The sequence below is a fragment of the Streptomyces sp. NPDC014623 genome (assembly GCF_043088245.1).
In the GTDB taxonomy this organism is placed as follows: domain Bacteria; phylum Actinomycetota; class Actinomycetes; order Streptomycetales; family Streptomycetaceae; genus Streptomyces.
The window spans coordinates 57,672-114,420 of record NZ_JBIBZU010000009.1; the positions used below are offsets into that span (position 1 = coordinate 57,672).

The window sequence follows — 56,749 nt, forward strand, 5'->3', positions numbered from 1 at the left end:
GTGCGGGATCTGTCGCTGTCATGTGTCTCTCCTCCGTACGGGAGCTGCTTGTTCTCCAGGATAGGACACACGCGCAATAGCCCGCGCTTGCAATTAATGGGCGTCTGCAATTATTGTGAGCGCCCGTAAGGCGCAGATGCAATCTTCGGAAAGGCGGATCCCATGCCGCTCGCGCTCCTCGCCCTGGCCATCGGGGCATTCGGTATCGGCACCACCGAGTTCGTGATCGTGGGATTGCTTCCCGATGTCGCGGCGGACTTTCGGGTCTCGATCCCGGCCGCAGGTTTCCTGGTGACGGGTTATGCCCTGGGCGTGGTTCTCGGCGCTCCGCTGATGACCGTCCTGGGGACCCGCGTGACCAGAAAACGGATGCTCATGGTCCTGATGGGGCTGTTCATCGTGGGGAACGTGGTCTCCGCTCTCGCCCCCGTCTTCGGCGTGATGCTCGCCGGGCGGGTGATCGCCTCACTCGCCCACGGAGCCTTCTTCGGCATCGGATCGGTCGTAGCCGCTGATCTGGTCGCGCCGGAGAAGAAAGCCGGAGCCATCGCCATGATGTTCACCGGGCTCACCGTCGCCAACGTCGTCGGAGTCCCGTTGGGGACCTACGTCGGTCAGGACTTCGGCTGGCGCGTGACGTTCTTCGTCGTCGCGGGACTCGGCGTCCTCGGGCTCCTCGGCGTGGCAGGGCTCGTGCCCGAGCAGTCGAAGCCCCAGTCGGTGCGGATCCGCCACGAGCTGGCAGCATTCCGCAATGTGCAGGTGCTGCTCGCCATGGCGATGACGGTCCTGGGCTTCGGTGGCGTTTTCGCTGCGATCACCTACATCACCCCGATGATGACGGAGACCACAGGCTTCGCGACGTCATCGGTCACCTGGCTGCTGGTCCTCTTCGGGCTCGGCATGGTCGGCGGAAATCTTCTCGGTGGCAAGTTCGCAGACCGCCACCTGATGCCGATGCTGTACGTGTCTCTCGGTGCGCTCGCCGTGGTCCTGGCCCTGTTCACACTGACCGCGCACAACAAGGTCGCTGCCGCGGTGACCATCGTCCTCATCGGAGCCCTTGGTTTCGCGACCGTGCCGCCGCTCCAGAAACGCGTCCTCGACCAGGCGGCCGGCGCTCCCACCCTGGCCTCGGCCGTCAACATCGGGGCCTTCAACCTCGGGAACGCGCTCTCGGCGTGGCTCGGCGGACTCGTCATCGCAGCCGGGTCCGGATACACCGCGCCCAACTGGGTCGGCGCCGTACTCGCCGCCTCGGCGCTCCTGCTGGCGGTGCTCTCCGGCTCTCTCGAACGCAAGGCGGTCACCGGTGGGAGTGCGGTTGCCGCACACTCTCTCGAACCCGCCGCAGACGCAGTCCCCGGCGAGTCGGTCCCCACGGCTTCAGCGCCGGTATCACGGTGATGAAAAGATACGTGGCTGTGCCACCGAGGGTGTGGGGGCCAGGTCGATGCCGGCCACTCCCCGGGCCGCGGCCTCGTTGATGCCCTGACGGGGCGAGGAGGCGGACGGCCCCGCAGTGCTAAGGATCAGCCAGAACTTCATCCAGACCCAGCGATGCCTGGCCGGATCCCATGGAGTGCCGGGCGTCAGCAGCGGACCGCTGAGAAGGGACAACAACGCGACCGGTACGACGAGCCGGTCCCCGAAGACCTTCATGGCACGGGTGGCGGCCTGAGCCATCGCGGTGTCATGGGTGAGGAACACGGCGAGTCCGAGAACCGGCAGCCCCACGGTGAGGTCCGGCCAGCTCGCAGACACCGTTACGCGGGCGGCGAGGAAGCTTCGGCGTACAGGACGCTTGAGTGGTTTCACGTGAAACACGGTGCCGAGCTCGGCCCCCGGGGTCGTCTGACAGCGGGAGTCTCCACGGCTGCTGTCCTCGCGTACGCGGTGTGCCCGGCCTGACCCGTCGAAATTCACCGGGCGCTGGGCATCAGCCCAGGTCGGGCGCGTGCATCGCACGTACGCCCTCGATGTTGGCGTCCAGATAGTGCCGCAGCGACAGGGGCACGAGGTGTACGGTCGCGATACCGACGCGGCTGAAGGGCACCCGGACGATTTCGTATTCCCCGCAGGGGTCGTCGATTTCGGGTCCATGCCGACGCGACAGGTCCATCGAAACCAGTCGGCAGACGAAGAAGTGCTGCACCTTCACGCCTTTGACGCCGCCGCCGACGATGTGTTCGACAGTGTCGACGAAGCAGGGCACGACATCGACGATCTTGGCGCCCAGCTCTTCGTCGACCTCCCGGTGCAGTGCGTCGACGACGGTTGCGTCCTCCGGCTCGACGCCCCCTCCCGGCGTGAGCCAGTACGGGTCGACTCCGGGTTTCGTGCGCTTGATCAGGATGAGGTCATCGACGTCGAGCAGGACGGCGCGTGCTGTGCGCTTGACCACGGGACGTTCGGTCATGGCAAGAGAGTGGCCCGGGGAGCCCCGTCTGAAACTCTTATCGGCCCACCGGTCACCAGTCCGCGGCAGCACGCACCAGCCACTCGTGCGCCCGCGCGATGTGGGGGAGACCGAGTGTGCCGGTCCTGGCGATGAGGAAGTACGTGCGCAGCGGTGGTACCGGAGGGTCGAGCAGTGCCACGAGTTCGCCTCGCTCCAGCGCGCTCTCGCAGAGATAGCGTGGGAGCACTGCGAGCCCGGCGCCCGCTGCCGTGCACTTCAGAACCGCACGGAGATCCGGCGCGATCACTGCGGCGGAAGCGGCCGGGCGGCGGTCGAAGACCGTCGCCCAGTAGCGGGAGACCAGGGGAAGACTCTCATGCACCTCGACCACCGGCAGCTGCTCCAGCAGCACGGAACCCTCGTGCCGCAGCGCCCCGGGCCCCAGCCGCCCGGCCCAGCGCGGCGCGGCGACCAGGACGTGTTCCTCGTCGCAGAGGGGGGTCGATGTCAGCAGTCCCCCGCGTGGGCGGACAGTGGCGATCGCCAGGTCATGATGTCCGGCGGCCAGTCCGTCCAGCGTGTCCTCGGCGTTCGAGACGAAGGTGCTGCGCAGCGCGAGCCCCTGGGAGATCAGCGGGGTGAGGGCGGGCAAGGCTCGCGCGGAGGTGAATTCGGGGGGCCCTGCCAGGTGCAGTGTCCTCACTCCCGGGCCCTCGTCGAGCCCTACCTCGACGATGTCGACCAGTGCGTCCAGGTGAGGGGCGGCCCGGTGGGCGAGTTCGTCGCCGACGGTGGTCGGGGTCACCCCCCGGGCCCTGCGCAGGAAGAGCGGGCGGCCCAGCTGCCGCTCCAGAGTGCGTATCTGTGACGTCACGGCCGGCTGGGAGAGGCCTAGCAGGGCGGCGGCCCGGGTGAAGGATCCGGCCCGGTGCACCGTGACGAACGTGCGCAGCAGGGCCAGGTCCATGGTCCGCACTCCCCCCACCTTCGCGACGCTGCGCAGGCCCGCACCGTCGGTTCACGACCGTCCCAGCCATAAATATGTCGATAGGCCTCTGTCGCTACTGTGATTGGACACTGACGCAGAGTCAACTAGCCTTGTCCAGACGGTTCACGGCGCAGGAACCGGGGCGGTCCGAGTCGCGAGGGGGGAGACTCGGACCGCTCGTCCCGAGCAGGTCCGGTCCGGTGGGCGGGGACGCCCGTCCCGGACCGGACCTGCCAGGACCGTGGAAGTGGGAGCATTCAGCGCACGGACTCGTCCAGGGCCCGCGCCACGTCCGCCAGCAGGTCCTCGGGGTCCTCGGCGCCGACCGAGAAGCGGATGAAGCCCTCCGGCACCGCGTCACCACCCCAGCGCGCCCGGCGCTCGGCGGTGGAACGAAGACCGCCGAAGCTCGTCGCGTCATCGACCAGGCGCAGCCCGGCAAGGAAGCGCTCCGCGGTGCTCTCGTCCGCCAGCACGAACGAGACCACGGAACCGAAGCGCCGCATCTGCCGGACCGCGGTCGGGTGCGAAGCATCCCCGGGCAGTCCCGGGTACCGCAGCCCCGTCACGTCCGTGCGCTCGGCCAAGGCCTCGGCGAGCGCGAGCGCGGTCGTGCACTGGCGGTCGACCCGCAGCTGCAGTGTGGCCAACGAGCGGTGGGCGAGCCAGGCCTCCATGGGGCCGGGAATGGCACCGACCACCTTGCGCCAGCGCCGCACGCCGGCCGAGAGCTGCGGGTCGAGGCAGCTCACATGGCCGAGCAGGATGTCCCCGTGCCCCGTCATGCCCTTGGTGTCGCTGGCAACCGAGAAGTCCGCCCCCAGCTCGAGGGGCCGCTGGCCGAGGGGGGTGGCAAGGGTGTTGTCGACCGCGACCAGAACTCCCGCGGCGTGCGCCGCCTCGACGAGCCGGCGCACGTCGCAGACGTCGAGCCCGGGGTTGGAGGGAGTCTCGATCCAGAGCAGCTTCGCTCCGTCGAGGAGCTCCAGCTGGGCGTCGCCGCCGGTGGGCGCGGTTCGCACCTCGACGCCGTACGCCTCCAGTTGCTCCCGTACCAGGGGGAGCGCCTGATAGCCGTCGTCGGGCAGGACCACGGCGTCACCGGTGCGTGCCTGGGACAGCAGCACTGCCGAGACGGCGGCCATCCCGGAGGCGAACACCGTGGTCTCCACCTGCTCCCCCGGCGCCTCGAGCTCCCCGATGGCACGCTCCAGGTGGGTCCAGGTCGGGTTCGTCTCCCGGCCGTAGGTATAGGGGCCGACGGGCTCACCGGACAGATGGAAGTGTGCGGCGAAGACCGGACCGGGAAGTGTGGGCTCGTACTGCTCCGGTTCCGGCAGACCCGCCCGTACGGCTCGTGTTCCGTCGCCTGTGGTGCTCATGCTCGTTCCTCGTCTCTCCCCGGTGCTCACCGGTCCGCTCCGCACTGTGTCATCAGGGAGCGGTTCAGTCCTCGTCGGGAAGCACCACATTGAGTGCCCAGGACACGACCGAGATGATCAGACCGCCCAGGACAGCGGTCCAGAAGCCGTCGACGTGGAAACTCACGTCGATGAGTCCGGCCAGCCACGAGGTCAGCATCAGCATCAGGGCGTTGACCACAAGCGTGATCAGCCCGAGCGTGAGGACGAACAGAGGCAGGGTGAGCAGTTTCACCACCGGCTTGACGACGAAGTTCACCACGCCGAACAGCAAGGCCACCACGATCAGTGTGAGTACCTTGCGCCCGGTGCTGTCACCGGTCAGCGTGATGTCCTGGAGCAGCCAGATGGCCACGGCCAGCGCACCCGCGTTGGCGATCGTCTTGACTACGAAATTCTTCATGTGTCTGATCGTGGCAGACACATGACCGGTGGCGGACACCGGCGGACGGACAGCACGGGTACGAGGGGCGGACGGACGATGAAGGCATTCAGACTGGACGAGCTGGAGGCGGAGCGTGCTGCCAACGACGGTGCTTACCTGCAGTTCATCCGGGAACGCAACATGTCCGTCGGCCTGTACGCCCTGGACGCCGGCGCGCTCGACCCTCAGCAGCCGCACAAGCAGGACGAGGTGTACTTCGTCGTCAGCGGCCGCGCCTCGATCACGGTCGGTATGGAGACCACACAGGTGGGACGGGGAAGCGTCGTGTACGTACCGGCGGGAACCGCCCACAAGTTCCACCACATCACCGAGGACCTCCGGGTGATGGTGGTCTTCTCGCCGCCGGAGAGCTGAGCGGACCCGCAGGAACCTTCCGCTGTCGAGCTCCTGTGCCCGGGGTTCCCTAGGGGATCACTCAGGGGACTTCAAGGGCTTCCGGGCACCCGCCGGACACCCCCGCGCCTCTAGCATCGAGGCAGGAACTCACAGAGACGAGGTAACGGAGATGGCGGTGCGGGAGATTTTCGCGGGGATGCCCTGGTGGGTGAAGTGGGTCGCGGTTCCTCTCGTCGCGATCGTCGTGTTCGGGGGCCTGATCGCCAGCGTGGTCGGGTTCGTCATCGGGCTGCTGTTCAAGGTTCTGGTATTCGTCGTCCTCGTGGGCGGGCTGATCTTCGTCGTGCGGAAGTTCATGTCCTCGTCCGAGCGCAGCGACTGGTAGGGCAGCGGACGGACGCCCGGTTGTGCGGAATGCGGGGGCCGCGCGCCGGGCCGGGGCTCGTGGATTAGCCCAGCTGGGCTAAGTCCAGGACGAAACCCCACTCGTGACTGTACGTGCCGATACAGTGACGTACCGCTGCCGCCGGCTGGGAAAGACGGGTCGTCGCCATTCTGCCCAGTGGTTTGTGCGACCGCCCGGTCTTTGGACCCCAGGCTCGCGGCGGGCCCGTGGGGGTGGCCCCCTCGGGAGGGCTGACAGCCCGTCACCATGCCTGGGGGTGACCTGTGACCACGGCATCGAGTACCGCAGTCCCGACGTTGATCGGTTCGGTTCAGCGGGCGTTGAGACTTATGGAGGCTGTGGGGACCCATCGGGACGGGGCGCCGGCGAAACAGCTCGCCAGGGAGGCCGGGCTCCCCCTCCCCACCGCCTATCACCTGCTGCGCACCCTGACTCACGAGGGATACCTGCGCAGGGAGAACGGCGTCTTCCTGTTCGGGGCGGCTGCCGAGCGGCTGGGCGGAGGCCCCGCGACTCCGCGTCCCGGAGTGATCGTCGAGTCGCTTGCCCACTGGGCGGACGTCATCGGCGCGCCTGTGTACTGCGCCCTGTACAAGGAGGGCGAGATCGAGATGGTCGCCGTGGCCGAGACTCCCGCCGTTCCCGCGGTGCGCGAGTGGGCCTCGTTCCGTGAGACCGGCCACGCCCATGCCCTGGGGCAGTGCCTCCTCGGGCAACTCGACGAGCGGGCGCGTGAGGAGCATCTGGACCGGCACCCCGTCCGTCCCCTGACGCGTTACTCCGTAAGGGATCGTCAGGCGTTCCTGCGCCGGCTGAGATCGATGAAACGTACGGAACCCGTCATTGAACGGCAGGAGTACGCGATGGGGACGGTCTGCGCGGCTATCCCGATCACCGTCGGTTCCGCCGTTGCGGCCATGGCTGTTTCTCTCCCCCTGCACCAAGAAGAACGGTTGCTCCCCGCGATCGAACAACTACGCTGCGAAGTGACCACCCTCTTGCGCTCGTTCGTGTTCTCTATCAGTATCTGAAAAATCACTCCTTGTGATCTGCTATCGCGTGCACCACGATGGCGTCAATAGGGCCACGGGGGATCATTCCTGGCCAGATTCATCTACTGCGGGGTTGGACGATGCGCGAGTCGGTTCAAGCAGAGGTCATGATGAGCTTCCTCGTCTCCGAGGAGCTTTCCTTCCGTATTCCGGTGGAGCTCCGGTATGAGGTCAGCGATCCGTATGCGATCCGGATGACCTTCCACCTGCCAGGTGACGCCCCCGTCACCTGGGCATTCGGCCGTGAGCTGCTGCTCGACGGCCTCAACAGCCCCAGTGGTGACGGCGATGTGCACATCGCCCCGACCGAACCCGAAGGGCTGTCGGACGTACACATCCGCCTTCAGGTCGGCGCGGACCGTGCGCTCTTCAGAGCCGGTACTGCGCCTCTTGTGGCTTTTCTCGACCGGACGGACAAGCTGGTGCCATTGGGGCAGGAGCACACGCTGGGTGACTTCGACGGCAATCTGGAAGAAGCGCTGGGCCGCATCCTCGCCAAGGAACAGAACGCCGGCTGAACGGGACGCTCCGGCTGAAACACCGCACGCCCGCGGCCCATGCCCATGCGTGCGGTGTCGCGGTTCACGCCTTGCGGCGTCGACCCTTTCCGGTCCGTGCGGGTGCCGGAGCTCCGGCTTCCGCGCCGAGCCCCGTGCGGTCCGCGGAGACCACCAGAGCCGCGAGCACCGTCGTCACCGGTACCGAGGCGACCAGCCCGATCGATCCGATCAGTGTACGAACGATCTCCTCCGCGACCAGCTCGCTGTTGGCCACCGTGCCCACACCGCTCTGCGCGATGGAGAAGAGCAGCAGCAGAGGAAGCGCCGCACCCGCGTACGCGAGCACGAGCGTATTGACGACCGAGGCGATGTGGTCGCGCCCGATCCGGATGCCTGCCCGGTAGAGCCGGCGCACACCCATGGTCGGGTCGGCCTGATGGAGCTCCCAGACCGCCGACGTCTGGGTCACGGTCACGTCGTCGAGCACGCCGAGAGATCCGATGATCACACCGGCCAGCAGCAGGCCGCTCATGTCGATACCCGGATACAGCCCGTGGATGAGGCCGGTGTTGTCATCCGTGTTGCCGGACAGGCTGGCCCAGCCGATGAAGAGTGAGCCGAGCAACCCGATCAACAGCAGGGAGATGAGGGTGCCGACGACGGCGACGGAGGTACGGGCCGTCAGCCCGTGGCAGGTGTAGAGGGCGATCAGCATGATGGCGCTGGCCCCGATCACCGCGACGACCAGAGGGTTCGAGCCCTGCAGGATCGCGGGCAGGATGAACAGGGTCAGCACGGCGAAGGAGACGGCGAGAGCGATCAGTGCCATCAGTCCACGCAGTCTGCCCACCACGACCACCACGAGGGCGAAGATCCCGGCGAGCAGCGCCATCGGGAACGAGCGGTCCACATCGGTCACCGAGTACTGCAGGTCCCGGGGCGCGTCGGGGGCGTACGCGACGACCACCCCCTGGCCCTGGCGCAGTTGCCGCGGCGCATCGGGCTGGACGACCTCGACGAACGTACGGCCCTTGTCCTTACCGGTCGTCACCTCGACCGTGGCCTTCTTGCACTGGCCTGTCCGCTCGTTGACCGCCTCCCGTCCCGAGGGCGTGGAGGTGTCTCCGGTCGGCGGTACCTGCGAGGCGTTGACGTCCGCGCAGTCGACCGGCACGACTTTCGTCACCCGCCCGTCCTGGGTCTGCCGGTCGAAACCGACACCTGTGCGCTCATGGGCGGGGGCACCGCCGGGCCAGAGCGCCACGAGGCCGACCAGGACCGCTGTGGCGAAGGGGATCACCACGGCCGCGATGACCTTGCGCAGATGTTTGGACACGGGCGCGGCAGGACCGTGGCTGTGGGAGTGGCCGTGTGCGTGACCCTGCGTGTTGTCTGATGCGGGGTCATGGGGTTCAGGGGCGCTTCCGGAGGACGTCACACGGCGATCATCCCAAGAAGTGGGGTGGCCCTCTGGCCAGCACGCCCGAAGGGAGGCTAGCGTGGAGGCGCATTTGTACACGCGGGAGCTCGGAGCACCGGGCTGAGAGGGCGCTGACCTCCGTATACCGAGTACGGGACACGCTGCGCCGACCGCCGAACCTGTTACCGGGTAATGCCGGCGTAGGGAGTAGGTCTCATGACCACAGCGGACGCACGCACGCCTGCCTCGACGGGGAACGCGCAGAAGGCGCGGCTCTCGGCGAGCGCAGTGACCACGGCGGACACCGACAGCGCGGGGAACGACGGGGCCGGGAAGTCCATCGGCTGGCACAAGGGGTACGTCCAGGGCTCACGCCCGGATCTCCGGGTGCCGGTTCGTCAGGTGCACCTCACCAACGGCAAGGACGTGACGCTCTATGACACGTCCGGCCCGTACACCGATCCCACCATCGACACCGATGTGCGCCGGGGCCTCGCCCCGCTCCGGGAAAACTGGATCATCGCCCGCGGGGACACCGAGGAGTACACGGGTCGTCCCGCGCGGCCCGAGGACGACGGGCTCAAGCACACTTCGCCGCGCGGAGGCCTGCGCAATCTCGACGCGGTCTTCCCGGGACGCCCGCGGCAGCCCCGCCGCAGCCGTGACGGCCGGCCTGTCACACAGCTCGCGTACGCCCGCCGGGGCGAGATCACCCCGGAGATGGAGTACGTCGCGATCCGGGAGAACGTCGAACCCGAGGTCGTGCGCGAGGAGATCGCGGCGGGCAGGGCGGTGCTGCCGGCCAACGTCAATCACCCGGAGATCGAGCCGATGATCATCGGCAAGCGTTTCCTGGTGAAGGTGAACGCCAACATCGGCAACTCCGCCGTGACCTCCTCCATAGAGGAGGAGGTGGACAAGATGACCTGGGCCACCAAATGGGGCGCCGACACGGTCATGGACCTCTCCACCGGCCGCAACATCCACACCACCCGTGAGTGGGTCCTGCGCAACTCCCCCGTCCCGATCGGCACCGTTCCCCTCTACCAGGCGCTCGAGAAGGTCGACGGCCGGGCCGAGGCGCTGACGTGGGAGATCTACAGGGACACGGTCATCGAGCAGGCGGAGCAGGGCGTCGACTACATGACGGTGCACGCCGGTGTCCGGCTGCCGTACGTCCCGCTGACGGCGCGTCGCAAGACCGGAATCGTCTCGCGCGGCGGGTCCATCATGGCGGCCTGGTGCCTGGCGCACCACAAGGAGTCGTTCCTGTACGAGCACTTCGAGGAACTCTGCGAGATCTTCGCGGCCTACGACGTGACGTACTCGCTCGGCGACGGGCTGCGCCCCGGTTCCATCGCCGACGCCAATGACGAGGCACAGTTCGCCGAACTCCGCACGCTCGGTGAGCTCAACACGGTCGCCAAGCGGTTCGGTGTCCAGACGATGATCGAGGGCCCGGGCCATGTCCCGATGCACAAGATCAAGGAGAACATCGATCTCCAGCAGGAGATCTGCGAGGAGGCGCCGTTCTACACGCTGGGCCCCCTCACCACCGATGTCGCCCCCGCGTACGACCACATCACCTCGGGCATCGGTGCGGCGATGATCGCCTGGTGGGGAACGGCGATGCTCTGTTACGTCACCCCCAAGGAGCACCTGGGGCTGCCGAACCGCGACGACGTGAAGACCGGCGTCATCACGTACAAGATCGCCGCTCATGCGGCGGACCTCGCCAAGGGGCACCCAGGGGCTCAGGAGTGGGACGACGCCCTGTCGGACGCCCGGTTCGAATTCCGCTGGGAGGACCAGTTCAATCTGGCACTCGACCCGGACACCGCGCGGGAGTTCCACGACGAGACGCTGCCGGCCGAGCCCGCGAAGACGGCGCATTTCTGCTCGATGTGCGGACCCAAGTTCTGCTCGATGAAGATCTCCCACGACATCCGGCGGGAGCACGGGGGCACCCAGGCCGAAATCGACGCGGGCATGGCCGAGAAGTCCAAGGAGTTCGCAGCGGCGGGCAACAGGGTCTATCTGCCGATCGCCGACTGACCGGCTGACCGGCCGATGAGCCGGTTGCACCGCAACGTCACGGCGTCGTCCCGGTCGCTGTCGGCCGGGATGACGCTGTTCGCCCTCCTGCTGGTCTTCCCGCGCACCGCGGGCGCGCGTGAGGTGTAACGAGCACGACCTGAACCCGGGGCCGGCTCCGCAGGGTGTCTGAACTCCCCCCGGAGCCACCGGGGGAGGCCGGGCCGGCTGGTCACCGCTCCGGCCTCCGTCGTACCGGGCGCAGGGCGTCAGCTGTTCCGGCCCGGGCCTGGCCCGCCCGGGCCTGATCACTCCGGCTGATGCTCGGGACCGCCGAAGTCCGGGCTGGTGAAGTCGGGACTGGTGAAGGTCGGGCGCGGACCCGCCGAGGAGCCGTTCTCCGGCCCGGAGAAGTCCGGTCTGCTGTAGCCGATCTTCGGGATCCGGCCGGCCGGACGGTGCGGCGTCCGCGGAGCGGTGCCGGCGGCCGGGTCGGCCAGCGCGTCCCGCAGGAAGGGCAGGAGGCCGCGCTCCAGCAGTGCGTGGCGCCAGGCTTCCCGGGCGCGTGCCACGTCCTCCGGCAGTTCCTCCTCCTCGTCCATGGCGGGCAGCGCGGTGGCGCCGTTGCGCAGGGCGGTGACGAGGAGTCCCACCGCGGCGACGAGGATGGCCGCAGCGGCGACGGCCGCGAAGAACCAGCCCGCGGCGACCATGGTCCCCGCGAAGGCCGGAGCAGGGTCGAGCGCCTTCAGGGGGTAGCCGATCAGCAGGAATATCAGAGCGGCCGTAGCCGCGAGGACGGGCGCCAGTACGGTGATCACCGCCAGGGTGCCGGCACCCGTTTCGTCGCTCTCGGGACCGAAGGCGGACGTGTGCGCATCCAGGTCGCCCGGTCCGCGCAGCTCTTCGCGGGCCTTCACGTAGTGGTCGTACTCGGTCGCGGCCGCCGCGGTGATCAGAGGCGTGGCGTCGAGCGCCATCGTCCGCAGCTGTTCCGCGTTGAGGCGGTCACCGACTCCGTCCAGATCCGGTCGTTCGTGAGCATGACGCAGTGCGTCGGCAAGGATCCGCTCGTACTCGGGGCGGTCCTCGGCCAGCAGGTGCGGAGCGCTTTTCATGTGCATCCCCCGATGCTCCGTAGGGCCTGATCGACCGCGTGGCCGGGCGATCGGGCGGAAACGGAGGAGAGCCTGCTACTGATACGCCGATGGTAGAGCGCCTACGGCACGGCGTGACAGGGGGTTTCCGGAAATAGACGCAGCCGTCGGCGGTGCCGGGCCGCGGTATGTCTTCCCCGGTGACCGTCAGTCGTGCAGGGGGAGTTGGACGACCAACAGCTTTCCGGCCATCGTCACACCGCCGTCCATGGCGATGGCGAGTCCTTCCGCGTAGACGTGGGGGCCGTCCACCACGGGCCGCGCCATGTCCTCGCCCTCCTCCGGCCCGACCTCTCCCAGCAGGTACGGAATGGGGCTGTGGCCGTGGACGACACGCTGCCCGCCGTACGTCGACATCAGTTCGCGGACGGCCTGTGCACCTCCCTCGTCGCGGAAGGCGAACCGCTTGGTGAGTTTGCGGAAGAGGTCCCAGCACTCGTCGGCGTCGTTCCGCGTGAGAATGGCGTGCACCGTGTCGTTGACGTCCTCGATGGTGGATCCGTAGTCGAGGTAGGCCGTCGTGTCGGAGTGCATCAGCAGGTGCCCGTCCTCCTCGACGACCGCGTCGAGCCGGGCCATCCACTGGAGGTGGACGTCCTGGAGCCGTTCCATGTCCGTCTTCTGGCCGCCGTTGAGCAGCCAGGCGGCCTGGAAGGTCGCGGTTCCGGCGCCGGAGTTCACCGGGGTGTCACCGAACCTCTTCGCGCCGAGCAGCAACAGTTCGTGGTTGCCCATGAGGGCCTTGCAGTAGCCGCCGGCCGCCGCGGCCTCCGCCGAGAGGCGCATCACGAGATCGATGACGCCGATGCCGTCCGGGCCCCGGTCGGTGAAGTCGCCGAGGAACCAGAGCCTGGCGTTGCCGGCGGACCACTGTCCGTCGGCGTCGACGAGTCCCTGCTCACGCAGGGCGGCCAGCAGCTCGTCCAGGTAACCGTGGACGTCTCCGACGACGTACAGCGGCCCGCGGCCGGATTCGTCGGCGGGCCGGGCCTCGGGGACGGTCTGCACCTGGACGGTGTCGCCGCGGTTGATCACGGGAAGATCGCGCTCGGTGGGGGTGTACCCCTCCGGCGGCTCGTCACCCACCGCGACGTTGCCGGGGTGCGGCAAGGGCGGAGGCATCGGTACCTGCGCATACGGCGGTACGCGGAAGTCGCGCAACGTCGCTGTCCGCACCACGGGTTCCTGACCGGCCCCCTGAGTCATCGACCCCTCCACCACCGTCGCGCCTCCGTACACCTGACGGGCCCTGCCTGGTAGAGGTGGTCCGCGGTGTCGTGCGCCCATCATAGGAATGCGGATCGTGCTGTGTGACGCACCAGGGGTGGTGAATCCGTGCGCGCACCTGGTTCATCGGCCGTTTGGTCCGGATTGACCTGATCAGTCCCTGGCGGGTGACCGCGGAGCGCTGACCGTGGTGCGCGGCGGACGCCGCTGGGAGGACGTCCGGACGATGAGCTCCGTCGGTATCACCTGCTCCACAGGGCCGTCGTGTTCCACCCCTTCGATGGCGTCGATGAGGAGCTGGACGACCGCCGTGCCGATTCTCCGGGGCTTCAGCGAGAGCGTGGTGATGGGGGGTTCGGTCGACGCGTACACGGCGGATTCGCTGCAGCAGACCAGCAGGAGGTCCTCAGGGACCCGCAGGCCGTAGCGGCGCGCGGCGGCGAGCAGATCGGTGCCGTTGGGGTCGAAGAGCCCGTAGACGGCGTCAGGGCGGTCCGGGCGGGCGAGGAGGCGGTCCGCGGCGACCGCCCCCGCGCGGGGGTCGTGAGCCGGATAGGACTCGTAGACCGGATCCTGGCCCACCCGCTCGCACCAGTGGAGGTAGGCGGTGGTGGAGAGGCGGGTGTACGTGTCGGTGGTGGTGCCGGTCAGCAGCCCGATGCGGCGGGCTCCCGCGGCCGCGAGGTGGTCCAGGAGGTCGAGGACGGCCGCCCGGTGATCGTTGTCGACCCACGCGGTGACCGGGAGCGTGCCCGCCGGCCGCCCGTCGGAGACGACGGGAAGGCCCTGGCGCACGAGTTCGGTGACCACCGGGTCCTGGTCGGAGGGGTCGATGACGACCGTCCCGTCGAGTGCGACGTTGGACCAGACGTCGTGACGTGAGGTGGCGGGAAGGATCACGAGGGCGTAGCCACGGGCTAACGCAGCCGATGTGGCGGCTCTCGCCATCTCCGCGAAGTAGGCGAATTCGGTGAAGGTGAAAGGTTCATCCCCGTACGTGGTCACGGTCAGGCCGATGAGTCCCGACTTGCCGGTACGGAGGGTTCGGGCCGCCGCGGACGGGCGGTAGCCCAGCCGTTCGGCGACCTCGCGGACGTGGCGGCGGGTGGCGTCCGGAAGCCTGCCCTTGCCGTTGAGGGCGTCGGACACGGTCGTGATGGAGACCCCGGCCGCTGCGGCTACGTCCCGGATCCCCGCCCGTCCCTGCCGGCCGCTGCGCCGGGGCGTTTCTGTCCGGCTCACCTGGTGCTTCCCTGCTGCTGTCATGGCGAGCCGATAGTAGGGCTCCGATGCCGGGTCGGGCCGGTCGCATATGCATACGTTGACAGGCACGTTTCTGCATGATCAAAAAGGCATAGATGCCTTGCTAAGCAAGGTTGTTGAGGGCATCAGGGGCGATGTGTCATGTGTCGGCGCACATGGACCTACTGAATGCTCCATGTCTCGAAGAGGTCTCAACTCACCTGTTCGAGGGATGCGCGCCACGGAGCGAGCGACCGGCGTGCGCCGGGATACGCGGCGCTCCCCTCCCGAAGCCGGCCGGAGCCGCACGGGACAGGTGTTTCCCGTGGGGGAGGACGATTTCGGATCCGGGCCGTTCGCACGGATGCCCAATCCTCATAGGGTGAGCAGTATTGATGTGAACGGATGGTCGAGGAGGACCTGCGGTGAGCGAGACGAGCCCCAAGCTGCGCGCCGAGCTGGACGGCGTCCCTGCGTATGTGCCGGGCAAGCCGGCGTCCGCGGAGGGGCCGGTTGCCTTCAAGCTCTCCTCCAACGAGAACCCGTATCCCCCGCTGCCGGGAGTCATGGAGTCGGTGCTCGCCGCGGCAGCCGCCTTCAACCGCTATCCCGACATGGCGTGCACCGGTCTGATGAACGAGCTTGCCGACCGGTTCGCCGTGCCGGTCTCGCACCTGGCCACCGGTACGGGGTCGGTCGGTGTCGCACAGCAGCTGCTCCAGGTGACCTCGGGCCCCGGTGACGAGGTCATCTACGCCTGGCGCTCGTTCGAGGCGTATCCGATCATCACGCAGATCAGCGGCGCCACGTCCGTCAAGGTGCCGCTGACCGGCGGGGAGGTGCACGATCTCGACGCCATGGCCGGCGCGGTCACCGACCGTACGCGGATGATCTTCGTCTGCAATCCGAACAACCCGACCGGCACGGTGGTGCGCCGGGCGGAGCTGGAGCGGTTCCTGGACCGTGTCCCTGACGATGTCCTCGTGGTGCTCGACGAGGCGTACAGGGAGTTCATCCGGGACGCCGACGTGCCCGACGGCATCGAGATCTACCGGGACCGGACCAACGTCGCGGTCCTCCGGACCTTCTCCAAGGCGTACGGCCTCGCGGGTCTGCGCGTCGGATTCGCCGTGGCGCACGAGCCCGTGGCGGCGGCGCTGCGCAAGACGGCCGTCCCCTTCGGCGTCAGCCAGGTCGCCCAGGACGCCGCGGTCGCCTCGCTGCGTGCCGAGGACGAGCTGCTGGGGCGGGTCGGGTCGCTCGTCTGCGAGCGTGCGCGGGTGTACGAGGAGCTCGTGCGGCAGGGCTGGACCGTACCGGAGTCCCAGGCGAACTTCGTCTGGCTGCGGCTCGGGGACCGCACGCTCGAATTCGCCGGGATCTGCGAGCGGGCGGGTGTGGTCGTGCGGCCGTTCGCCGGTGAGGGCGTGCGGGTCACGATCGGGGAGACCGAGGCCAATGACGTGTTCCTGAAGGTGGCGGAGTCCTTCCGTCGGGGACGATAGCGCTGCCTGATCACTCCCGGTGGCCCCCGACCTCGATGACGAGGCCGGGGGCCACCGGTCTTTCCGTGCCCGGCGCCGCCGCCCGCACCTCCGGCGACCTGTCCGGTTTCGGCTGGCTCAGGGTGGGTCGGCCGGAAAGGACCCCCCGCTCGACGCCTTCGAAGACATGTGCGCCATAATGCTTGTGAATGTGAACGCGTTCACAAGCGTGCCCCGCTTTCTCCCTTGATCGGGTGGATTGACCGGGGGTCCGCGGCTGTGATCACGGCGACGTAAGGAGAAGAGTCGTGGACCTGGCTCTGGCACCGGAGACCCTGGCGCGGTGGCAGTTCGGCATCACCACCGTCTACCACTTCCTGTTCGTCCCCCTGACGATCTCGCTCGCCGCGCTCACCGCCGGCCTGCAGACCGCCTGGGTGCGCACGGACGACGAGAAGTACCTCAGGGCGACCAAGTTCTGGGGAAAGCTGTTCCTGATCAACATCGCCATGGGCGTGGTCACCGGCATCGTCCAGGAATTCCAGTTCGGAATGAACTGGTCCGACTACTCGCGGTTCGTCGGTGACGTCTTCGGCGCTCCGCTCGCCTTCGAGGCGCTGATCGCCTTCTTCTTCGAGTCCACCTTCATAGGCCTGTGGATCTTCGGCTGGGACAAGCTGCCGAAGAAGATCCATCTCGCCTGCATATGGATGGTGTCCATAGGCACGATCCTCTCGACCTTCTTCATCCTGGCCGCCAACTCCTGGATGCAGCACCCGGTCGGCTACCGCATCAACGAGGAACGCGGCCGTGCCGAGCTCACCGACTTCTGGAAGGTGCTCACCCAGGACACCGCGCTCACCCAGTTCTTCCACACCATCACGGCGGCCTTCCTCGTCGGAGGCGCCTTCATGGTCGGCATATCCGCCTTCCACCTCGCCCGCCGGAAGCACATCCGTGTGATGCGCACCTCACTACGGGTCGGGCTGGTCACAGTGGTGGCCGCCGGCATGCTCACCGCTGTCAGCGGGGACACGCTCGGCAAGGTGATGTTCAAGCAGCAGCCGATGAAGATGGCCGCAGCGGAGGCCCTGTGGGAGGGCGAGGAGGGTGCTCCCTTCTCACTCTTCGCGGTCGGAGACGTCGCCGAGGGGCACAACGACGTGGAGGTCTCCATACCCGGAGTGCTCTCCTTCCTCGCGGACAACACCTTCACCTCGTACGTCCCGGGTATCAACGACATCAACGAGGAACTGCAGGAGACTTACGGGCCCGGTGACTACCGGCCCAACATCCCGGTCGCCTTCTGGAGCTTCCGCTGGATGATCGGCTTCGGCATGGCGTCCTTCGGGCTCGGTCTGCTGGGGCTGTGGCTGACACGGCGGAGGTTCCTGCTGCCGCCGGCGCTGCGCACCGGCGAGGACGAAGTGCCGAATCTGGTCCTCTTCAGGAACAAGGCGCTGAGCCCGAAGCTCGCCAAGCTCTACTGGCTCACCGCCCTCTGGACCATGATGTTCCCCTTGATCGCCAACTCCTGGGGCTGGATCTTCACCGAGATGGGACGGCAGCCCTGGGTGGTGTACGGGGTGTTCCAGACCCGCGACGCGGTCTCTCCGGGGGTCTCGCAGGGAGAGATCCTCACCTCCATGATCGGCTTCACGGCGCTCTACGCGGTGCTCGCCGTCATCGAGGTCAAGCTCCTCCTGAAGTACGTCAAGGCCGGGCCGCCCGAACTCACCGAGGCCGACCTCGACCCGCCCACCCGGATCGGCGGCCACGACCAGGACGCCGACCGGCCGATGGCCTTCTCCTACTGAGATCAAGCGGAGCTGAGAGATGGAACTCCACGACGTCTGGTTCGTGCTCATTGCCGTCCTGTGGACCGGCTACTTCTTCCTGGAGGGATTCGACTTCGGTATCGGGGTCCTCACCAAGCTGCTGGCCCGTGACCGCAAGGAGCGCCGGGTTCTGATCAACACGATCGGGCCGGTGTGGGACGGGAACGAGGTGTGGCTGCTCAGTGCGGGCGGCGCGACGTTCGCGGCCTTTCCGGAGTGGTACGCCACCCTGTTCTCCGGCTTCTATCTGCCTCTGCTGGTCATCCTGCTCTGCCTGATCGTGCGCGGGGTGGCGTTCGAGTACCGGGCGAAGCGGCCCGAGGAGCGCTGGCAGGCCAACTGGGAGCACGCGATCTTCTGGACCTCGCTGATCCCGGCCGTGCTCTGGGGTGTGGCCTTCGGGAACATCGTCCGCGGGGTGAAGATCGATGCCGACATGGAGTACGTCGGTGACCTCTGGGACCTGTTCAACCCGTACGCCGTCCTGGGCGGGCTGGTCACCCTGTTCCTCTTCACCTTCCACGGATCGGTGTTCGCCGCCCTCAAGACCGTCGGGGACATAAGGAAGCGAGCACGCGGTCTGGCTCTCAAGCTGGGACCGGCCGCCGCGGTGCTCGCGCTGGGCTTCCTCCTCCGGACCCAGGCGAGCAACGGCGACGGCTGGAGTCTGACGGCGATGGTCATCGCCGTGGCGTCCCTGTGCGTGGCCATCGGTTCCATAGCGGCGGGACGCGAGGGCTGGTCCTTCGCGTTCTCCGGGGTCACCATCGCCGCGGTGGTCGCGATGCTCTTCCTCACACTCTTCCCGAACGTCATGCCGTCCTCGCTGGACGACGCCTGGAACCTGACGGTCTCCAACGCCTCGTCCAGCCCGTACACCCTCAAGATCATGACCTGGTGCGCCGGCATCGCCACTCCGGTGGTGCTGCTGTACCAGGGATGGACGTACTGGGTGTTCCGCAAGCGCATAGGCACACACCACATCGCTGAGACGCACTGATCGCCGATGTCCACCGAACGTGCTGATGCGCCGTGAACCCGCTGATGCGGCATGCCGGGCGTGCCCTGTGCGCCGGACCGGCTGAGGCGAACGACATGAGTTCACCGGGGAGCTGTTTCACGTGAAACCGATCGATCCGCGTCTGCTCCGGTACGCCCGGGCCACCAGGTTCTTCGTGGCGGCCGTAGTGGCGCTGGGCCTGGTCGGAGCCGCTCTGGTCATCGCCCAGGCCATGCTCCTCGCCGAGGTGGTGGTGGGCGGGTTCGAGGACGGGCTGAGTGCTGCCGCGCTCCGCACACCGCTCCTCCTGCTCGCCGCTGTCGCGCTGGGGCGGGCGCTCGTGGCCTGGCTGACCGAACTGGCCGCGTACCGGGCGAGTTCCGCGGTCAAGTCCGAACTGCGCGGCCGGCTTCTGGAACGCGCCTCCGGCCTGGGGCCGGAGTGGCTGAGCGGGCAGCGCACCGGGTCGCTGATCGCTCTTGCCACCCGGGGCGTCGACGCCCTCGACGACTACTTCTCGCGCTATCTCCCGCAGCTCGGTCTCGCAGTCGTCGTTCCGGTGGCGGTGCTGGCCCGGATCGTCACCGAGGACTGGGTGTCGGCGGCGATCATCGTGGTGACGCTGCCGCTGATCCCGCTCTTCATGATTCTGATCGGATGGGCCACCCAGTCCCGGATGGACCGGCAATGGAGGCTGCTGTCACGGCTCTCAGGCCACTTCCTCGACGTGGTCGCCGGACTGCCGACGCTGAAAGTCTTCGGGCGGGCCAAGGCACAGGCCGAATCGATTCGCAGCATCACCTCGCAGTACCGCAGGGCCACGCTGAAGACGCTCCGCATCGCCTTTCTCTCCTCCTTCGCCCTGGAACTGCTGGCGACTCTCTCGGTGGCTCTGGTCGCGGTGACGATCGGGATGCGCCTCGTCCACGGAGAGCTCGACCTCTACACGGGCCTGGTGGTTCTCATCCTGGCGCCGGAGGCTTATCTGCCGATCCGCCAGGTCGGCGCGCAGTACCACGCGGCCGCGGAAGGGCTCTCGGCCGCGGAGGAGATATTCGAGGTGCTGGAGACCGAGCCCGCGGCCGGTGGCTCCGAGGAGGTACCGCAGTCGCTGCGGCTGGAACTGGACGGGGTGACGGTCAGGCACCGGGGGCGGACAGAGCCCTCGCTGGTTGCCGCCTCCCTCGTGGTCGAGCCGGGGGAGACCGTCGCCCTGGTCGGGCCCAGCGGAGCCGGTAAGTCCACGCTCCTCGATGTGGTGCTGGGGTTCACGGTGCCCGACGAGGGGCGGGTACGGGTCGGCGGAACCGATCTGTCCGTCCTCTCCCCCGAAAGCTGGCGTGAGCAGATCGCCTGGGTGCCCCAGCGCCCTCACCTCTTCGCCGGCACGATCGCGGAGAACGTGCGGCTGGCCCGACCGGAGGCGGACGAGGCGGCGGTCATGACGGCGCTGCGGGAGGCGGGTGCGCATGACTTCGTGAACGCGCTGCCGGACGGTGCCGGCACGCCGCTGGGTGAGGACGGCGCCGGGCTCTCCGCGGGCCAGCGGCAGCGCATCGCACTGGCGCGGGCCTTCCTCGCCGACCGGCCGCTGCTGCTGCTGGACGAGCCGACGGCGAGCCTGGACGGTGAGACGGAGGCGGGCATCGTCGACGCGGTACGCAGACTGGCCGTGGGACGCACCGTGCTGCTGGTCGTGCACCGGCCGGCACTGCTCTCGGTCGCGGACCGTGTGGTGGCGCTGGAACCGGGGCCGGGCGGGGTGCAGGCCCGGCAGAAGAGGCCGGACGGCGGGAGGGCTCCGGCCGCTTCGGGCGTGCCGGACGGAGCCGGGCGCCCGGGTGCGGGGGAGGCCACGCTGCTCAAGGCCACCTCTCCCGGACCCGGCGGCCGCATGCCGGCCAGGGTCCGGGAAGCCGCCGGTTCCCAGCGGGGGAAGCTGGGGCTGGCTCTGCTGCTGGGCAGTCTCGCCGTGGGATCGTCGGTCGGCCTCATGGCCGTCTCCGGATGGCTGATCTCACGAGCCTCCGAGCAGCCCCCGGTGATGTACCTGATGGTTGCTGTCACCGCGACCCGGGCCTTCGGTATCGGCCGGGCGGTCTTCCGCTACGCGGAGCGGCTGGTCTCCCACGATGCCGTGCTCAGGACGCTCGCCGAACTCAGAGTGGCCGTGTACAGCGGACTGGAGCGCATCGCGCCCGCCGGTCTTCGGGCCGCACGACGAGGTGACCTGCTCTCCCGGCTGGTCTCCGACGTGGACACGCTGCAGGACTACTGGCTGCGGTGGCTGCTGCCCGCGGGGACGGCGCTCACGGTCGGGGCCGGGTCTGTCGCCTTCACCTGCTGGATGCTGCCGGAAGCAGGTGCCGTACTGGCCGCCGGACTGCTCCTCGCGGGTGCGGGCGTCCCCTTGCTGAGTGATGTCTGTGCCCGGCGGGCCGAACGCAGGCTGGCGCCCGCCCGGGCCGCCCTGGCCGTACGGGTTGCCGATCTTCTCGGCGGGACGGCCGAGCTGACTGTCGCCGGTGCCCTGCCCTCCCGTAAGGAACGGGTGCGCACGGCGGACAGCGCTCTCACACGGATCGCCTCGCGTGCGGCGGCCGCGACCGCACTGGGGAGTGGGCTCATCGCCCTGATCTGCGGGCTCACCGTGGTGGGCGCGGCGATCGTCGCGCTGCCCGCGGTACTGGACGGACGGCTGGAAGGGGTGGGACTCGCCGTGGTCGTTCTCACACCTCTCGCGGCGTTCGAAGCCGTGACAGGGCTGCCGCTCGCGGTGCAGTACCGCCGGCGGGTCGAGCGCAGCGCGGAGCGGGTCTTCGAGGTGCTGGACGCTCCCGTACCGGTGGAGGAACCGGCCGCCCCGGCCGTCCCGCCCGCTTCGCCCTTCCCCGTCGAGGTACGAGGGCTGTCGGCCCGGTACGCGGGCGCGGAGCATGATGCGCTGCACTCGGTCGGCCTGACGCTGCACCCCGGCAAGCGGGTTGCTGTCGTGGGCCCGTCGGGGTCGGGGAAGTCCACGCTCGCTCAGGTCCTGCTCCGCTTCCTCGACGCCCGGGAGGGGGCCTACCGCCTCGGTGGTGTGGAGGCCTCCGCCCTGGACGGGGACACGGTCAGAACCTTCGTGGGGCTGTGCGCCCAGGACGCTCACGTCTTCGACAGCTCCATCCGCGAGAATCTGCGGCTCGCCCGCACCGGTGCCTCGGACGGCCAGTTGCGGGACGCCCTCTCCGCGGCCCGGCTGCTGGACTGGGTCCAGTCGCTTCCGGAGGGCCTCGACACACTGGTGGGTGAACACGGGGCACGGCTGTCCGGCGGTCAGCGGCAGCGGCTGGCGCTGGCCCGTGCGATCCTCGCCGACTTCCCCGTACTCGTGCTCGACGAGCCCGCGGAACACCTCGACCTGGCGACGGCGGACGCGCTGACCACAGATCTGCTGGCCGCCACTCAGGGACGTACGACCGTGCTGATCACCCATCGGCTGGCGGGGCTCGACGCGGTGGACGAGGTCCTGGTGCTGGACGGGGGACGGGTGGTGCAGCAGGGTGCGTACGCAGTTCTGGCCGAGCAGGACGGTCCACTGCGGCGGATGCTCGCACGCGAGCAGGAGCCGGTGCCCGCCGAGCCGGAGCACACGCACCCGGTGGGGGCGGTGCCTGTACGGGCCTGAAGGCGGTGAGCACACCCCGGCCCCGGCCTTCCCGACTTTCCGGACCGTTCGGCGCTCATTAGGCTCGGATCATGTCCCAGGAGGACCCGCGGGCCTTGCCCGGAGCGACGCAGCAGACGACCGGAAGCCTGCGAGGGTTCTCCGCGGAGCTGACCGCGCGTGTGCCGCGGCTGCTGGAAGCGACGAGATCAGTGGGGACGGGTCTTGAGCTCCACTCCACCCTCGAGCGCATCTGTGCGAGCGCCGCTGAGCTCGCCCACGCTCGGTACGCGGCCGTCGGAGTCGTCGAACGGCCTGGTGAGAGTCTCTGCGCGTTCATCACCCATGGAGTGCCCGAGGAGATCGGCCGCCCGCCCGACGGCCACACCGGGCTCCTGGGCGCACTGATCCAGGAAGGTGTGCCGATTCAGCTGGAGGACCTGGAGGACGACCCGCGCTCCGCCGGATTTCCGGCCGCCCATCCGAAGACGCGCGCTTTCCTCGGGGTCCCGATCCGGGTCCAGGGCAAGGTCTTCGGCAACCTCTACGTGATGGGGAAGCAGGGCGGGGGCGCGTTCGGGGACGACGCACTGCACATGGTGCGCGTGCTGGCCACGGAGGCCGGGATCGCCATCGGCCACGCGCGGACGTACGAAGCCGCCCGGCAGCGCGAACAGTGGATCGACGGTTCGGTGGCCATCACCACCGCCCTCCTCTCCGGCGGGGACGCCGACGAGGCACTCGCCGTCGTCGCCGAACAGGCGCGCCGTCTCGCCGACGCCGCGGCCGGCATCGTGCTGCTCCCCGCCGCGGAGGGTGGACTGGAGATCGTCGCCGTCGCCGGGGACACGACGTCCGCCTCCCTGGGAGTGATCACCCCGCCGCAGAGTCCCGTGGTGGCGGCGCTCCTGAGGGGCGAGGAGGTGTTCCTGGACGACTCGTCGGACGACCCCCGCATGATCACCGGGCTGGCTGATCAGTTTGGCCCGCACATGCTCCTCCCCCTGCGCAGTGGTGGCCGGGTGCTCGGGGCGCTCTCCATCCCGCGGGCGCGGGGCGGACGGCCGTTCACCCGGGCGGAGCGGACGCTGGCCACTCACTTCGCCGCACAGGCCGCACTGGCTCTGAAGCTGTCCGAGGCCCAGCGGGACCGGGAGAGACTCGCCGTGTACGAGGACCGGGACCGGATCGCCCGGGACCTCCACGACCTCGTCATCCAGCGTCTGTTCGCCACCGGGGTCATGCTGGAGGACGCTCAGCGACGTTCCCCGGTCCCCGCTGTGCAGGCCGGCATCGGACGGGCCGTCGACGAACTGGATGTGACCATCCAGGAGATCCGCACCGCCGTCTTCGCGCTGCGTCAGGAACCGGAGGAGTCGCCGTCAGGGCTGCGGACCCGAGTGCTGCGGGAGATCAACACGGCCGCGGTGCCCCTGGGGTTCGTGCCTTCCCACCGCTTCCTGGGAGCGGTCGACTCGCTGGTGGGGGAGCTCGCGGGCAAGAACCTCATCGCGGCTCTGCGGGAAGCGCTGTCCAACACATTCCGTCATGCGGGGGCCTCGCGTGTGGACGTCAGGGTCGACGCGACCGCGGTGCTGCCGGACGGGCGGGACGCTGTACGCCTGACGGTCACGGACGACGGGGTCGGCATCCCGGACGGCGGCCGGCGCAGCGGCCTGCGCAATCTTGCCAGACGTGCTGAGTCCCTGGGTGGCGCGAGCTGGTTCGGGCCGGGGGCCGGGGAGGAGGGCAGAGGTACGACCGTGACCTGGCAGGTCCCGCTCTGACGGCCTGGGGGCGGACATGAGCGGTCCAGACGTACACGCCGGTGCGGGACCCCGGCGTACGCTTCCCGCCGACAGCCCCGGCGCGCGGCGAGTGTGGGATCCCGCCGGCGGTCTCCGAGCGGACGGTCTCCGGACGGCCTCAGCGAGTGGTCTCCGGGGGCGGTCTCAGCGGGCGGCGAGGATCCGCTCGATGACGACCGCGACGCCGTCCTCGTCGTTCGTGAGCGTCACGCCGGATGCGGCGGCCAGCGCGGCCGGATGGGCGTTACCCATGGCGAACGAGGAGCCTGCCCAGCTCAGCATCTCCACATCGTTGGGCATGTCTCCGAACGCGACCACCTCGTCCGGACCGATCCCGCGCTCCGCGCAGCAGGACGCGAGGGTGCGGGCCTTGGAGACACCGAGGCCGCTGATCTCCAGCAGCGCGGTGGGACTGGACCGGGTGAACGACGCGCGGTCCCCCGCGATCTCGCGGGCCAGCGAGAGGAAGGCGTCCGGGGCCAGTTCGGGGTGGTGGGCGAGGACTTTCAGGACCGGCGCGCCGGTGCCCGGAGCCGCCTCGTGGAGCAGCTTCTCCGCTACGGCGACCGTGGCACCCGGGTCCATGTGGAACGGGGGGTAGGCGGGTTCGTAGTGGATGCCGGTAGCCAGCTCGACTGCGAACGAGACCCCGGAGGCGGCCTCTCGCAGGGCGTCGACCACGTCCAGGGCGACGGCCCGGTCCAGCGGATGGACCGTGAGCAGCCGGCTGTCGCGGAGATCGACGACCGCGGCCCCGTTCGCGCAGATCGCCATGCCGTGGCCCTGCACATGAGGGCTGACGACGTCCATCCAGCGGGCGGGCCTCCCGGTGACGAAGAAGACCTCGATCCCCGCTTCTTCGGCGGCCGTCAGGGCGGCGGTCGTCCGGTCCGACAGGGTCTTGTCGTCGCGCAGGAGAGTGCCGTCCAGATCGGTGGCGATCAGCCGGGTCACGGCAGGCAGAGGCGAGTCGGTAGCTGAGGTCACCCCGTCATTCTCCCGTACGGAGTCGCACGGGCGTGCAGAGGGGCGCACATCTGAGAGAGCGAGTCCTTGAGCTGCGGAACCTGACACGGGCATATGCCGACGGCCCTCGGAGTGCCGCCCCGCGGTGGAGACGGCGGCCGTCGGGCCCGGGCCGTCCCCGGAACTCCTCCCGCCCCGGAAGGCGAGTGGTTCAGACGAACTGGGCCAGGGCCTCGGTGGCGATCCGTTCGAACAGCTCGGTGTCCAGGGCGAAGCCGGAGTCCGGTACCGGCCAGTGAACGACGATCTCGGTGAATCCGAGGTCGAAGTGCGTCCCCGCGAAGTCCACGAACGCGTCGAAGGACTGCAGCGGACGGCCCGGAGCGAAACCGGTGAGCAGGATCTTGTCCAGCGCGAACACGTCCCGGCCGGCTTCCTCGCACGCCGCACCGAGCCGGTTGATCTGGCCGCGGACGGCTTCCACGGACTGCTCAGGGGTGCCTGCCTCGTACAGCTTCGGGTCACCCGTGGTCACCCATGCCTCGCCGTACCGTGCTGCGAGCTTCAGGCCACGCGGCCCGGTGGCGGCGACCGCGAACGGCAACCGGGGACGCTGGACACAGCCAGGGATGTTCCGGACCTCGTTCGCTGCGTAGAACCGGCCTTCCTGCGTCACGGAGGGCTCCCGGAGGAGCCGGTCGAGCAGGGGCACGAACTCGTCGAAGTGGTCGGCGCGCTCGCGTGGTGTCCACGGTTCCTCGTCGCTCCCACGCAGTGCCGTGGCGTCGAAGCCGTTGCCGCCGGCGCCGATGCCGAGGGTGATCCGCCCGCCGGAGACGTCGTCCAGGGTGATGAGGTCCTTGGCGAGCGTCACCGGGTGCCTGAAGTTGGGTGACGTCACGAGGGTGCCCAGCCGGAGGCGGTCGGTCGCCGTGGCGGCGGCTGTGAGGGTGGGCAGGGCACCGAACCACGGCCCGTCCCGGAAGGACCGCCATGAAAGGTGGTCGTAGGTGTACGCGGCGTGGAAGCCGAGGTCCTCGGCCCGCCGCCAGGTCTTCTGTCCTTCGGCCCATCGGTGGATGGGGAGGATTACCGTGCTCAGACGCATGACCTCGACGATACGCGGGCATCCCGCTGTCACGGATATGCCGACGGAGCAGATTCGGGCAGCTACGCCGACGTTGCGATGCGGGCCGCTACCGTGGCGTCATGGGCACGCTGGACAGGGCCGAGCTTGAGGCCATGATCGACGAGGCGACGGTGGACGCCTACGGCGAGGACGAGCAGCGGACGGGGCTGTTCACCATGCTTGAGGAGACCCTCGCCCTACCCTTCACCACTACAGTTCTCGGCGCCGAGGTGACGGTGCGCGGCGTCGACCTCACGTCCGACGGACGGATCGTCGCCTTGTGCTCTCGCGGTCACGTCCGGCAGTCGATCGGGATTCTGGATCTGCCGTTGCCCAGCCCGGCGCCCGAAGGTGCGGAGTGGATCGAGGCGTACCGTCACTGGGCCGGTTGAGGCCGGGCACTCTCACTTCACGCGGAACTGGCTCGTACGAAAGGGCTGAACGTGGCTGAGGCCGCACAGGGCGCACATCAGGGTGCCCATGGACCGTCATTGGCTGATCTCATCGAGCGCAGCGCCGAATTGAAGGGGCGGCTGGTCGCCTTCGCGCAGAGTGCCCGCTTCGACCGGTGGTTGACACACCTCCTGCTGGAGGCCGCTGGGCCTGAACGGCAGTTGGACGAGGGCGAGGCGATCCGGATCACCGACCACTTCATCCTGCGGTACCGCCTGCCGGACGGTTCGACCGTGATGGACCGGTTCATCGCCGGCCGGAAGGACTTGACCGAGGCCGATCGGGAGATGCTGCTCGGCTGGCGTGACCCGGTCGAGGGCGTCTTCGAGATCCGGCGCAAGGACGGCGATGCCGTTGTCCTGCTGAACCTTGTCGACGACCTTGAGTACCGCACGTACTCGAACGTCGGGCGGGCGGCGTTCCGCGGAGTATCCAAGGGGGGATTCCTCCATACCTGCCTGGTGCCCGTCCACTCGGCCGGCGGGGCGTGGTTGGTGTCCGGGGCGATGACCGGCTACCCCAGGTCCAGCGCCGCCGAGATCGCCCAAGCAGCCCTGCGACTGGCCGCACACCACCCCGAACTGGTCTTCCGCAACGCCGAGAAGCTCGAGCAGGGGTGGCAGCTGATGAGGGAGGACCGGGCCGCGTTCGTCGAGTTCTGCGGTGGCGACGAAGTGGTCCTTCCGCCGGCCGAGGCCGAGGACCTCGTCAACGCCTTCTACCGCCACCGCCGACAGGCCGCCGTCGCCGCACAGCCCGGCCGTGCCCGAGCCGGGCGGCTCCCCGGCCCGGACGTGCCCTCCTTCGAGCCGCTGTCAGAACTGGCGGGTTCGGACACCGTCGGCGTCATCTACGACCAGGTCGACGGGCTCAACTTCTACGCCGACTACGGGATGCTGCGGGACCTCTTCGCGGATCCCGCCCTCCCGGGCCGCAGGCGGCACCAGGATCTGCTGCGCACGTACCTGCGCGAGGAGTCGATCACGCCACTGCCGATCCGCCGGCTGGCCGCCGCTCACCCGGAGACGGCTGACGAGGTGTTCCGGAAGCTGTTGCGGAAACCCGGATTCATCTGGAGCGAGCACGGTGAGGCGCTGCTCCGCCGGCGCAAGCCCTGGTACTACGAGCGCGAGCCCCGTCCGGGCGTCTCCGTCATCGGCGACCGCCTCAGCAGGCTCGCCGCTGGCCGCCACTAGTCATCGCGGAGCGCCAGCGAGTTAACAGGACATGTAATACACTTCACCTATGGACACGCCCCGCTCCGGCAAGACCCGAGTCACCAGCGTCTCCCTGCGCGCCGAGACCCTGGAGGCGATCCGCGCACGCGCCGGCAAACAAGGCGTCTCCTCCTATATCGAGGAGGCCGTACAGCGGCAGCTCCAGCGTGAGGCCATCGACGAGTACATCGCCGCCGCTGAAGCGGAGCACGGCCCTGTCGATCCTGCCGAGGTGTCGGACAAGGCCGAGCGCATCCGCGCCCACCACGCCGCCCGCCGCAGTGGGTCCGCTCCGGCGGACGCCGCATGAGCGGGACCCTCGTTCTCGACAGCGAGGCTCTCTCCAAGCTCTCCCGTCGCCACCGTGACATGACCGTATGGCTGGACGTCGCCCGCACACTGGACCTGCTCGTCGTGACGAGCGCCGCCACGCTGGTGGAGGCACGTGATCCGAAGGTGCCGCAGGCGGCGTTCGACCATGCCGTCTCCCTGGCCAAGGTGCGCCCGGTCACGGAGGAGATCGCACGTGCGGCGAGCAGACTGCTTGCCGCGGAAAGCCTGCACGGTCACAAGTACGCCATCGACGCGATGCTCGCCGCCACGGCTCACATGGAGCACGGCGACGTCACCGTCATCACGAGCGACACGGACGACCTGCGTCGGCTGTGCCTTCCTCGCATCGCCGTCGAGCCGATCTGAGCACCCAGGTCGCTTTTCCCTGAGCCCTTGCCGTGTTTCCGCCGGTCAGCGTGTGACGGGTGAACGAGGCTTGACCGACGTCACGAGGGTGCCCAGCCGGAGGCGGTCGGTCGCCGTGGCGGCGGCTGTGAGGGTGGGCAGGGCACCGAACCACGGCCCGTCCCGGAAGGACCGCCATGAAAGGTGGTCGTAGGTGTACGCGGCGTGGAAGCCGAGGTCCTCGGCCCGCCGCCAGGTCTTCTGTCCTTCGGCCCATCGGTGGATGGGGAGGATCACCGTGCTCAGACGCATGACCCCGACGATACGCGGGGCCTTCCGCTGTCCCTGTCCGCGTCATCCCTGTCCGTCCTCGGCCTCCGCCATGGCTTGCTCCGGAGGGGCCAGCAGGTGACGCATGGACTGCGCGGCGCGGACGGACGCGTCGGCACAGCAGTTGTTGAACAGGACATGGACCTCTCGCGCCTGTTCGGCCATCGCCCGGATGCGCGGGGTCCACTCGGACAGTTCCTCGCGTGTGTAGGAGTGGCGGAACCTCTCCTCCTTGGTGCCGGTTCCCCAGGCGCTGTTACGTCCGTGGAAACGCACCACCGCGAACTGCGGTGAGGTGACCGGGGCGACCGGAGGCACGGAGACGGGGAGCGTCTGCACCATGTCCACGGCCACCGCAGCGGCGTCCAGTTCGGTCAGGAGCGCGGTCGTCGCGGCGATGTGGTCCTCACGCCACCAGTCGGGGTGCCGGAACTCCACGGCCATCGGCCACCCCGCGGCCCGCTCACGGCACCGGCGCAGGAAAGCCGCCGCCGGCCTCCCCGGTGCGAGCTGCCGCGGGAACTGGAACAGCACTGTTCCCAGCCGGCCGGCACCGCGCAGTGGTTCGAGCGCCGCGCCGAACCGTGTCCATACCTCGTCCAGCAGGCCTGGATCGGCTTCCGCCCGGTCCCGATGGCGGGCGAGAGCCGGGCGCAGATCGGCCGGCATCGCGCTCGGACGAGTCGGGTGTCCGGTGAGCAGGGAGAACGCCTTCACGTCGAAGCGGAAGTCCTCAGGGGTGCGATCGGCCCACAGGAGGCTGTTGCGAACGCTGGGCAGGCCGTAGTACGTCGCATCCACTTCCACCACCGAGAACTGGCCCGCGTAGTGCCGCAGCCTGCCCTCGGCATCGCGTCGGCCCGCCGGGTACCAGCCACTGGACACCAGCGCCTTGTCCGTCCATGAACACGTGCCGATCCGGATCTTTCCCATGGTGTTCGTCTTCCCTGGGAGCGACCACGCGAACGGGCCTGGTGGCACTCACGGCGGGGAGACGCACGGGGGGAACGCTGCCGGGAGGGCGACAGTGGTTGCCGGGACGCACGGCCGGGACGACGCTGGAAAAAGCCGGGGAAACCGGAGAAAAACCGGGTCGGCACTTCCCGCGTGGGTGACTTCCCGCATGTGCGCACGGCGCCGGGTGCGGTTTGCCGGAAGGAATGAGTCGTCATGCGCATGCCGCTCACGGCACGGATGGACACCGAGGTCTCGAACCGTTCGGTGTCCGACGCAACCATGTCCAAGATGGTGGAGGAGGTCGTCGAGCAGCTCGAGCCCGAGGTGGCGTACTTCACCATCCAGAACGGCCGGCGCCCCTGCTTGATGGTCTCCGACATGAAGGAGTCCGCCCAGATGCCACCGCTCATGGAGCCTCTGTTCCGCGCGGGTTCCAAGATCGTCCTGACGCCCGTCATGTACCTCGACGACCTGCGTACGGGCCTCGGAGGCATGGAGCGCCGACCTCCCGGAACGGGTCATGCGCGCAAGCGCAGAAAGGCCGGTGGTACGGAGGCTGTGAGCCACACCCCGTTGGCGCTCACAAGGAACAGGTGGCCTGCCCGGTGCATGGCTCCCGCGTCCACGGTGAGGACGGCCGGGGTGCCACGCCGGGAACCGACGCGGACCGCTGTTTCGCGGTCGGGTGACAGATGGACGTGATGGCGGTTCACGGGCCGGAGACCTTCGGCGTGGATGGCGTCGAGCACGCGTGCCACAGTGCCGTGGTAGAGGTACGCGGGTGGTTCGGCCGGGGGAAGGCCGAGTTCGACGGGGACGGAGTGGCCCTGATTCGCCCGGACGCGCTCACCGTCCACGGCGAAGCGCTGCTTGTCGCTGGTCGCGACCACATGGGCGAGTTCGTCCCGGGTGAGGGCGAAGCCGTGCCGGGCACAGGCTTCCAGCAGCTCGTCCACGGCCACCCAGCCGTGGGCGTCAAGGGTGATGCCGATCCGGCCGGGCTCATGTCGCAGATGCTTCGACAAGAACGTGGAGACCTTCACGGTGCGTCGTTCGTCCATCCCGTCAGAGTGCCCGCGTCACTTCTTCCGGCGCACCCCGATTTCATCCGTTGTTCGCGGCATTCATCGACGTGACAGGTTTGATCCACAGCCACCTTGCTTTTTCCACAGGGAACGTGGCGTCTCTGTGGACAACACCCGTGCCAATAAAGCAAGTTATCCAACTTGCCTCATTTTGCTGCTGGATGGTGCTTTCCTTGCGCTGTGCCGGTCGGCACATGCGTGCCGGAACGGTCGCGGGCGACAACCGGGTGACGAGGAGGAGTCGCCGGAAGAGGACATCATGGGGCGGCAGCGTACGGCGTTGTTGCCTTGTTCCGGGCTCGAACCCGCGAAAACCCTCACAAGGGCGGCTTCATCCGTGCGACACCACGCAGTAGGCGAGGACTGATCCGTGACAACAGCCGTGCGCCGTGAGCTTCGGGCGTCACCGGCACCACGGCCCGGTTGTGCACCACGGCATCGAGGATCGCCCGCGCGACCTTCTCCGCCGGGTAGTTGCGGAGGGAGTACAGCCGGGCCGTGCGCTTTCGGAGGCGCTGTTCCTCCGCCTCGTCGGTTCCGGCGAAGTGCGCGGTTCCGGTGATGCCGGTGTTGACGAGACCGGGACACACCGCACTGACCCCGATCGACCGTTCGGCGAGTTCCGCCCTCAGGCATTCGCTGAGCATCAGCACCGCCGCTTTGGACGTGCTGTAGGCGGGCAGGGCGCGAGACGGCTGGTAGGCGGCTGCCGAAGCGACGTTGACGATGTGGCCTCCCTGCCCCCGGGCAGCCATCCGACCGCCGAAGATCCGGCAGCCGTGGATGACTCCCCACAGGTTCACGTCGAGCACCTTCCGCCAGTCCTCGCTCGTCGTCTCGAGGAAGGCGCCCGCCATTCCGACGCCGGCGTTGTTCACCAGGACGTCCACGACGCCTGCCTCGGCGGCGATCCTTTCGGCGAGCTCCTCCATCGCCTGCTCGTCCCCGACGTCCACGGCTTCGCCCCACGCGGCGGGGGCGCCGAGCAAGCGCGCCGTCTCCGCCGTCCGCGCAACACCCTCCGCGTCCCGGTCCACGGCCACCACACGCGCACCCGCCTCGGCGAACGACAGTGCTGTGGCGCGTCCGATGCCCGCAGCCGCGCCCGTCACGAGCACCAGCCGACCACCGAACCGGTTCGCACGGGCGCCTCCGGGTGCCGCGACCGGAGCTTCGGGGCCGGCCGGAGCGTCGTGGTCCCCGGATTCGACGCCGTCGGCGAAATCGCCGATCCAGGCGGACAGCTGGTCCGGCCTGGTACGCGGCACCCAGTGCTTCGCGGGCAGGGCGCGGCGCACCAGCCGGGGTACCCAGGAGTCCAGTTCGTCGTAGAGCGATGGTGAGAGGAAGGCGTCACCGGTAGGGGTGATGAGCTGTACCGGTACATGCGCGTACGCGTCCGGGCGTGGCCGGCGCAGACGGGACCGGACGTTGTCACGGTAGAGCCAGGCCCCGTGCGCCGCGTCCTGCGGGAGCGACGCCGTCGGATACCCGTCGGAGGGCACCTTCTCCATTCGCCGCAGGATCCGCGGCCACTGCCGGCCCAGCGCGCCGCGCCAGGCCATCTCGGGAAGAACCGGCGTGTGCAGTGCGTACACGTACCAGGACTTGGCGCCCTGGCCGAGCAACTGCCCCACCCGGCGCGGGCTCGGGTGCGACAGCCTCCGTCTGATCCAGTGCCCGAAGTGGTCGAGGGACGGGCCGGACATCGACGTGAACGAGGCGATGCGTCCTTCGGTCCGCTCCACGGTCGCGAACTCCCAGGCCTGCACCGACCCCCAGTCATGGCCGACCACATGGACCGGCCGGTCCGGGCTGACGGCGTCCGCGACGGCCAGGAAGTCATCGGTGAGCTTCTCCAGCGTGAAGCCACCGCGCAGCGGCACGGGGGCCGTGGACCTGCCGTGCCCCCGCACGTCGTAGAGCACCACATGCCACCGCTCGGCCAGTCGCGCCGCGACCTCGGTCCAGACCTCCTTGCTGTCCGGGTAGCCGTGCACCAGCACGATCGTCGGCCGCGCCGGATCGCCCGCCTCGGCGACACACAGCTCGATGCCACCCGTACGCACCCATCGCTCACGTGCGTCTCGCAGGTCCACGCCACCTCCTCGTCCGGTGCCGACGTCGCGGTACGCATCCGTAACGTGACTTCGCTGAATGTGGCAACCGGCGTACTGCCGCGTCAAGGGATGCCCCGAACCTGTGGACAACCCCACGTGGACGAGCGGGGCCGGCACGGACAGGCCGGTGCCGGGCACGTACGGCGGACCCCGCGCCTGCTCCGTGGTCGGGCCACTGCCGGCTGCGCGCGCCCGGCGAAGGCCCGGGCCGTAGGGGATCCTCCCCCGTGGGTCCCCCTACGGGTGTGTACGCCTGGAGGCGGACGCGGATACAGCCGTCTGGTCTGACGACTCCTGTGGCGCGGGCCACTACCTTCGAACACGTGACTGTGATCGCAACCGAAAGCCTGAGCAAGCGGTTCCCGAGGGTGACCGCGCTTGACCGGCTCTCCTTGGACATCGGACCGGGCGTAACCGGCCTGGTGGGTTCCAACGGGGCCGGCAAGTCCACACTGATCAAGATCCTGCTGGGTCTGTCCCCCGCCACCGAAGGCCGGGCCGCGGTGCTCGGGCTCGACGTCGCCACCGAGGGCGCCGCCATCCGGGAGCGGGTCGGGTACATGCCGGAGCACGACTGCCTGCCTCCCGACGTGTCCGCGACCGAGTTCGTGGTCCACATGGCGCGGATGTCCGGGCTGCCGCCCACCGCGGCACGCGAGCGCACCGCGGACACCCTGCGCCACGTGGGCCTCTACGAGGAGCGCTACCGCCCCATCGGCGGCTACTCGACCGGGATGAAGCAGCGGGTCAAACTGGCCCAGGCCCTGGTCCACGACCCGAAGCTGGTCCTTCTCGACGAGCCGACGAACGGCCTGGACCCCGTCGGCCGGGACGAGATGCTCGGTCTGATCCGCCGTGTCCACACCGACTTCGGCATCTCGGTGCTGGTCACCTCGCACCTCCTCGGAGAGCTCGAACGGACCTGCGACCACGTCGTCGTCATCGACGGCGGCGCGTTGCTGCGTTCCAGCTCCACCAGCGACTTCACCCGTACCACCACGACACTGGCGGTCGAAGTCACCGACAGCGACACCCACCCGGACGGCACGGACGCTCTGCGCCGGGCCCTCACCGATGCCGGGATCAAGCTCATCGGCCATGACGGCCTCGACGCCGAGGGGCTGCCGGGCGCAGGCCACATCCTCCTGGTGGAGGCGACGGGCGAGGACACGTACGACGTGGTCCGCGACAGTGTCGCCCGTCTCGGGCTGGGTCTGATCCGGATGGAACAGCGGCGCCACCACATCGCCGAGGTCTTCCGCACCGAAGAGGCACCGCGGGCGGCCGCGGCCGCGACAGCGGGTGCCGGGCAGCAGGAACAGCAGAAGGGGAGCGGCCGCGATGAGCACTGAGGCAAGGACCGCGGCCGGGAGCGACACCTCCCGGATCCACAACATCGGGTACCGCTCCTACGAGGGAGCACGCCTGGGCCGGGCCTACGCCCGCCGGTCGCTGTACTCGCAGTCCCTGCGGGGCTCGTTCGGGCTGGGCAGGTCCGCGAAGTCCAAGGTGCTGCCGATGCTTCTGTGCGGGGTGATGTGCCTGGTGGCGCTGATCCTCGTCGCGGTCGCCATCGCCACGCCCGGCATGACGAAACTCCCCATCGCCTACACGGACTTCGCGATCTACCTGCAGGCTGTGATCGGACTCTTCATCGCCTCCCAGGCGCCCCAGTCCGTGTCGAGGGACCTCCGCTTCAAGAGCGTGCCGCTGTACTTCTCGCGGCCGATCGAGCGCGTCGACTACGTACTCGCCAAGTTCGCCGCCATGGCGTCCGCCCTGCTCATCCTCACCGGACTCCCCCTCGTCATCCTCTACGGGGGCGCGTTGCTGGCCGAGTTCGACCTGGCCGACCAGACCAAGGGCTTCGGGCAGGGGATGGTCTCGGTGGCGCTGCTCTCCGTACTGTTCGCCGGTCTCGGCCTGGTGGTCGCCGCGCTGACACCGCGCCGGGGCTTCGGGGTCGCCGCCGTGATCGCCGTACTCACCATCACCTACGGTGCGGTGTCCACGGTCCAGGCGATCGCCTGGGAGACGGGCTCGGCCGGTGCCGTCACCTGGCTGGGGCTGTTCTCGCCCATCACGCTGATCGACGGGGTGCAGACCGCCTTCCTCGGTGCCTCCTCCGCCTTCCCCGGCGGGGACGGGCCCGGGGCCGCCGCCGGTGTGGTCTATCTGATCGTTGTTCTCGCGCTCGTCGCCGGCTCGTACGCCGTACTGATGCGCCGCTACCGGAGGGTCGGGCTGTGACCACCATCGAGATCGACCACACCTCCCGCTGGTTCGGCAACGTGGTCGCCGTCAACGACGTCAGCATGAAGGTGGGCCCCGGAGTGACCGGGTTGCTCGGCCCCAACGGAGCCGGGAAGTCCACACTGATCAACATGATGGCCGGCTTCCTGGAGCCATCGACCGGCAAGGTGACGCTGGACGGCACACAGATCTGGCGCAACGAGACGGTCTACAGGGCGATCGGGATCGTGCCCGAGCGGGAGGGCATGTACGACTTCCTGACCGGCCGTGAGTTCGTCGTCGCCAACGCCGAGCTGCACGGGCTGGGCGACGCGGCCGCGCACAAGGCGCTGGCCACGGTCGAGATGGAGTACGCGCAGGACCGCAAGATCTCCACGTACAGCAAGGGCATGCGCCAGCGCGTGAAGATGGCGTCCGCGCTGGTCCACGACCCCTCGGTGCTGCTCCTCGACGAACCGTTCAACGGCATGGACCCGCGTCAGCGGATGCAGCTCATGGAGCTTCTGCGGCGGATGGGCGCGGAGGGCCGCACGGTGCTCTTCTCCTCCCACATCCTGGAGGAGGTGGAGCAGCTCGCCTCACACATCGAGGTGATCGTTGCGGGCCGCCACGCCGCGTCCGGAGACTTCCGCAGGATCCGCCGGCTGATGACGGACAGGCCGCACCGCTATCTCGTCCGCTCCAGCGACGACCGGGCCCTCGCGGCCGCGCTCATCGCGGATCCCTCGACGGCGGGCATCGAGGTGGACGTGACGGAGAAGGCCCTGCACATCCAGGCGGTCGACTTCGGGCGGTTCACGACGCTGCTGCCGAAGGTCGCGCGTGAACGCGGAATCCGTCTGCTCACCGTCTCCCCGTCCGACGAGTCCCTCGAATCGGTCTTCTCCTATCTCGTAGCGGCCTGAGTAGTGGCCTGAAAGGAGCTGTGAAGCGTCATGTACGACCCCACAGTCGCCCGGCTCACCTACCGGGCCCTGCTCGGCCGGCGCCGGGCCGCCATCCTGTTCGTCCTGCCGGTCCTCCTGGTGGCCATCGCCGTGGCGGTACGGGCGTTCGCCGGAGCCGATGACGGCGTGGCCTCCGGGGTGCTGGGCGGTTTCGCCATCGCCACGATGGTCCCGCTCATCGGCGTCATCGCGGGCACCGGCGCCATCGGGCCGGAGATCGACGACGGCTCGATCGTCTATCTGCTGGCCAAGCCGGTGAAGCGGCCCACGATCATCTTCACCAAGCTGATCGTCGCCGTCGCGGTGACGATGCTGTTCTCGGCGCTGCCCACACTGGTCGCGGGGCTGATCCTCAACGGGAACGGTGGACAGATCGCCGTGGCCTACACGATCGCGGCGCTGGTCGCCTCGATCGCGTACAGCGCGCTGTTCCTGCTGCTCGGCACGGTCAGCCGGCATGCGGTCGTCTTCGGCCTCGTGTACGCGCTGGTGTGGGAGGCGCTGTTCGGCAGCCTGGTGCCGGGTGCCAGGACCCTCAGCGTGCAGCAGTGGTCCCTCTCGGTGGCCGAGAAGGTCGCCGGGGACGGGCTGGTCACCTCGGACGTCGGCCTGCCGCTCGCGACCGTCCTGCTGGTTGGCGTGACGGTCGCGGCCACGTGGTACGCGGGCCAGAAGCTGCGGGCACTGAAGCTCGCCGGCGAGGAGTGAGACCGGCTGTCGCACATCCCTGCAACCCCCGCCCACCGGGCGGGGGTTGTCGTACGTGCGGGGCGGCCGGGTCGCGTGACTGTACGGTTGCCGGCTCGTTGTACAGGGTGCGTGGAGGCAACTGGAATCCGTGGCGTCGAGCTTTCGTGAATGCGGGGAATGCCGGCAGCGGTGAGGCAGCGCCCACCCGGCCGGTCATCGAGTGAGTGGCCGTGAGCGGCCTCCGCCCTCGCAGCCCGGGGACAGGGCTGTCCTGGCCGTTCCCACGCACGAGAGGCACACACCCATGCCCACGGAAGTCGCCCTGCTCGAATCCCCAGCCCTCCGGGGCGAGCAGATGGGGCGCGTCGAAGTCCTCGACAAGGTCAAGAGCCTTGTCATGCTCCCGGATGGAATTCACCTTCGCACAGAGGAAGTGGCTCGCTACTTCGAAGTATCCACAGAGGCCGTCAAGAAGCTGACCCAACGCCATCGTGCCGAGGTGGAGGAGAACGGTCTCAGGGTGCTGCGCGGCGCTGAGCTGCGCATCTTCCATAGGGACATCGTGTCCCTATGGGGCGCCGAGGCGGCGGAAAGTTATCCACAGGCGACCACGCAGCTCACGCTGTACACCCGCAGGACCGTGCTCGACGTCGCCATGCTTCTTCGCGACAGCGACATCGCGCGCAGTGTCCGGACCCATCTGCTCGACGCGGAGGAGGACCTCAGGGCCTCCTACGTCTCGCTCGACCGGCGCGTCACCCGTATCGAGGGCTGCCTCGCCGGCGTGGGAAGCGCACTCCAGGAGCTCGGCCCCGTGCTCGGCCGGAGGTCGCAGCGGCTCGACTCCCTGGATCGGAAGCTCGATGTCACGCATCAGGTCGTCGGTGCCGTCAGCATCCGGCTCACCGACGTATCGCACGACGTCATCCGGCTCGATGCCCGCATGGACGACCTCGCGCACCGGCTGAGGGATCTGGGCCGCCGCAGGAGCGGCTGACGTACGTCCGGGGGCCACCGGAGAACGGGTGGCCCCTGGACTCCGGTCTCCGGCACAGTGAGGGGGACGGCGCGGGGGAGGTGCCGGTCATGGGACCGGGAGAGGAGCGCGGCGATGAACAGGAGTCCGAGTCCGTCGTGTTCCCGACAGGGCGGTCCGCAGCCGGCGCCGCGGTAGCACCATCAGCTGCCCGCGGTCGCCCGCGGCAGGACCCCCGGGTGGCCGCTGCGCGCGCGTTCGATCCGCGCATCCTCCGCCGGAGCTCGAAGACGGGGCTCGAAGACGGGAGCCCGAAGAACAGCCCCGCCTACGCGCGCATGGGCGTCCGGAGCAGCTCCTCCAGCACCACCGCGATGCCGTCGTGCTCGTTCGAAGCGGTGATCTCGTGCGCCACCGCCTTCAGCTCGTCGTGTGCGTTGGCCATGGCGACGCCGTGCTGAGCCCAGCCGAACATGGGGATGTCGTTCGGCATGTCACCGAACGCCAGCGTGTCTGTCGCCTTGAGTCCCAGACGGCGAGCGGCGAGGGAGAGGCCGGTCGCCTTGCTCAGTCCCAGGGGCAGGATCTCCACGACACCGGGGCCCGCCATGACCACGTTCACCAGACTGCCGACGGCCTGCCGGGCGGCCTCCGTCAGTGCGTCGTCGTCGAGTTCGGGGTGCTGTATGTAGACCTTGTTCAGGGGAGCGGTCCACATCTCGGCGGGGTCGCCCATGTGGACAGCGGGAAGCGGTCCCTCCTGCACCCGGTAACCGGGCCCGATCAGCACCTCGCCCTCGAGTCCGTCACGGCTCGCCGCCAGGGCCAGCGGACCGACCTCCGCCTCGATCTTGGACAGCGCGAGGCCCGCGAGCTGCCGGTCCAGGGTGAGGGAGGTCAGCAGCTTGTGCTCGCCCGCGTGGTAGACCTGCGCGCCCTGACCGCACACCGCGAGGCCCTTGTAGCCCAGGTCGTCCAGGATGTGCCGGGTCCACGGCACCGCACGTCCGGTGACGACGATGTGCGCGGCACCGGCCGCGGTGGCCGCGGCCAGCGCCTCCCGGGTGCGGCCGGAGACCGTGTGGTCGTCGCGGAGCAGGGTGCCGTCGAGATCGGTCGCGACGAGCTTGTAGGGGAACGTCACTTGGAGACCGGCTCCAGAAGCTCGCGCCCGCCCAGATACGGACGGAGAACCTCGGGCACACGCACCGAGCCGTCGGGCAGCTGATGGTTCTCCAGGATCGCCACGATCGTGCGCGGTACGGCGCAGAGCGTGCCGTTCAGCGTGGCCAGCGGCTGGACCTTCTTCCCGTCACGCATCCGGACGGAGAGCCGGCGCGCCTGGAAGCCGTCGCAGTTCGACGCGGAGGTCAGCTCGCGGTACTTGCCCTGGGTCGGGATCCACGCCTCGCAGTCGAACTTCCGCGAGGCCGACGCCCCCAGGTCACCGGTGGCCACATCGATCACCTGGAACGGCAGCTCTAGGCCGGTGAGCCACTGCTTCTCCCAGTCCAGCAGCCTGCGGTGCTCGGCCTCGGCATCCGCCGGGTCGACGTACGAGAACATCTCGACCTTGTCGAACTGGTGGACGCGGAAGATGCCCCGGGTGTCCTTGCCGTACGTGCCGGCCTCACGGCGGAAGCACGGCGAGTAGCCGGCGTACCGCAGCGGCAGCTTGTCGGCGTCGATGATCTCGTCCATGTGGTACGCCGCGAGGGGGACCTCCGACGTGCCGACCAGGTAGTAGTCGTCCTTCTCCAGGTGGTACACGTTCTCCGCGGCCTGGCCGAGGAAGCCCGTACCCTCCATGGCGCGCGGGCGGACCAGCGCGGGGGTCAGCATGGGGACGAAGCCGGCTTCGGTGGCCTGCGTGATCGCCGCGTTGACCAGGGCCAGCTCGAGCAGCGCGCCGATGCCGGTCAGGTAGTAGAAGCGCGATCCGGACACCTTGGCGCCGCGCTCCATGTCGATGGCGCCCAGCGCCTCGCCGAGCTCCAGGTGGTCCTTGGGCTCGAAGCCCTCCGCGCCGAAGTCACGGATCGTGCCGTGAGTCTCGAGGACGACGAAGTCCTCCTCGCCGCCGACCGGTACGTCCTCGTGGACGATGTTGCCGAGCAGCAGGAGCAGCCGCTTGGCCTCGGCGTCGGCTTCGTCCTGCGCGGCGTCGGCCGCTTTGACCTCGGCCTTCAGGTGATCGGCCTTCTTGAGGAGCTCGGCGCGCTCCTCGGGGGTGGCCTTGGGGATCAGCTTCCCGAGCGACTTCTGCTCGGAGCGGAGTTCGTCGAAGCGGACGCCGGACGACCTGCGCAGCTCGTCGGCGGAGAGCAGGGCGTCGACGAGTGCGACGTCCTCTCCACGGGCGCGCTGGGAGGCGCGAACACGGTCGGGGTCCTCACGGAGCAGGCGAAGGTCAATCACCCCTCAAGGCTACCGGTGCGGGGATCCACCACTCGAACCGATATCGACGAGTGCAGCGTTTTGTCGTGATTGCCGGAATTCATAATCCTGGAGGAATCGCGGACCGACGGGTGGATCAGGACGTCAACGAAAAAGTCTCATTGCCTCGAAAAGGGAGCAAGTGCGTCTTCGGCTTGACGCATCGCCGGTGCGCGTGAGGGGAGTTGAAGGCGTCGGCGGGACGCGTTGTCCACAGGTTGCTGTCGATCCGATTAGTTATCCACAGGCTGTGAGGAAGAACTGTGGATGCCGGAAAAGATCGCTCCGAAAGCGGCACGGCGGGGCAGGAATCCGTAGTCCACACCTGGCTCATGCACTCATTCGGGTGGGTATTCCCTGTTCCGGTGAGTTGAGCGACGGAATCGGCGTGGCGCGAGGGGTGTGGGTACCCGTGGAGAATCCGGGACGGCGGAGGTGTTTTGTCGGAGATGTCGATTTTTGGTGCCGACTTGTCCCCAGGTCGAGGTGTCGTCCTGTGGATAACTTTGTGTGTGGAGTGAAAATCTGCAGATAGGGCCGACAGGGAACGTGGACAGGCCTTCCCGCAGCTCTTCAGACCCGGCCGTCCTGGCTGCGGGCCAGCCAGTCGGACGCCTCGGTGAAGTCCGTGTCCGATGTCCCGGTCCGCAGGGGGCTCACCTCATCAGGCGTGACCCCCGCGCGCGGATACGACCCCAGGAAGCGCACCTTCGGGCAGATCCGCTTCAGTCCCATCAGCGCTTCGCCGACGCGGCGGTCCGAGATGTGTCCCTCCGCGTCCACGGCGAAGCAGTAGTTCCCGATGCCCTCCCCGGTGGGACGGGACTGGATCAGCATCAGGTTGACCCCGCGGACGGCGAACTCCTGGAGCAGTTCGAGAAGGGCGCCCGGGCGGTCGTCGCCGAGCCAGATGACCACGGAGGTCTTGTCGGCCCCCGTCGGTGCGGACGGCCGGGCCGGGCGTCCCACCAGCACGAAACGGGTCTGAGCGTTCTCCGCGTCGTGGATCTCCGTCACCAGCGGTTCCAGCCCGTAGGTCGCCGCGGCGAACTCACCGGCGAAAGCGGCGTCGTAGCGGCCTTCCTGGACCAGTCGTGCTCCGTCGGCGTTGGAGGCTGCCGACTCCCACACCGCGTTGGGCAGGTGGGCCGCCAGCCAGTTGCGCACCTGGGGCTGGGCGGCGGGGTGGGCGGTGACGGTCTTGATGTCCGACAGCTTCGTCCCGGGACGCACCAGCAGCGCGAAGGTGATGGAGAGCAGCACTTCCCGGTAGATCATCAGCGGAGCGCCCGATGTCAGCTCGTCGAGCGTCGCGCTGATCCCGCCCTCGACGGAGTTCTCGATGGGGACGAGCGCTGCCGCGGCCTCCCCGCCGCGCACGGCGTCCAGCGCGGCCGGCACCGAGACCATCGGGACGAGTTCACGGGTCGCGGCTTCGGGGAGGGTGCGGAGGGCGACCTCGGTGAAGGTGCCTTCGGGGCCGAGGTAGGCGTAGCGCGTGGCTGACATACGGTCACCTTAATGGGCCGACGGCCGGGGCATGCGCTTCTCGCCCGCCGAGGACGGGGCCCGTGCCCCGCGCTCGCTGCGGGGCGGCCCCGAGGCGGTTCATGCCTCCAGCAGACGCTGCCCCACGTACTCCCCGGACGCGGCACCTCCGGGTACGGCGAACAGACCGCTCGCCTCGTGCCGGATGAACGGGGAAAGCGCGTCCCCACGGTCGAGTTTGCGCTGCACCGGAATGAAGCCCTTGAACGGATCGGCCTGCCAGCAGATGAAGAGCAGTCCGGCGTCCGGGGTCCCGTCCTCCGAGATGCCGTCGTGGTACGAGAACGGGCGGCGCAGCATCGCGGCGCCGCCGTTCTGTTCGGGGGCGGAGATCCGGGCGTGCGCGTTGCCGGGGATCAACAGTTTGCCGTCGGGCCCCGCCTTGTCCAGATCCAGGGCGGTGTCCTCCGCGCCACCGCTGAGCGGGGCGCCGTCCGCCTTGCGCCGGCCGATGACCTGTTCCTGGCGTTCGACCGTGAGGGCCTCCCAGTCGTCCAGGAGCATCCTGATCCGGCGGACCACGGCGTACGAGCCGCCTGCCATCCAGGCGTACGCCGATGAGCCGCCGGCCGGTACGAAGATCCGCTCCCCGAAGTCGCTCTCGGTGGGTTCCGGGTTGTTGGTGCCGTCCACCTGGCCCATCAGATTGCGCGTGGTCATCGGCCGGTCCGTGGCACCGGGGGAGCGGTTGAAGCCGTTCATCTGCCATCGCACCCGGGCGGCCTGACCGGCCTCCTTCTGGAGGGCACGCAGCGCGTGGAAGGCGACGAGTGCGTCGTCGGCGCCGATCTGGACCCAGAGGTCACCCTCGGACCGCTTGGCGTCGAGGCGGTCGGAGGAGAAGGCCGGCAGCGGATCCAGTGCGGCAGGCCGGTGGTCCGTCAGGCCGGTGCGGGTGAAGAAGGTCCGTCCGAATCCGAAGGTGACGGTCAGGGAGGAGGGCCCGGCATCCAGGGCCACCCCGGTGTCGTGCCCCCGGCCGGTGTCCGCGGGCTCACCGGCCATCAGCCGTTCCGCCATGGCCGACCAGCGGCGCATCAGGGCGGCTGCTTCCTTGCGTCCCGCGCCGGGGGCGAGGTCGAAGGCGACCAGATGCCCGCGGGCCTGAAGCGGAGTGGTGATCCCCGCTTGGTGTTTCCCGTGAAACATCGCCTCGGCCGAGCCGACCGAGGTCAGCGGTACCGGTGCCTCCCCACGCATCACGGCATGACCGCCCGCGCCGCCCGCCGCGCCCAGGACGATGCCTGCCGCCCCGGCCGCGCCTGCGCTGCCGATCAGTTTCCTCCGGGAGACGCCGACCGTGCCGGCCGGGCCGGAGGCGCCGCGGCGTACAGCGGCGTCGCTCTCCCTGGGGTCGTCCTTCTTCGTGCCCATCCTGCTCAGCCGATCTTCACGTTCTTGTCGATGGTTGTCTGGTCGATGTCCGACGTACGCACCGTCACGGCGACCTTCCAGTCGCCCGCCATCGGGATCTGCACGCCGCTCGCGGTCCAGTGCCCCACGGCGAGGCGGTCAGGGACGACCGGCAGCGGGCCGATGTCTTTGGACTCCAGGGTGAAGGCGAGCTTCACCTCGGGGACATCGAGCGGGCGTTCGTCAGGTCCGTCGATCCAGAGGTGCAGACTGTTCGAGCCGGTTCCGCCGGGCGAGATGTCCAGTCGCATCGTTCCCTTGCCGTTCTGCCCGCCGGTGTCGAAGGGCAGACTCAGGTTGACCGGTCCGCCGGTCGCGGGCGCGGCCGCCGCCGTGGTGTTCCCACGGGCGGCCTCCTCCTCGGTGCGGCCGGGCTCGGTGGCCGTCAGGATCGTCGTGACGACGAGGAGCACCACGGCGATGCCCGTCTCCACCATCACGGAACGTCGTAGTCCGGAGCGCTCCGGATCTGCGTCGCGGGTGCGCTTCTCCTTCGTCGCCGTCAGAGCGGCACGCTGCCTGGCGAGCTGGGCGGCACGCTCCGGCGCCACCTCCTCGTCGGTCCGGTCCGCCTCAGGCGGAGCCGGTTGCGCCGACCCGGCCGGCGGAGCCGACAGCCCCGGTTCCACCGGAACGGGAGGCTGTGCCGGCTCCGGGACAGCCGGACCGGTGCCGGCGGTGGCACCGGCGCGCTCGGTCAGCCGACCCGTCCACCGCCGGGATATCCAGGCGACGCCGATGAGCAGGGCGACGAGAGCCACTTTGACGAGCAGCAGCTGCCCGTACCGGGTGCCTGTCAGCGCCGACCACGAACCGACCTGCCGCCAGGACTGGTAGAGCCCGGTTCCGGCGAGGACGACCACACTGCCGAACGCCAGACGGGAGAACCGCCGTACCGCGCCGCTCGTGAGGTCCGGCACCCGGTACAGGGCGACCAGCAGCGCGGCGAGTCCGCCCAGCCAGCCGGCCACGGCGAGCAGGTGGAGCATGTCGACCGGCATGGCGATGCCCGGCTGGAGGCCCGTCGAGGCGTGCTCGGCCAGGGCCCACGTACCGGTGATCCCCGTGGCGATGACCGCTCCGCCCGTCGCGAGCCCGAAGGTGAGGTCCTGCTTCTCCTTCTCGTCCTCACGTTTGGCGTACGCCCCGAACAGGACGGCGATGAACAGCGCGGAGGCGCCGAGGAGCAGCAGCCTGGACACCAGGGCCGCCCCCGGCCTGGTGTCGAGCACGGTCTGGAGGCCGCCGAGGTCGAAGGCGTCCGCGAGCTTGCCGGAGCCGGTGTACGGGTGGCGCAGGAGCAGCATGACCAGGGTGGCCGCGGTGAGGGTGACCCAGCCGCGTACGACGAGCCGCTGCAGCGGCCGCGCGCCCGCCCCGCGCTGCCAGCAGGCGAGCACGAAGGCCGATCCGCCCGCGAGCAGGATGAATCCGGCGTACGCGGCGTAGCGTGCGATGCCGTAGAGGGCGCCCACGAGCCCACCGCCGGCTCCACCCGAGGGCAGGTCGACGGTGGTTTCCGAGGGAGCGCCGACGGAGAAGGTGAAGGCGCCCGAGACCGGATGGCTGTCCGCGGAGACGGCCTGCCAGGCCACGGTGTACGTGCCGTCGGGCAGCCCGCTGTGGAGCTGGACGCCGTACCGTACGGCGCCGCCGCTCGTCAGATCGCGGGGAGCGCCGGTGTCGGCCCGCTCCCCGGCCGGGTCGAGGACCCGGATCGAGTCGTCACCCACGGCGATCTGCTCGGAGAAGCTGAGTGTGACTTCCTCGGGGGCGGTGGCGACCACCGCCCCGTCCTGCGGATCGCTCCCCGTGAGAGCGGCGTGCGCGGACGCGGGGTTCGCGCCGGCCAGCACCAGACCGAACAGCAGGCTGATCAGCGTGGTGAGGAGCGCGACCGCGGCGAGCGGCCGCCGTGCGGGGGAGGGCCCGAAGCGCGGGGCGGTGGCTGTCATGGGACGTCAGTACCTCACTGCTTCTTCGGGTTGTAGGTGGTCTCCTTCACGGGAATGTCGACCTTGATGGGGTCGGCCTTCTCGAAGTGCAGTTCCACGGAGACCGTCTCTCCCCGTTTGGGCTGCTGCTTCAGGTCCGTGAACATGATGTGGTTGCCGCCGCGTTCGAGGTCGAGCTCGCCACCGGCGGGCACCTCGAACGACGTGACCATCCGCATCGTCCTGTCCTTCGTCTCGTGGATGGAGACGTCGTCCGAGAGGGAGCTGGTCACCGAGGTGAGCCGGTCGGTGACGTCGCCGTTGTTCCTCACGAGGAGGAAACCGGCCGCCATGTCGCTGACGGGCTGGGGCATGAAGGCCCCGGTCACCTCCAGCTGCGGCACGCCGTCCGGGGAACACGCCGTCAGCGCCAGCCCGGTGGTGAGGGCGAGGGCGCCGGCGACGGCTGTGCGGCGGTTCACGGGGTCTCCCCCCTGATGAGCTCCGGGAGGTCCTCGGTGTAGTCCTCGGCCGTGGTGTCCTCGCTGTAGAGCACGTACCCCTTGTCGGTCTTCGGGGAGAACGCGATGACCTGGGCGCCGTGCATGGAGACGACCGTGCCGTCCTTCTCCTTCTTCGGCGGGTCGATGCCGATGCCGATCTGCCGGGCTCCCGCCTGGATGGCCGGGAAGTCACCCGTGAGGCCGGTGAAGCCGGGGTCCTGCGCCTTGAGCCAGCTGCCCAGCGACGCCGGGGTGTCCCGTTCGGGGTCCGTCGTGACGAAGACGACCTGGAGCTTGTCCCGGTCGGCCTCGGGCAGTGCCCGCTTGGCGATGGCGATGTTGCTCATGGTCAGCGGGCACACGTCGGGGCAGTTGGTGTAGCCGAAGTAGATGAGGGTCGGCTTTCCCTTGGTCCGCTCGCGCAGGTCGTACTTCTTGCCGTGCGTGTCGGTGAGGACGAGGTCGGGCTTGGTGAACGGCTGGTCGAGCACGGTCGCGGGCTCGGACCCTGTCCCGGAGGAGACCTCGGCGACGGAGTCGTCCGCCGGGTCCCCGCCGCTGCCGCAGGCCGACAGGGTCAGCGCGGCCACGGCGGCGAACGCCGTGGCCAGCACTGTCTTCTTGCTGTGCATGGAGCGATTCCTGATCTGTGAATTACGGGTGGTGGAGCCGGTGGGATCAGGCGCTGCGGCGACGGCCGGCGAGGACGCCGAACGCGACCCCTGCGACACCGACGACGATGCCGACGACGCCCAGGACACGGGCGGTGCTGTCGGTGCTCGACGACGCGTCCTCCGAGGACGCCGTCGTCTCCTGGGCGTCCTCCGCCTCGCCGCTGCTGTCATCCGAGGCGGCACCGTGGGTGTCGGCCGCCGGGGCGGTCAGCGCGAGGACGGGAGCGGGGCTCTCGGGTTCTTCGCCGCCCTCGGCGGGCTCCTCGATCCAGCGGACGACTTCCTTGTTGCTGTAGGTCTGGAGCGCCTTGAAGACGAGCTGGTCGGCGTCCTCGGGCAGCTGTCCGACCGAGAGCGGGAACTGCTGGAAGAAGCCGGGCGCGATGCCACTGCCGTCCGCGGTCCAGGTCACCTTGGAGACCGCTTCGTTGATCTTCTTGCCGTGCACCTCGAGCGGCTGGGCCAGCTTGCTCTTGGTGACGTCGGTCTTCCAGCCGGCCACCGGCTGCGGGCTGACGGACGCCAGCGGGTGGTCGGCCGGGAAACTGATCTCGAGCTTGACGGTGGAGGCGTTGTCACGCTCGTTGGGGACCTTGAAGTTGACGGTGGCGTAACCGCCCTTGGCGGCTTCGCCCTGCGGCTGCACGCTGACGTGCGCGGAGGCGGTACCCGCCAGCAGCAGGACGCTGGACGCGGCGACGCCGCCGGCGAGGGCGATACGGGAAACGTTCATGGCAGGGATCACTCCAGGACACGAGGACGAGGTGGTCCGGCGCGCGGGGGCGCGACGGCATCACGGCCGCCTCCTCCCCGGAATCCCGGCGGAGGGGCCGCGTCAGGCTGCGCGTACGTATACGGGCGGCGGTCCGCGCCTGATCACCATGTGCTGGAGGACGTCCCCGGTGGCGGACACGGGCTCGTCGGCATCGCTGCCGACCGTGCGCGGTCCGTTCGCGGGCTGTCCCGGGAGACCCGCACGCAGCGCGCGTACGAGTGCCATCGCCGCCCGCAGCGCACGCAGCCTGGCCCCGGCCGCGAGCTGCCGGCCACCCTGCGCCGAGAGCCTGGCCAGCCGGAAGAGCGCGATCTCACCGCGGCGCAGCAGCCAGCCGGTGGCGAGCGCGGCGAGCAGGTGCCCCAGGAACATGGGCAGGCTGGGCAGGCCGGACATCACCGTGGCCAGGGCCGCCGGGTCGGCCGCGCCGGGCGCCACAGGGGTGTGCCCCTGGGCCACGGCCGCCGGGTCCAGGCCGGCCGTGGTCACGATGCGGTGGGCCTCGCCGGCACTCAGCTGCGCGGGTCCGGCACCGCACACCAGCCCGGCGGCGAAGCGGATCAGCGAGTCGTCCCCGGGCCCCGCCGCGGCGGCCGGAGCGTGACGCCCGAGCCCGAAGAGGACGTGCAGGGCGAGCTGCCCCGCCGCGAGGGCGGCGGTGATCGAGAGAAGGGTCCGTTCACGTCCGGCGAGAGCCGCGGCGACGGCGAACACTCCGGCGAAGCCGGCCGCCAGACTCCACCCGGACACGCTCGCACCCGCGGCGAAACCATGTCCGGCGGCGGCGAGCACGACACAGACCGCGGTGAACACCGCGGTCCTCAAAAGCCGCATACCGGCTCCGGCGCGTGCGACAGGCATAGACATGGCGGGGTCATCATCCCACTGGGCCCCCGGTCTCCGTACGGCAGGTCCGGAAGGTCGGCATCCGTCCCCATCAGGGGGTGATGCAGGGGGTTGCACCTGTTCGTGGGTGCCCGGGACCGGTTCACGGCCGCTCCCGGGCCGTCCTCCGGGCCTGACATACACCGGTGTACGGAATATCCGCATCCGCCGAATGAGCGCCGTCACGACGCATTCGTGCTTACGACGTGGTCATCGCGGCAATACGTAACGGTATGTCGAGCCGCAGCCAGGAGGCTGGAGCATGAGCATGTGGTGGTCACTCCATTTGCGGCGCGAAGCTGCGAGCGTTCCGCTCGCCCGTCGTTTCCTCCTCGGCACCATGGAGACCGCGGGGGTGGATCCGGACGTCTCCTACGACCTCTCGGTCGCACTCAGCGAGGCCTGTGCGAACGCCGTGGAACACGGCGGCGACCGCCCGGACGCGGGCAGGGCCGAAGACGCGGACTCCGCTCACGCCGGTGACGGACGGTCCGGGCACGCCTGTGGGCAGTACCGGGTCACCGCCTATCTGGACGGCGAGAAGTGCCGTATCGAAGTCACCGACTCGGGGCCCGGCTTCCCCTCCCGGCGCCCGTTTCGCGCCGGCGCGCAGCCACCCGCCGGGATGCCGCCGGATCCGGTGCCGTCCGCCGCTGACCCGGCGGGCGGGTCTTCGTGCGCGTGTACGGCGGTTCACCCTCCGGAAATGGCGGAGAGCGGCCGGGGGCTCTGCCTGATCGAGAAGCTCGCCGATCACGTCCACTTCGGCAACGGTCCGGGACGCGGTGCGGTGGTGAGCTTCGACAAGGTCCTGAAATGGCGGGAGGGCGCGCTGCTCATGGTCTCCTGAGCAGCGCGCCCTCCCGTGCACGGGGCGCGGCCCTCGGCGTCGCCCGTGTCAGCCCTTGAGCCGGGCCATCCATTCCTCGACCTCGTCGGCCCGGCGCGGCAGCGCGGCGGAGAGGTTCCGGTTGCCGTCCTCGGTCACGAGGATGTCGTCCTCGATCCGGACCCCGATGCCCCGGTACTCCTCGGGCACGGTCAGGTCGTCGGCCTGGAAGTACAGTCCGGGCTCGACCGTGAGGCAGACCCCCGGCTCCAGGGTTCCGTCGACATACGACTCCGTGCGCGCGACGGCGCAGTCGTGGACGTCCATGCCGAGCATGTGGCCGGTGCCGTGCAGCGTCCAGCGGCGCTGCAGGCCCAGCTCCAGGACCTTCTCCACGGACAGGTCGCCCAGGAGGCCCCACTCGACCAGCTTCTCGGTGAGGACCCGCTGAGCGGCATCGTGGAAGTCACGGAAGGCGGCGCCGGGCCTCACGGCGGCGATGCCCGCCTCCTGGGCCTCGTACACCGCGTCGTAGATCTTCCGCTGCAGCGGCGAGAACGTGCCGTTGACGGGCAGCGTCCGGGTCACGTCGGCGGTGTACAGCTCGTTGGTCTCCACACCCGCGTCGAGCAGGAGGAGTTCGCCGGAGCGGACCGCGCCGTCGTTACGGACCCAGTGCAGGGTGGTGGCGTGCGGGCCGGCCGCGCAGATCGAGCCGTAACCGATGTCGTTGCCTTCGACGCGGGCGCGCAGGAAGAAGGTGCCCTCGATGTAGCGCTCGCTCGTGGCCTCGGCCTTGTCGAGGACCTTCACGACGTCCTCGAAGCCGCGCGCCGTGGCGTCACAGGCCTTCTGCAGCTCGGCGATCTCGAAGGCGTCCTTGACCAGACGGGCCTCGGAGAGGAAGACGCGCAGTTCTTCGTCGCGCTCCGCGGTGACCTTGTCGGTGAGGGCGGCTTCGATGCCCGCGTCGTGTCCGCGGACGTTGCGCACCGGGCCGGCGGCCCCGGCCAGCGCGGCCGGGAGCTCGCGGACGTCCTTCGCCGGGATGCCGAGCAGCTGCTCGGCCTCGGTGAGGGAGTTGCGGCGGCCGACCCAGAGCTCGCCCTGGCCGTCGAGCCAGAACTCGCCGTTCTCACGGTCGGAGCGGGGCAGCAGGTAGACCGTCGCCTCGTGTCCGCCGTCGGCCGGCTCGAGCACCAGGACGCCGTCCTGGGTCAGGTCGCCGGTGAGGTACGCGTACTCGGTGGAGGCACGGAAGGCGTACTCGGTGTCATTGGAACGGGTCTTCAGGTTGCCCGCGGGAATGACGAGCCGCTCGCCCGGGAAGCGCGCGGAGAGCGCGGCACGGCGGGCGGCGGTGTACGAGGCCTGGGCGATCGGCTCCAGGCCGTGCAGCTCGGTGTCGGCCCAGCCCGACTTCATGTTCTCGGCGAGCTCATCGGAAATGCCCGGGTACAGGCCGTTCTTCCGCTGCTTGATCGGCTCTGCTTCCGCTGTTTCCGGGATCTCCGGGGCGAGCTCCTCAGACACGTTTTGTCCTCCTTGTACGACACTGGACCCCATCCATCGTACGGGCGTACGGAAGGGGCCCGGTGGCGGAAGACCTCTTCCGGCTCCGGACCGCTGCGGGCGTCCTCAGTCGAAGCGGGCGGCCAGCAGCGCGATGTCCCCGGCGCGGTCGCTCCGGTCCGCGCCGTCGGGCAGCACGGCTCGCAGAACATGGTCCGCGACGGCACCGGGATCCTGCCGCAACGCCTTCGGGACACCGGCCGCCGCCGAGTGCAGCCGCGCGAACGCCTGGTCCGTGGTGGCTCCGGTGCGGTGCAGCAGGCCGTCGGTGTAGAACAGCACCGTCTCGCCGGCCCGGGGCGTGAATTCCACGCTCGGGGCCTCCCAGCAGGGGAGCATGCCCAGCGGCGCGGAGAGAGTCGTCTCGACGAACTCGGTGCGCCGCTCCCCCGTCACCAGCGGCGGAGCGTGCCCTGCGCCGGCGAGCACGATCGTGCGCCTGCCGGGTTCGCAGTATGCGTAGAGGGCCGTCGCCGAGCGGGCCGGTTCGGTCAGCCGCAGCAGCAGTTCGAGATCGGACAGCACGGCGACGGGGTCCTCGCCCTCCATCACGGCGTAGGCACGCAGACCGGCGCGGAGCCGGCCCATGGCGGCCAGGGCGGACGGCCCGGAGCCGCCGGCCGAGCCGACGGACAGGCCGAGCGCGTCGCCCGGGAGGGGGAGCGCGTCGTACCAGTCGCCACCGCCCTCGGGCGCGGCCCGGTGGCGGGCGGCGAGCCGCACGCCGGGGATCCGGGGCAGTCTGCCGGGGAGGAGTTCCTCGGCGAAGGCGGCGGCGTGCGCCCTGACGCGTTCCAGTTCGAGCAGGCGGGCCAGGTGCTCGGCGGCGAAGCGGGCGTACACCTCGACGAGATGGCACTGGCGTTCCAGCGGTTCGGCCGGTTCGTCGTACAGCCAGACGGCCGCGCCGAGCCTCCCGGCGGCTTCGGTGGCGAGGGGCTGGGCGTAACTGGCGGCGTATCCGAGCCGGACGGCGACCTCACGGCAGCGGGGATCGAGGCCGGCGTCGCCGAGGATGTCGGGGCTTGCCAGGGGCGCGTCGCTGTCCGGGAGACCGTCGAGGAAACGGCCGTAGGCGGTGGCACTGCGGGGCAGCGTCTCGATGTGGCCCAGTTCGGCGTGTTCCAGGCCGAGCCCGATCGTGCGGGACGGCCCGCCGCCGTCGGCGGGTTCGAGGACGAGGAGCCCCCGGCCGGCCCCCACCAGGGCCGCCCCGGCAGCCAGGAGCTCGGGAAGAGCGCTGTCCAGGGTGCTGGTCGTGGTCAGCCGTTCGGTGAGTTCGTGCAGCGTGGTGAGGTCGGAGACCCAGCCGGCCAGCCGGTCCTGGAGGAAGGCTCCCGGCGCGGAAGGCGCACCTTCCGTGGGCGAGGCAGTGTGCGTCGAAACAGGAACCATGGAGTCGATTCCAGCCACTTTCGGAAGGCGGGGGGAGCTCATGGCATTCGGCTTCCCGATCGGTGCGTTCTGTCGAATAGCATCGCGAACCCTCATGTCGTTCTGCGCCGCTATCGGGGCAACCACATGTACACGCACCCAGATGTACACGCACAAGTAAGGTGATGTCCAGCATTGTCCTTCCGGTTCTTACGGTGTCCGTGGGACGGTTAACCTGGCTGAAAAATGCACCCCTGGGCGACTTTTTGCGATCGACTGGGTGCGCTCGACAGGGGCACCCTCGGGGTGAAATGCCGGAGGGAGCGTCATCCAGGGCATGCTGGGTACGTAATCGTGGATGGCCAGGGGTGGTGTGAGAGCCCCGGAACCCGACAGCGAGCCCGGGCGTCCTCACTGGTGACGGCCGCCCGCCGACCCCGAGCAGCGGGGTTGCACAAGGGGCGGCACGCGCGACGCGCACGCCGGCCGCGCGATGTTTCGACCTGACTCGGCTCGGTTCAACTCGGTTCGACTCGACTCAGCTCCATTCTGTTCGGTTCCACTCTGCTCGGCTCGGCTCACGCTCGGCACCGGCTGCTCGGTCGTTCCGCAGACCCGATGAGTGAGCACGCACGGCGAAGAGACGCACACGTGGTGTAACGAGCACGTGGTGCGATGTGGACCTCGGCGTTCAACGGAAAGGAACGAGCGCTCATGCGCGAGATCCTCGGAAGGCGACGCAGGCACCGGCCACGGCGCAAGGGAAGTTCCGCCCAGCTCGACGCGGCGCTGATCTGTGCCACCGTCCGGAAGTGGCCCGTGCTCCCCGGAGCAGGGCTGGCGACAGGAGCCGTACGCGGCGAACGCGGCCGCGGCTGCGCCTGTCCCGATCCCGAGTGCGCCGTACCGGGCGCACACCCCTTCGACCCCGGGCTCCTCGCGGCGACCACCGACGCACGCATGGTGCGCTGGTGGTGGACCAACCGGCCCACCGCACCGGTCGTCCTGGCCACCGGCGGCCAGGCGCCCTGTGCGCTGAGCCTGCCGGCCGTCGCCGGCGCCCGGGCGCTGGCCGCACTCGAGGGCATGGGGCTGCGGCTCGGCCCCGTGGTGGCGACCCCCACCAGGTGGTCGCTGCTGGTCGCCCCGTACACCCTGGAACGGCTCGGTGAACTGCTGCACGCCCAGGACCGGGTGCCCAGTTCCCTGCGGTTCCACGGGGAGGGCGGCTATCTCCTCCTGCCTCCCTCCGAGGTGGGTGCGGGGCAGGTGCGCTGGGAGCGCGCGCCGGAGGCGGGGGACGCGGCGCCGTGGCTCCCGGATGTGGAGTCGGTCCTGGACGCGCTCGTCGAGGCGAGCAACAGCGCTCCGGGCGACGGCAGCCGGCTCGCGTACTGAGCGGTCGGCGGCGCGCCGACGCGTGGGGTGTGGGCGGCTCACTCGTTCAGGGTGCGGGCCGCCCGCCCCGGCGGGGACGCCGGATTTCTGTCCGAAAGCGAATGCCCGAAGGCCGACGGCCGGTACCGCTGCGCGCCGGCACGGGGCCGGCCTCGTACGGGTGGCTGCCGGAGCGCGGACCTGTGGCGGGGCGGATGTGCCCGGGCGGGAGACGGACGCGGGCCGGACTTTCGCCGCAGGCCGCCGACGCGCTGAGCCTCCGGGGGCGCACCCCGGGCGTCCGGGCCCGGAAACGAGAAGGTCCGGCCGCTGGCGACGGGGGATGCACCAGCGACCGGACTTCCAGAACCGTAACAAGAGATCTGCTGTGAGCAAATTCGATCTCGCCTATTCGGACAGTGATTTACCGACGAGTACGCGAATCGTGACCGGAGTGCCCGCCCCGTCCCGGACTGTCGTCACTGTCAGCTGAGCGTGACCTGGCGGTTGGTGAGCCCGCCACGTGCCCGGCGTTCCTCGCCCGTCAGCGGAGCGTTCGAGGCGAGGGCATCGACGAGCCGCTCCGCGAACTGTGCAGCGGGCTTCTCGCATTCCTCGGCCCCCGTCGCGCTCGGCAGGTCCCAGACCGGGACCATCAGTCCGTGGGCCCGGAACGAGCCCACCAGGCGGGTCCCTTCGCCGAGCGAGGAGGCGCCCGCCGCGTGCAGCCGGGCGAGGGCGTCGAGGAGCTGCTCCTCGGGGTGCGGCATGACCCAGCGCAGATGGTTCTTCTCCGGCGTCTCGCACCAGTAGGCCGCGTCCACGCCGGAGAGCCGGACGGTGGGGATGGCCGCGGCGTTGGCCCGCTCCAGGGAGGCGGACACCTCGGCCGTGGCGTTCTCCGCGTCCGGGACCCAGAATTCGAATCCGGTATGCACGACCGGCTCGAACGGGGCGTCCGGGTCGAGGACGTCCTGCAGCCGCGGGCCGTCGGCGGGCACCCGGCGGGCGGTGACCGGCGAGCCGGGTTCGGCCTCCAGCGCACGCCGCAGCGTGTCGGCGAGGTCGCGGCTGAGGTCGCCGGACGAGGTGTCGTTCTGCAGGGCGAGGAGGACGGAGCCGTCGTCGCGGCGCAGCGCCGGCCACGCCATCGGCAGTACGGTCGCGAGCGTCACGGAGGGCACGCCCTCGGGCAGCCCGCCCTTCAGCGTCAGCCCGACGGTGGCGGCGGGGACCAGCTCGCGCAGGGCGATCCAGTCGCACTCACCGGAGATTCCCTCGAAGGGACGCTGGACCAGCTCGGTCACGGCGTGGGCGGCGGCGCGTCCGTGACACGCCTTGTAGCGGCGGCCCGAACCGCACGGGCAGGGTTCACGTGCCCCTACGACCGGGATTTCACCGTCCTTGAGCTGCGGCTTCCCGGCCTTGGACTGAGGGCGCTTCTTGGCCATGGTGGGCGTTCTCCCGATTGCGACAGTGCGGTCTCGGGCGCGAGCCTAGCCGTCCCTCGCACGGCCGGGGCGCACCTGCCGTGACACCTTCGCGGCCCACTGCGCCGTGCCGCCCCGGCCCGGCTCGTCGTGCGCTCTCAGCCCGCGTCGTCGAAGGCGTCGAGGGCGTCGGCGAGCTCCAGCCCTTCGAGCGGGCCGAATCCACTGATCCCGTTGAAACTGTTCGATCCGTCCAGGGCGTTCAGCCCGGTCCGTTCGCGGCGTGCGGGCCTCGTGCCGCCGGGGGGCGCTGCGCTGAAGCCCGTGTTCCCGTGGTCCGCGGGGACCAGGGCCCAGACGGTGACCTCACCGACGGTGTCGTCCCGCACGCCCCACTCCTGGGCGAGGGCGCTGATGATGTTGAGTCCGCGCCCGCCGCGCGCGGTGACCGACGGGGTGGCCGGGGCCGGCCTGGTCGGCCCGCCGCCGTCCGTGACCTCGACGGTCAGGTCACCCCTCGTGTCCACGCGCCATGCGGCGCGGATGTCGCCGTCGCCCACCTCTGAGTGCTTCCCCAGCGGCCTGCCGTGCCGGCAGGCGTTGCTGAGCAGTTCGGAAAGGATCAGTACAGCGTCGTCGACCACGGTGTCCGAGACCCCGTTGCTGCGCAGTTGCTCGCGCATACGGCGTCGCGCCTGCCCCACGCCCGCAGGGCCATGGGGTACGGCCATGCTCGACGACGTGGGCACTTCCTGTGCCACCACAAACGCCACCCCCGAGACCTCCTTCGCCCCACGCCACGGATTGGATGCCCTCCTGGACTGCGCCGGAAACCGGCCAAAGCCCTGCCGGTGATGCACTCGTAACGATCGGTTGCGCAGTGAATGCGCCGGTGCACCCCTGGTGACCGAGGTCAGGAGCGGCCAAGTTGTGACAGGACCTGCCTCGGGCGGTTCGTGATGATCGCTTCCACTCCGAGGCGCGCGCAGAGTTCGACGTCCTCCGGTTCGTTCACGGTCCAGACGTGCACCTGGTGCCCCGCCCGGTGCAACCGCTCGACGTAACCGGGGTGACTGCGCACGATCCGCATCCCCGGGCCGGCGATCCGGGCCCCGGCGGGGAGCCGCCCGTCACGCAGCCGCGGTGAGACGAACTGCATCAGGAAGACGGTGGGCAGGGTGGGGGCGGCGGCCCGGATGCGGTACAGGGACCGGGCCGAGAAACTCATGACGCGTACCGGGGAAGGGCCGCCCGCCGGAGGGGCGTCCAGGCCGAACCGCTTGAGCAGGTGGAGCAGTCGCTCCTCGACCTGGCCGGCCCAGCGCGTGGGGTGTTTGGTCTCGATGGCCAGCTGGAGCGGCCGGCCCGCCGCCCGGACCTCGTGGGTGAGTTCGAGGAGCCGCTCCAGGGTGAGTACGGACGTGAGCTCACCCGGCACCGGGTCCCAGTCCGGGGACTCCTCGTGGTCCTTCCAGGACCCGAAGTCGAGGGCGGTGAGATCGGCCAGCTCCAGGGCGGAGACGGCGCCCCGGCCGTTCGACGTGCGGTTCACCCTGCGGTCGTGCACACAGACGAGCTGACCGTCGGCGGTGAGACGCACATCGCACTCCAGGGCGTCCGCCCCGTCCTCGATGGCCTTCCGGTACGCGGCCAGGGTGTGCTCGGGGGCGTCGTCCGAGGCCCCGCGGTGGGCGACGACCTGGATGGGAGACTGCCGTGAGGGTAGGCGTGCGTGGGTCACCGCGACATCGTGTCACCGAGACGCGTCGGGTGTGGACACCTTGTTTGCG

The 56,749-nt window shown here is 69.6% G+C and carries 51 protein-coding genes, 1 pseudogene and 1 riboswitch (1 of these 53 running past the window's edge); of the genes and pseudogenes, 22 read left to right on the forward strand and 30 right to left on the reverse strand.

Annotated features, from left to right (window positions below):
* On the reverse strand, positions 1–22 hold the start of the coding sequence (locus ACF1FZ_RS16455) for a MarR family winged helix-turn-helix transcriptional regulator (protein ID WP_103760691.1). 437 nt of this gene lie to the left of the window's left edge; the window shows 22 of its 459 coding nt (coding positions 1–22); it begins with the start codon at positions 20–22; its stop codon lies beyond the left edge, outside the window.
* A gap of 140 nt (positions 23–162) precedes the next feature.
* Here ACF1FZ_RS16455 and ACF1FZ_RS16460 point away from each other — a divergent pair, with 140 nt between their 5' ends.
* Positions 163–1,407 carry an MFS transporter gene (locus ACF1FZ_RS16460; RefSeq protein WP_391774074.1) on the forward strand — a complete coding sequence of 415 codons (1,245 nt, stop codon included), beginning with the start codon at positions 163–165 and terminating at the stop codon, positions 1,405–1,407.
* Here the strand turns inward: ACF1FZ_RS16460 and ACF1FZ_RS16465 are convergent.
* The 5 genes from ACF1FZ_RS16465 to ACF1FZ_RS16485 form a co-directional block, all read right to left on the reverse strand.
* On the reverse strand, positions 1,399–1,818 hold the full coding sequence (locus tag ACF1FZ_RS16465) for a DUF2269 domain-containing protein (protein WP_391774075.1): 420 nt from the start codon (positions 1,816–1,818) through the stop codon (positions 1,399–1,401). The two genes, ACF1FZ_RS16460 and ACF1FZ_RS16465, sit on opposite strands and share 9 nt — an antisense overlap.
* A gap of 121 nt (positions 1,819–1,939) precedes the next feature.
* A complete protein-coding gene (locus ACF1FZ_RS16470) occupies positions 1,940–2,419 on the reverse strand; it encodes an NUDIX domain-containing protein (RefSeq protein WP_391774076.1) in 480 nt (159 codons plus the stop codon).
* A gap of 52 nt (positions 2,420–2,471) precedes the next feature.
* Positions 2,472–3,368, reverse strand: coding sequence for a LysR family transcriptional regulator (locus tag ACF1FZ_RS16475; RefSeq protein WP_391774249.1), 897 nt, complete (start codon positions 3,366–3,368; stop codon positions 2,472–2,474).
* A 278-nt stretch (positions 3,369–3,646) separates the two neighbouring features.
* A complete protein-coding gene (locus ACF1FZ_RS16480; protein WP_391774077.1) occupies positions 3,647–4,771 on the reverse strand; it encodes a cystathionine gamma-lyase in 1,125 nt (374 codons plus the stop codon).
* A 64-nt stretch (positions 4,772–4,835) separates the two neighbouring features.
* Positions 4,836–5,213 (reverse strand): phage holin family protein, encoded by a 378-nt coding sequence (locus tag ACF1FZ_RS16485; RefSeq protein ID WP_391774078.1) that lies wholly within the window; start codon positions 5,211–5,213, stop codon positions 4,836–4,838.
* A gap of 78 nt (positions 5,214–5,291) precedes the next feature.
* On the opposite strand from ACF1FZ_RS16485, the gene ACF1FZ_RS16490 reads away from it, so the two are divergent.
* The 4 genes from ACF1FZ_RS16490 to ACF1FZ_RS16505 all read left to right on the forward strand — a co-directional run bounded on the left by ACF1FZ_RS16490 (position 5,292) and on the right by ACF1FZ_RS16505 (position 7,567).
* On the forward strand, positions 5,292–5,609 hold the full coding sequence (locus ACF1FZ_RS16490; RefSeq protein WP_391774079.1) for a cupin domain-containing protein: 318 nt from the start codon (positions 5,292–5,294) through the stop codon (positions 5,607–5,609).
* 157 nt (positions 5,610–5,766) lie between these two features.
* Positions 5,767–5,976: a DUF5326 family protein gene (locus ACF1FZ_RS16495; RefSeq protein WP_325751418.1), complete on the forward strand. Its 210-nt coding sequence runs from the start codon at positions 5,767–5,769 to the stop codon at positions 5,974–5,976.
* Positions 5,977–6,260: 284 nt separating this feature from the next.
* Positions 6,261–7,028, forward strand: a complete 768-nt coding sequence (locus ACF1FZ_RS16500; RefSeq protein ID WP_391774080.1) for an IclR family transcriptional regulator — start codon at positions 6,261–6,263, stop codon at positions 7,026–7,028.
* A gap of 101 nt (positions 7,029–7,129) precedes the next feature.
* Positions 7,130–7,567, forward strand: a complete 438-nt coding sequence (locus ACF1FZ_RS16505) for an SsgA family sporulation/cell division regulator (RefSeq protein WP_145807947.1) — start codon at positions 7,130–7,132, stop codon at positions 7,565–7,567.
* A 64-nt stretch (positions 7,568–7,631) separates the two neighbouring features.
* On the opposite strand, the gene ACF1FZ_RS16510 is transcribed toward ACF1FZ_RS16505, so the two are convergent.
* The gene (locus ACF1FZ_RS16510) at positions 7,632–8,987 is read right to left on the reverse strand and encodes a YibE/F family protein (RefSeq protein ID WP_391774081.1); all 1,356 of its coding nucleotides are present in this window, start codon (positions 8,985–8,987) and stop codon (positions 7,632–7,634) included.
* 71 nt (positions 8,988–9,058) lie between these two features.
* Positions 9,059–9,193: riboswitch (TPP riboswitch) on the forward strand.
* Here ACF1FZ_RS16510 and thiC point away from each other — a divergent pair.
* Positions 9,186–11,024, forward strand: a complete 1,839-nt coding sequence (gene thiC, locus ACF1FZ_RS16515) for a phosphomethylpyrimidine synthase ThiC (protein ID WP_391774082.1) — start codon at positions 9,186–9,188, stop codon at positions 11,022–11,024. (Overlaps the previous riboswitch by 8 nt.)
* 287 nt (positions 11,025–11,311) lie before the next feature.
* Here the strand turns inward: thiC and ACF1FZ_RS16520 are convergent, their stop codons facing one another.
* From ACF1FZ_RS16520 to ACF1FZ_RS16530, 3 genes are all read right to left on the reverse strand, one after another.
* On the reverse strand, positions 11,312–12,127 hold the full coding sequence (locus ACF1FZ_RS16520) for a hypothetical protein (RefSeq protein WP_391774083.1): 816 nt from the start codon (positions 12,125–12,127) through the stop codon (positions 11,312–11,314).
* 180 nt (positions 12,128–12,307) lie between these two features.
* A complete protein-coding gene (locus tag ACF1FZ_RS16525) occupies positions 12,308–13,366 on the reverse strand; it encodes a metallophosphoesterase (protein ID WP_391774084.1) in 1,059 nt (352 codons plus the stop codon).
* Between the two features lie 174 nt (positions 13,367–13,540).
* Positions 13,541–14,653, reverse strand: coding sequence for a LacI family DNA-binding transcriptional regulator (locus ACF1FZ_RS16530; RefSeq protein ID WP_391774085.1), 1,113 nt, complete (start codon positions 14,651–14,653; stop codon positions 13,541–13,543).
* A 401-nt stretch (positions 14,654–15,054) separates the two neighbouring features.
* Here ACF1FZ_RS16530 and hisC point away from each other — a divergent pair, with 401 nt between their 5' ends.
* From hisC to ACF1FZ_RS16555, 5 genes are all read left to right on the forward strand, one after another.
* Complete coding sequence (hisC, locus tag ACF1FZ_RS16535) at positions 15,055–16,134, forward strand: histidinol-phosphate transaminase (RefSeq protein WP_391774086.1); 1,080 nt, start codon at positions 15,055–15,057, stop codon at positions 16,132–16,134.
* A gap of 287 nt (positions 16,135–16,421) precedes the next feature.
* Positions 16,422–17,930 carry a cytochrome ubiquinol oxidase subunit I gene (locus ACF1FZ_RS16540; protein WP_391774087.1) on the forward strand — a complete coding sequence of 503 codons (1,509 nt, stop codon included), beginning with the start codon at positions 16,422–16,424 and terminating at the stop codon, positions 17,928–17,930.
* A gap of 19 nt (positions 17,931–17,949) precedes the next feature.
* Entirely contained in the window at positions 17,950–18,951 is a 1,002-nt protein-coding gene (gene cydB, locus ACF1FZ_RS16545) for a cytochrome d ubiquinol oxidase subunit II (RefSeq protein WP_391774088.1), read from the forward strand.
* Positions 18,952–19,072: 121 nt separating this feature from the next.
* Positions 19,073–22,621, forward strand: a complete 3,549-nt coding sequence (gene cydD / locus ACF1FZ_RS16550) for a thiol reductant ABC exporter subunit CydD (protein WP_391774089.1) — start codon at positions 19,073–19,075, stop codon at positions 22,619–22,621.
* A 71-nt stretch (positions 22,622–22,692) separates the two neighbouring features.
* Positions 22,693–24,387, forward strand: a complete 1,695-nt coding sequence (locus tag ACF1FZ_RS16555; RefSeq protein ID WP_391774090.1) for a GAF domain-containing protein — start codon at positions 22,693–22,695, stop codon at positions 24,385–24,387.
* Positions 24,388–24,552: 165 nt separating this feature from the next.
* Here the strand turns inward: ACF1FZ_RS16555 and ACF1FZ_RS16560 are convergent, their stop codons facing one another.
* Together ACF1FZ_RS16560 and ACF1FZ_RS16565 are read right to left on the reverse strand one after the other, a co-directional pair.
* Positions 24,553–25,395 (reverse strand): Cof-type HAD-IIB family hydrolase, encoded by an 843-nt coding sequence (locus tag ACF1FZ_RS16560; protein ID WP_391774091.1) that lies wholly within the window; start codon positions 25,393–25,395, stop codon positions 24,553–24,555.
* A gap of 190 nt (positions 25,396–25,585) precedes the next feature.
* On the reverse strand, positions 25,586–26,482 hold the full coding sequence (locus tag ACF1FZ_RS16565; protein WP_391774092.1) for an LLM class flavin-dependent oxidoreductase: 897 nt from the start codon (positions 26,480–26,482) through the stop codon (positions 25,586–25,588).
* Positions 26,483–26,583: 101 nt separating this feature from the next.
* Here ACF1FZ_RS16565 and ACF1FZ_RS16570 point away from each other — a divergent pair, with 101 nt between their 5' ends.
* The 4 genes from ACF1FZ_RS16570 to ACF1FZ_RS16585 all read left to right on the forward strand — a co-directional run bounded on the left by ACF1FZ_RS16570 (position 26,584) and on the right by ACF1FZ_RS16585 (position 28,872).
* A complete protein-coding gene (locus ACF1FZ_RS16570) occupies positions 26,584–26,895 on the forward strand; it encodes a hypothetical protein (protein ID WP_391774093.1) in 312 nt (103 codons plus the stop codon).
* Between the two features lie 99 nt (positions 26,896–26,994).
* Positions 26,995–28,152, forward strand: a complete 1,158-nt coding sequence (locus ACF1FZ_RS16575) for a hypothetical protein (protein ID WP_391774094.1) — start codon at positions 26,995–26,997, stop codon at positions 28,150–28,152.
* 49 nt (positions 28,153–28,201) lie between these two features.
* Positions 28,202–28,483 carry a hypothetical protein gene (locus tag ACF1FZ_RS16580; protein ID WP_391774095.1) on the forward strand — a complete coding sequence of 94 codons (282 nt, stop codon included), beginning with the start codon at positions 28,202–28,204 and terminating at the stop codon, positions 28,481–28,483.
* Positions 28,480–28,872, forward strand: coding sequence for a DNA-binding protein (locus ACF1FZ_RS16585; RefSeq protein ID WP_391774096.1), 393 nt, complete (start codon positions 28,480–28,482; stop codon positions 28,870–28,872). The genes ACF1FZ_RS16580 and ACF1FZ_RS16585 overlap by 4 nt, the downstream gene beginning before the upstream one ends.
* Before the next feature lie 51 nt (positions 28,873–28,923).
* Here ACF1FZ_RS16585 and ACF1FZ_RS16590 read toward each other — a convergent pair.
* The 4 genes and pseudogenes from ACF1FZ_RS16590 to ACF1FZ_RS16605 form a co-directional block, all read right to left on the reverse strand.
* Positions 28,924–29,163: pseudogene (locus tag ACF1FZ_RS16590) on the reverse strand (LLM class flavin-dependent oxidoreductase); the annotation flags it as partial.
* Between the two features lie 42 nt (positions 29,164–29,205).
* Positions 29,206–30,114, reverse strand: coding sequence for a DUF72 domain-containing protein (locus ACF1FZ_RS16595; RefSeq protein ID WP_391774097.1), 909 nt, complete (start codon positions 30,112–30,114; stop codon positions 29,206–29,208).
* A gap of 542 nt (positions 30,115–30,656) precedes the next feature.
* A complete protein-coding gene (locus tag ACF1FZ_RS16600) occupies positions 30,657–31,199 on the reverse strand; it encodes an RNA 2'-phosphotransferase (RefSeq protein WP_391774098.1) in 543 nt (180 codons plus the stop codon).
* A 341-nt stretch (positions 31,200–31,540) separates the two neighbouring features.
* Positions 31,541–33,322, reverse strand: coding sequence for an SDR family oxidoreductase (locus ACF1FZ_RS16605; protein WP_391774099.1), 1,782 nt, complete (start codon positions 33,320–33,322; stop codon positions 31,541–31,543).
* Positions 33,323–33,672: 350 nt separating this feature from the next.
* Here ACF1FZ_RS16605 and ACF1FZ_RS16610 point away from each other — a divergent pair, with 350 nt between their 5' ends.
* The 5 genes from ACF1FZ_RS16610 to ACF1FZ_RS16630 all read left to right on the forward strand — a co-directional run bounded on the left by ACF1FZ_RS16610 (position 33,673) and on the right by ACF1FZ_RS16630 (position 38,230).
* Positions 33,673–34,695 (forward strand): ABC transporter ATP-binding protein, encoded by a 1,023-nt coding sequence (locus ACF1FZ_RS16610; RefSeq protein ID WP_391774250.1) that lies wholly within the window; start codon positions 33,673–33,675, stop codon positions 34,693–34,695.
* Positions 34,685–35,593, forward strand: a complete 909-nt coding sequence (locus tag ACF1FZ_RS16615) for an ABC transporter permease (RefSeq protein ID WP_391774100.1) — start codon at positions 34,685–34,687, stop codon at positions 35,591–35,593. Before ACF1FZ_RS16610 ends, ACF1FZ_RS16615 begins: the two co-directional genes overlap by 11 nt.
* Complete coding sequence (locus ACF1FZ_RS16620; RefSeq protein WP_391774101.1) at positions 35,590–36,501, forward strand: ABC transporter ATP-binding protein; 912 nt, start codon at positions 35,590–35,592, stop codon at positions 36,499–36,501. The genes ACF1FZ_RS16615 and ACF1FZ_RS16620 overlap by 4 nt, the downstream gene beginning before the upstream one ends.
* Before the next feature lie 30 nt (positions 36,502–36,531).
* Positions 36,532–37,251 carry an ABC transporter permease gene (locus tag ACF1FZ_RS16625; RefSeq protein WP_391774102.1) on the forward strand — a complete coding sequence of 240 codons (720 nt, stop codon included), beginning with the start codon at positions 36,532–36,534 and terminating at the stop codon, positions 37,249–37,251.
* 286 nt (positions 37,252–37,537) lie between these two features.
* Positions 37,538–38,230, forward strand: a complete 693-nt coding sequence (locus tag ACF1FZ_RS16630) for a hypothetical protein (protein WP_391774103.1) — start codon at positions 37,538–37,540, stop codon at positions 38,228–38,230.
* A 307-nt stretch (positions 38,231–38,537) separates the two neighbouring features.
* Here ACF1FZ_RS16630 and ACF1FZ_RS16635 read toward each other — a convergent pair whose 3' ends face one another.
* The 9 genes from ACF1FZ_RS16635 to ACF1FZ_RS16675 form a co-directional block, all read right to left on the reverse strand.
* The gene (locus ACF1FZ_RS16635; protein WP_391774104.1) at positions 38,538–39,353 is read right to left on the reverse strand and encodes an HAD family hydrolase; all 816 of its coding nucleotides are present in this window, start codon (positions 39,351–39,353) and stop codon (positions 38,538–38,540) included.
* Positions 39,350–40,627, reverse strand: a complete 1,278-nt coding sequence (gene serS / locus ACF1FZ_RS16640) for a serine--tRNA ligase (protein WP_391774105.1) — start codon at positions 40,625–40,627, stop codon at positions 39,350–39,352. The genes ACF1FZ_RS16635 and serS overlap by 4 nt, the downstream gene beginning before the upstream one ends.
* A 591-nt stretch (positions 40,628–41,218) precedes the next feature.
* Positions 41,219–42,154 carry a prephenate dehydratase gene (gene pheA, locus ACF1FZ_RS16645; protein WP_391774106.1) on the reverse strand — a complete coding sequence of 312 codons (936 nt, stop codon included), beginning with the start codon at positions 42,152–42,154 and terminating at the stop codon, positions 41,219–41,221.
* Between the two features lie 99 nt (positions 42,155–42,253).
* Positions 42,254–43,567 (reverse strand): iron uptake transporter deferrochelatase/peroxidase subunit, encoded by a 1,314-nt coding sequence (efeB, locus tag ACF1FZ_RS16650; protein WP_391774107.1) that lies wholly within the window; start codon positions 43,565–43,567, stop codon positions 42,254–42,256.
* A gap of 5 nt (positions 43,568–43,572) precedes the next feature.
* On the reverse strand, positions 43,573–45,561 hold the full coding sequence (locus ACF1FZ_RS16655; RefSeq protein ID WP_391774108.1) for a copper resistance protein CopC: 1,989 nt from the start codon (positions 45,559–45,561) through the stop codon (positions 43,573–43,575).
* A 14-nt stretch (positions 45,562–45,575) separates the two neighbouring features.
* The gene (locus ACF1FZ_RS16660) at positions 45,576–46,022 is read right to left on the reverse strand and encodes a copper chaperone PCu(A)C (protein ID WP_391774109.1); all 447 of its coding nucleotides are present in this window, start codon (positions 46,020–46,022) and stop codon (positions 45,576–45,578) included.
* Entirely contained in the window at positions 46,019–46,675 is a 657-nt protein-coding gene (locus tag ACF1FZ_RS16665; RefSeq protein WP_391774110.1) for an SCO family protein, read from the reverse strand. Before ACF1FZ_RS16665 ends, ACF1FZ_RS16660 begins: the two co-directional genes overlap by 4 nt.
* A 46-nt stretch (positions 46,676–46,721) precedes the next feature.
* Positions 46,722–47,450: a YcnI family protein gene (locus ACF1FZ_RS16670; RefSeq protein ID WP_391774111.1), complete on the reverse strand. Its 729-nt coding sequence runs from the start codon at positions 47,448–47,450 to the stop codon at positions 46,722–46,724.
* A gap of 102 nt (positions 47,451–47,552) precedes the next feature.
* Positions 47,553–48,359, reverse strand: coding sequence for a hypothetical protein (locus ACF1FZ_RS16675; RefSeq protein WP_391774112.1), 807 nt, complete (start codon positions 48,357–48,359; stop codon positions 47,553–47,555).
* Positions 48,360–48,639: 280 nt separating this feature from the next.
* Here ACF1FZ_RS16675 and ACF1FZ_RS16680 point away from each other — a divergent pair, with 280 nt between their 5' ends.
* Positions 48,640–49,227 (forward strand): ATP-binding protein, encoded by a 588-nt coding sequence (locus tag ACF1FZ_RS16680; protein ID WP_391774113.1) that lies wholly within the window; start codon positions 48,640–48,642, stop codon positions 49,225–49,227.
* A gap of 48 nt (positions 49,228–49,275) precedes the next feature.
* On the opposite strand, the gene ACF1FZ_RS16685 is transcribed toward ACF1FZ_RS16680, so the two are convergent.
* Both ACF1FZ_RS16685 and ACF1FZ_RS16690 read right to left on the reverse strand, forming a co-directional pair.
* Positions 49,276–50,739 carry an aminopeptidase P family protein gene (locus ACF1FZ_RS16685; protein WP_391774114.1) on the reverse strand — a complete coding sequence of 488 codons (1,464 nt, stop codon included), beginning with the start codon at positions 50,737–50,739 and terminating at the stop codon, positions 49,276–49,278.
* 105 nt (positions 50,740–50,844) lie between these two features.
* Positions 50,845–52,269, reverse strand: a complete 1,425-nt coding sequence (locus ACF1FZ_RS16690) for a PP2C family protein-serine/threonine phosphatase (RefSeq protein ID WP_391774115.1) — start codon at positions 52,267–52,269, stop codon at positions 50,845–50,847.
* Between the two features lie 597 nt (positions 52,270–52,866).
* Between ACF1FZ_RS16690 and ACF1FZ_RS16695 the strand changes: the two genes are divergently transcribed.
* Positions 52,867–53,550 (forward strand): bifunctional DNA primase/polymerase, encoded by a 684-nt coding sequence (locus ACF1FZ_RS16695; RefSeq protein WP_391774116.1) that lies wholly within the window; start codon positions 52,867–52,869, stop codon positions 53,548–53,550.
* Between the two features lie 464 nt (positions 53,551–54,014).
* Here the strand turns inward: ACF1FZ_RS16695 and ACF1FZ_RS16700 are convergent, their stop codons facing one another.
* The 3 genes from ACF1FZ_RS16700 to ACF1FZ_RS16710 all read right to left on the reverse strand — a co-directional run bounded on the left by ACF1FZ_RS16700 (position 54,015) and on the right by ACF1FZ_RS16710 (position 56,700).
* Positions 54,015–54,980, reverse strand: a complete 966-nt coding sequence (locus tag ACF1FZ_RS16700; RefSeq protein WP_391774117.1) for a DUF5926 family protein — start codon at positions 54,978–54,980, stop codon at positions 54,015–54,017.
* Positions 54,981–55,117: 137 nt separating this feature from the next.
* On the reverse strand, positions 55,118–55,732 hold the full coding sequence (locus ACF1FZ_RS16705; RefSeq protein ID WP_391774118.1) for an ATP-binding protein: 615 nt from the start codon (positions 55,730–55,732) through the stop codon (positions 55,118–55,120).
* A gap of 140 nt (positions 55,733–55,872) precedes the next feature.
* Complete coding sequence (locus ACF1FZ_RS16710; protein WP_391774119.1) at positions 55,873–56,700, reverse strand: glycerophosphodiester phosphodiesterase; 828 nt, start codon at positions 56,698–56,700, stop codon at positions 55,873–55,875.
* Between the last annotated feature and the right edge of the window lie 49 nt (positions 56,701–56,749).

Coding starts and splice junctions, on each gene's coding strand:
- ACF1FZ_RS16460 (WP_391774074.1), top strand. CDS start 163: ATGCCGCTCGCGCTCCTCGCCCTGGCCATCGGGGCATTCGGTATCGGC.
- ACF1FZ_RS16470 (WP_391774076.1), bottom strand. CDS start 2,419: ATGACCGAACGTCCCGTGGTCAAGCGCACAGCACGCGCCGTCCTGCTC.
- ACF1FZ_RS16475 (WP_391774249.1), bottom strand. CDS start 3,368: ATGGACCTGGCCCTGCTGCGCACGTTCGTCACGGTGCACCGGGCCGGA.
- ACF1FZ_RS16480 (WP_391774077.1), bottom strand. CDS start 4,771: ATGAGCACCACAGGCGACGGAACACGAGCCGTACGGGCGGGTCTGCCG.
- ACF1FZ_RS16485 (WP_391774078.1), bottom strand. CDS start 5,213: ATGAAGAATTTCGTAGTCAAGACGATCGCCAACGCGGGTGCGCTGGCC.
- ACF1FZ_RS16490 (WP_391774079.1), top strand. CDS start 5,292: ATGAAGGCATTCAGACTGGACGAGCTGGAGGCGGAGCGTGCTGCCAAC.
- ACF1FZ_RS16505 (WP_145807947.1), top strand. CDS start 7,130: ATGCGCGAGTCGGTTCAAGCAGAGGTCATGATGAGCTTCCTCGTCTCC.
- thiC (WP_391774082.1), top strand. CDS start 9,186: ATGACCACAGCGGACGCACGCACGCCTGCCTCGACGGGGAACGCGCAG.
- ACF1FZ_RS16520 (WP_391774083.1), bottom strand. CDS start 12,127: ATGCACATGAAAAGCGCTCCGCACCTGCTGGCCGAGGACCGCCCCGAG.
- ACF1FZ_RS16525 (WP_391774084.1), bottom strand. CDS start 13,366: ATGACTCAGGGGGCCGGTCAGGAACCCGTGGTGCGGACAGCGACGTTG.
- ACF1FZ_RS16530 (WP_391774085.1), bottom strand. CDS start 14,653: ATGACAGCAGCAGGGAAGCACCAGGTGAGCCGGACAGAAACGCCCCGG.
- cydB (WP_391774088.1), top strand. CDS start 17,950: ATGGAACTCCACGACGTCTGGTTCGTGCTCATTGCCGTCCTGTGGACC.
- ACF1FZ_RS16555 (WP_391774090.1), top strand. CDS start 22,693: ATGTCCCAGGAGGACCCGCGGGCCTTGCCCGGAGCGACGCAGCAGACG.
- ACF1FZ_RS16565 (WP_391774092.1), bottom strand. CDS start 26,482: ATGCGTCTGAGCACGGTAATCCTCCCCATCCACCGATGGGCCGAAGGA.
- ACF1FZ_RS16570 (WP_391774093.1), top strand. CDS start 26,584: ATGGGCACGCTGGACAGGGCCGAGCTTGAGGCCATGATCGACGAGGCG.
- ACF1FZ_RS16580 (WP_391774095.1), top strand. CDS start 28,202: ATGGACACGCCCCGCTCCGGCAAGACCCGAGTCACCAGCGTCTCCCTG.
- ACF1FZ_RS16585 (WP_391774096.1), top strand. CDS start 28,480: ATGAGCGGGACCCTCGTTCTCGACAGCGAGGCTCTCTCCAAGCTCTCC.
- ACF1FZ_RS16595 (WP_391774097.1), bottom strand. CDS start 30,114: ATGGGAAAGATCCGGATCGGCACGTGTTCATGGACGGACAAGGCGCTG.
- ACF1FZ_RS16600 (WP_391774098.1), bottom strand. CDS start 31,199: ATGGACGAACGACGCACCGTGAAGGTCTCCACGTTCTTGTCGAAGCAT.
- ACF1FZ_RS16615 (WP_391774100.1), top strand. CDS start 34,685: ATGAGCACTGAGGCAAGGACCGCGGCCGGGAGCGACACCTCCCGGATC.
- ACF1FZ_RS16625 (WP_391774102.1), top strand. CDS start 36,532: ATGTACGACCCCACAGTCGCCCGGCTCACCTACCGGGCCCTGCTCGGC.
- ACF1FZ_RS16630 (WP_391774103.1), top strand. CDS start 37,538: ATGCCCACGGAAGTCGCCCTGCTCGAATCCCCAGCCCTCCGGGGCGAG.
- pheA (WP_391774106.1), bottom strand. CDS start 42,154: ATGTCAGCCACGCGCTACGCCTACCTCGGCCCCGAAGGCACCTTCACC.
- efeB (WP_391774107.1), bottom strand. CDS start 43,567: ATGGGCACGAAGAAGGACGACCCCAGGGAGAGCGACGCCGCTGTACGC.
- ACF1FZ_RS16655 (WP_391774108.1), bottom strand. CDS start 45,561: ATGACAGCCACCGCCCCGCGCTTCGGGCCCTCCCCCGCACGGCGGCCG.
- ACF1FZ_RS16665 (WP_391774110.1), bottom strand. CDS start 46,675: ATGCACAGCAAGAAGACAGTGCTGGCCACGGCGTTCGCCGCCGTGGCC.
- ACF1FZ_RS16670 (WP_391774111.1), bottom strand. CDS start 47,450: ATGAACGTTTCCCGTATCGCCCTCGCCGGCGGCGTCGCCGCGTCCAGC.
- ACF1FZ_RS16675 (WP_391774112.1), bottom strand. CDS start 48,359: ATGTCTATGCCTGTCGCACGCGCCGGAGCCGGTATGCGGCTTTTGAGG.
- ACF1FZ_RS16680 (WP_391774113.1), top strand. CDS start 48,640: ATGAGCATGTGGTGGTCACTCCATTTGCGGCGCGAAGCTGCGAGCGTT.
- ACF1FZ_RS16690 (WP_391774115.1), bottom strand. CDS start 52,269: ATGAGGGTTCGCGATGCTATTCGACAGAACGCACCGATCGGGAAGCCG.
- ACF1FZ_RS16695 (WP_391774116.1), top strand. CDS start 52,867: ATGCGCGAGATCCTCGGAAGGCGACGCAGGCACCGGCCACGGCGCAAG.
- ACF1FZ_RS16700 (WP_391774117.1), bottom strand. CDS start 54,980: ATGGCCAAGAAGCGCCCTCAGTCCAAGGCCGGGAAGCCGCAGCTCAAG.